Origin of the sequence: Bradyrhizobium sp. 142 (genome assembly GCF_023074015.1) — a bacterium.
Taxonomy (GTDB): domain Bacteria; phylum Pseudomonadota; class Alphaproteobacteria; order Rhizobiales; family Xanthobacteraceae; genus Bradyrhizobium.
Genome location: NZ_JADPKQ010000424.1, coordinates 1 through 55,875, shown reverse-complemented (window position 1 = coordinate 55,875; position 55,875 = coordinate 1). Strand labels below are relative to the sequence as shown.

At 63.1% G+C, this 55,875-nt stretch carries 53 protein-coding genes, 1 tRNA gene and 2 pseudogenes (1 of these 56 only partly in view); 22 read left to right on the top strand and 34 right to left on the bottom strand.

From position 1 onward, the window contains the following. The 3 genes from IVA82_RS39345 to IVA82_RS39335 all read left to right on the top strand — a co-directional run. On the top strand, positions 1-577 hold the 3' portion of the coding sequence (locus tag IVA82_RS39345) for an enoyl-CoA hydratase (protein WP_247386593.1). 194 nt of this gene lie to the left of the window's left edge; the window shows 577 of its 771 coding nt (coding positions 195-771); its start codon lies beyond the left edge, outside the window; it ends in the stop codon at positions 575-577. Between the two features lie 333 nt (positions 578-910). Next, the gene (locus tag IVA82_RS39340; RefSeq protein ID WP_247386592.1) at positions 911-2,101 is read left to right on the top strand and encodes an acetyl-CoA C-acyltransferase; all 1,191 of its coding nucleotides are present in this window, start codon (positions 911-913) and stop codon (positions 2,099-2,101) included. A 118-nt stretch (positions 2,102-2,219) separates the two neighbouring features. After that, on the top strand, positions 2,220-3,509 hold the full coding sequence (locus IVA82_RS39335; RefSeq protein WP_247386591.1) for an MFS transporter: 1,290 nt from the start codon (positions 2,220-2,222) through the stop codon (positions 3,507-3,509). 6 nt (positions 3,510-3,515) lie between these two features. Here IVA82_RS39335 and IVA82_RS39330 read toward each other — a convergent pair whose 3' ends face one another. The 5 genes from IVA82_RS39330 to IVA82_RS39310 form a co-directional block, all read right to left on the bottom strand. Next, entirely contained in the window at positions 3,516-3,848 is a 333-nt protein-coding gene (locus IVA82_RS39330; protein ID WP_346658754.1) for a carbohydrate porin, read from the bottom strand. Positions 3,849-4,014: 166 nt separating this feature from the next. Next, on the bottom strand, positions 4,015-4,449 hold the full coding sequence (locus IVA82_RS39325; protein ID WP_247386589.1) for a hypothetical protein: 435 nt from the start codon (positions 4,447-4,449) through the stop codon (positions 4,015-4,017). A gap of 73 nt (positions 4,450-4,522) precedes the next feature. Beyond that, positions 4,523-5,218: a hypothetical protein gene (locus IVA82_RS39320; RefSeq protein ID WP_247386588.1), complete on the bottom strand. Its 696-nt coding sequence runs from the start codon at positions 5,216-5,218 to the stop codon at positions 4,523-4,525. A 166-nt stretch (positions 5,219-5,384) separates the two neighbouring features. Continuing rightward, positions 5,385-6,017 (bottom strand): hypothetical protein, encoded by a 633-nt coding sequence (locus tag IVA82_RS39315; protein WP_247493843.1) that lies wholly within the window; start codon positions 6,015-6,017, stop codon positions 5,385-5,387. After that, a complete protein-coding gene (locus tag IVA82_RS39310) occupies positions 6,017-6,550 on the bottom strand; it encodes a hypothetical protein (RefSeq protein ID WP_247386586.1) in 534 nt (177 codons plus the stop codon). The genes IVA82_RS39315 and IVA82_RS39310 overlap by 1 nt, the downstream gene beginning before the upstream one ends. Before the next feature lie 443 nt (positions 6,551-6,993). On the opposite strand from IVA82_RS39310, the gene IVA82_RS39305 reads away from it, so the two are divergent. Then, positions 6,994-8,469, top strand: coding sequence for an FAD-binding oxidoreductase (locus IVA82_RS39305; RefSeq protein ID WP_247386585.1), 1,476 nt, complete (start codon positions 6,994-6,996; stop codon positions 8,467-8,469). A 67-nt stretch (positions 8,470-8,536) separates the two neighbouring features. On the opposite strand, the gene IVA82_RS39300 is transcribed toward IVA82_RS39305, so the two are convergent. The 5 genes from IVA82_RS39300 to IVA82_RS39280 form a co-directional block, all read right to left on the bottom strand. Beyond that, positions 8,537-9,187, bottom strand: coding sequence for a TadE/TadG family type IV pilus assembly protein (locus IVA82_RS39300; RefSeq protein ID WP_247386584.1), 651 nt, complete (start codon positions 9,185-9,187; stop codon positions 8,537-8,539). A gap of 12 nt (positions 9,188-9,199) precedes the next feature. Next, positions 9,200-9,751: a TadE/TadG family type IV pilus assembly protein gene (locus tag IVA82_RS39295; protein WP_247386583.1), complete on the bottom strand. Its 552-nt coding sequence runs from the start codon at positions 9,749-9,751 to the stop codon at positions 9,200-9,202. A gap of 8 nt (positions 9,752-9,759) precedes the next feature. Beyond that, a complete protein-coding gene (locus IVA82_RS39290; RefSeq protein WP_247386582.1) occupies positions 9,760-11,169 on the bottom strand; it encodes a pilus assembly protein TadG-related protein in 1,410 nt (469 codons plus the stop codon). Between the two features lie 326 nt (positions 11,170-11,495). Continuing rightward, positions 11,496-13,055, bottom strand: a complete 1,560-nt coding sequence (locus tag IVA82_RS39285) for a carboxyl transferase domain-containing protein (RefSeq protein WP_247386581.1) — start codon at positions 13,053-13,055, stop codon at positions 11,496-11,498. After that, a complete protein-coding gene (locus IVA82_RS39280; RefSeq protein ID WP_247386580.1) occupies positions 12,985-13,959 on the bottom strand; it encodes a helix-turn-helix domain-containing protein in 975 nt (324 codons plus the stop codon). The genes IVA82_RS39285 and IVA82_RS39280 overlap by 71 nt, the downstream gene beginning before the upstream one ends. 94 nt (positions 13,960-14,053) lie before the next feature. On the opposite strand from IVA82_RS39280, the gene IVA82_RS39275 reads away from it, so the two are divergent. Beyond that, complete coding sequence (locus IVA82_RS39275) at positions 14,054-14,275, top strand: acetyl-CoA carboxylase biotin carboxyl carrier protein subunit (RefSeq protein ID WP_247386579.1); 222 nt, start codon at positions 14,054-14,056, stop codon at positions 14,273-14,275. Positions 14,276-14,378: 103 nt separating this feature from the next. Here IVA82_RS39275 and IVA82_RS39270 read toward each other — a convergent pair whose 3' ends face one another. Further along, on the bottom strand, positions 14,379-14,591 hold the full coding sequence (locus IVA82_RS39270) for a hypothetical protein (RefSeq protein WP_247386578.1): 213 nt from the start codon (positions 14,589-14,591) through the stop codon (positions 14,379-14,381). Here IVA82_RS39270 and IVA82_RS39265 point away from each other — a divergent pair. The 3 genes and pseudogenes from IVA82_RS39265 (at position 14,590) to glsA (ending at position 19,932) form a co-directional block, all read left to right on the top strand. Further along, on the top strand, positions 14,590-15,756 hold the full coding sequence (locus tag IVA82_RS39265) for a TAXI family TRAP transporter solute-binding subunit (protein ID WP_247386577.1): 1,167 nt from the start codon (positions 14,590-14,592) through the stop codon (positions 15,754-15,756). The two genes, IVA82_RS39270 and IVA82_RS39265, sit on opposite strands and share 2 nt — an antisense overlap. Positions 15,757-15,994: 238 nt before the next feature. Next, a pseudogene (locus tag IVA82_RS39260) lies at positions 15,995-18,062 on the top strand (TRAP transporter permease). A 22-nt stretch (positions 18,063-18,084) separates the two neighbouring features. After that, positions 18,085-19,932: a glutaminase A gene (gene glsA, locus IVA82_RS39255; RefSeq protein ID WP_247386575.1), complete on the top strand. Its 1,848-nt coding sequence runs from the start codon at positions 18,085-18,087 to the stop codon at positions 19,930-19,932. Positions 19,933-20,103: 171 nt separating this feature from the next. On the opposite strand, the gene IVA82_RS39250 is transcribed toward glsA, so the two are convergent. From IVA82_RS39250 to ugpC, 12 genes are all read right to left on the bottom strand, one after another. Beyond that, positions 20,104-20,406 (bottom strand): nucleoside triphosphate pyrophosphohydrolase family protein, encoded by a 303-nt coding sequence (locus IVA82_RS39250; protein ID WP_247386574.1) that lies wholly within the window; start codon positions 20,404-20,406, stop codon positions 20,104-20,106. Positions 20,407-20,429: 23 nt separating this feature from the next. Next, positions 20,430-20,957: a carboxymuconolactone decarboxylase family protein gene (locus IVA82_RS39245; RefSeq protein ID WP_247386573.1), complete on the bottom strand. Its 528-nt coding sequence runs from the start codon at positions 20,955-20,957 to the stop codon at positions 20,430-20,432. A 700-nt stretch (positions 20,958-21,657) separates the two neighbouring features. Beyond that, a complete protein-coding gene (locus tag IVA82_RS39240) occupies positions 21,658-22,857 on the bottom strand; it encodes a CoA transferase (protein ID WP_247386572.1) in 1,200 nt (399 codons plus the stop codon). A 120-nt stretch (positions 22,858-22,977) separates the two neighbouring features. Beyond that, positions 22,978-23,175 (bottom strand): hypothetical protein, encoded by a 198-nt coding sequence (locus IVA82_RS39235; protein WP_148741185.1) that lies wholly within the window; start codon positions 23,173-23,175, stop codon positions 22,978-22,980. Between the two features lie 101 nt (positions 23,176-23,276). Beyond that, complete coding sequence (locus tag IVA82_RS39230) at positions 23,277-24,446, bottom strand: acetyl-CoA acetyltransferase (protein WP_247386571.1); 1,170 nt, start codon at positions 24,444-24,446, stop codon at positions 23,277-23,279. A 58-nt stretch (positions 24,447-24,504) separates the two neighbouring features. Further along, positions 24,505-25,155, bottom strand: coding sequence for a bifunctional 4-hydroxy-2-oxoglutarate aldolase/2-dehydro-3-deoxy-phosphogluconate aldolase (eda, locus tag IVA82_RS39225; protein ID WP_247386570.1), 651 nt, complete (start codon positions 25,153-25,155; stop codon positions 24,505-24,507). Between the two features lie 13 nt (positions 25,156-25,168). Continuing rightward, positions 25,169-26,149, bottom strand: coding sequence for a sugar kinase (locus tag IVA82_RS39220; RefSeq protein WP_247386569.1), 981 nt, complete (start codon positions 26,147-26,149; stop codon positions 25,169-25,171). 23 nt (positions 26,150-26,172) lie between these two features. After that, positions 26,173-27,159 (bottom strand): D-erythronate dehydrogenase, encoded by a 987-nt coding sequence (denD, locus tag IVA82_RS39215; protein ID WP_247386568.1) that lies wholly within the window; start codon positions 27,157-27,159, stop codon positions 26,173-26,175. Positions 27,160-27,271: 112 nt separating this feature from the next. Further along, on the bottom strand, positions 27,272-28,207 hold the full coding sequence (locus IVA82_RS39210; protein ID WP_247386567.1) for a carbohydrate ABC transporter permease: 936 nt from the start codon (positions 28,205-28,207) through the stop codon (positions 27,272-27,274). Next, complete coding sequence (locus tag IVA82_RS39205) at positions 28,200-29,159, bottom strand: sugar ABC transporter permease (RefSeq protein WP_247386566.1); 960 nt, start codon at positions 29,157-29,159, stop codon at positions 28,200-28,202. Before IVA82_RS39205 ends, IVA82_RS39210 begins: the two co-directional genes overlap by 8 nt. A gap of 65 nt (positions 29,160-29,224) precedes the next feature. Then, positions 29,225-30,547 carry an ABC transporter substrate-binding protein gene (locus tag IVA82_RS39200; RefSeq protein WP_247386565.1) on the bottom strand — a complete coding sequence of 441 codons (1,323 nt, stop codon included), beginning with the start codon at positions 30,545-30,547 and terminating at the stop codon, positions 29,225-29,227. A gap of 50 nt (positions 30,548-30,597) precedes the next feature. Further along, complete coding sequence (ugpC, locus tag IVA82_RS39195; protein WP_247386564.1) at positions 30,598-31,665, bottom strand: sn-glycerol-3-phosphate ABC transporter ATP-binding protein UgpC; 1,068 nt, start codon at positions 31,663-31,665, stop codon at positions 30,598-30,600. A 203-nt stretch (positions 31,666-31,868) separates the two neighbouring features. On the opposite strand from ugpC, the gene IVA82_RS39190 reads away from it, so the two are divergent. The 9 genes from IVA82_RS39190 (at position 31,869) to IVA82_RS39150 (ending at position 39,601) form a co-directional block, all read left to right on the top strand. Then, positions 31,869-32,969 carry a LacI family DNA-binding transcriptional regulator gene (locus IVA82_RS39190; RefSeq protein WP_247386563.1) on the top strand — a complete coding sequence of 367 codons (1,101 nt, stop codon included), beginning with the start codon at positions 31,869-31,871 and terminating at the stop codon, positions 32,967-32,969. A gap of 123 nt (positions 32,970-33,092) precedes the next feature. After that, entirely contained in the window at positions 33,093-34,922 is a 1,830-nt protein-coding gene (locus tag IVA82_RS39185) for an IlvD/Edd family dehydratase (RefSeq protein WP_247386562.1), read from the top strand. 163 nt (positions 34,923-35,085) lie between these two features. Then, positions 35,086-35,817, top strand: coding sequence for an SDR family oxidoreductase (locus tag IVA82_RS39180; RefSeq protein ID WP_247386561.1), 732 nt, complete (start codon positions 35,086-35,088; stop codon positions 35,815-35,817). A 123-nt stretch (positions 35,818-35,940) separates the two neighbouring features. Further along, positions 35,941-36,687 (top strand): SDR family NAD(P)-dependent oxidoreductase, encoded by a 747-nt coding sequence (locus IVA82_RS39175; RefSeq protein WP_247386560.1) that lies wholly within the window; start codon positions 35,941-35,943, stop codon positions 36,685-36,687. Positions 36,688-36,714: 27 nt separating this feature from the next. Continuing rightward, the gene (locus IVA82_RS39170; RefSeq protein ID WP_247386559.1) at positions 36,715-37,509 is read left to right on the top strand and encodes a serine hydrolase domain-containing protein; all 795 of its coding nucleotides are present in this window, start codon (positions 36,715-36,717) and stop codon (positions 37,507-37,509) included. Next, the gene (locus IVA82_RS39165) at positions 37,506-37,874 is read left to right on the top strand and encodes a serine hydrolase (protein ID WP_247386558.1); all 369 of its coding nucleotides are present in this window, start codon (positions 37,506-37,508) and stop codon (positions 37,872-37,874) included. Before IVA82_RS39170 ends, IVA82_RS39165 begins: the two co-directional genes overlap by 4 nt. Next, complete coding sequence (locus tag IVA82_RS39160; RefSeq protein WP_148741199.1) at positions 37,871-38,263, top strand: GFA family protein; 393 nt, start codon at positions 37,871-37,873, stop codon at positions 38,261-38,263. Before IVA82_RS39165 ends, IVA82_RS39160 begins: the two co-directional genes overlap by 4 nt. A gap of 171 nt (positions 38,264-38,434) precedes the next feature. Continuing rightward, positions 38,435-39,115, top strand: a complete 681-nt coding sequence (locus IVA82_RS39155) for a site-2 protease family protein (RefSeq protein WP_247386557.1) — start codon at positions 38,435-38,437, stop codon at positions 39,113-39,115. Positions 39,116-39,178: 63 nt separating this feature from the next. Next, positions 39,179-39,601: a hypothetical protein gene (locus IVA82_RS39150; RefSeq protein WP_247386640.1), complete on the top strand. Its 423-nt coding sequence runs from the start codon at positions 39,179-39,181 to the stop codon at positions 39,599-39,601. A gap of 24 nt (positions 39,602-39,625) precedes the next feature. Here IVA82_RS39150 and IVA82_RS39145 read toward each other — a convergent pair whose 3' ends face one another. From IVA82_RS39145 to IVA82_RS39120, 6 genes are all read right to left on the bottom strand, one after another. Then, positions 39,626-40,390, bottom strand: coding sequence for a TonB family protein (locus IVA82_RS39145; RefSeq protein ID WP_247386556.1), 765 nt, complete (start codon positions 40,388-40,390; stop codon positions 39,626-39,628). A 16-nt stretch (positions 40,391-40,406) separates the two neighbouring features. After that, entirely contained in the window at positions 40,407-40,880 is a 474-nt protein-coding gene (gene exbD / locus IVA82_RS39140; RefSeq protein ID WP_247386555.1) for a TonB system transport protein ExbD, read from the bottom strand. Positions 40,881-40,883: 3 nt separating this feature from the next. Continuing rightward, positions 40,884-41,870, bottom strand: coding sequence for a tonB-system energizer ExbB (gene exbB, locus IVA82_RS39135; RefSeq protein ID WP_247386554.1), 987 nt, complete (start codon positions 41,868-41,870; stop codon positions 40,884-40,886). Continuing rightward, a complete protein-coding gene (locus IVA82_RS39130) occupies positions 41,867-42,556 on the bottom strand; it encodes a Fe2+-dependent dioxygenase (RefSeq protein WP_247386553.1) in 690 nt (229 codons plus the stop codon). Before IVA82_RS39130 ends, exbB begins: the two co-directional genes overlap by 4 nt. A 19-nt stretch (positions 42,557-42,575) precedes the next feature. Then, positions 42,576-45,122, bottom strand: coding sequence for a TonB-dependent receptor (locus IVA82_RS39125; RefSeq protein WP_247386638.1), 2,547 nt, complete (start codon positions 45,120-45,122; stop codon positions 42,576-42,578). 225 nt (positions 45,123-45,347) lie between these two features. After that, positions 45,348-45,587 carry a hypothetical protein gene (locus IVA82_RS39120; RefSeq protein WP_247386552.1) on the bottom strand — a complete coding sequence of 80 codons (240 nt, stop codon included), beginning with the start codon at positions 45,585-45,587 and terminating at the stop codon, positions 45,348-45,350. Between the two features lie 397 nt (positions 45,588-45,984). Here IVA82_RS39120 and IVA82_RS39115 point away from each other — a divergent pair, with 397 nt between their 5' ends. The 3 genes from IVA82_RS39115 to IVA82_RS39105 all read left to right on the top strand — a co-directional run bounded on the left by IVA82_RS39115 (position 45,985) and on the right by IVA82_RS39105 (position 50,938). Beyond that, positions 45,985-47,157 carry an efflux RND transporter periplasmic adaptor subunit gene (locus IVA82_RS39115; RefSeq protein WP_247386551.1) on the top strand — a complete coding sequence of 391 codons (1,173 nt, stop codon included), beginning with the start codon at positions 45,985-45,987 and terminating at the stop codon, positions 47,155-47,157. After that, complete coding sequence (locus tag IVA82_RS39110) at positions 47,154-50,300, top strand: multidrug efflux RND transporter permease subunit (protein WP_247386550.1); 3,147 nt, start codon at positions 47,154-47,156, stop codon at positions 50,298-50,300. The genes IVA82_RS39115 and IVA82_RS39110 overlap by 4 nt, the downstream gene beginning before the upstream one ends. A gap of 65 nt (positions 50,301-50,365) precedes the next feature. Next, complete coding sequence (locus IVA82_RS39105; RefSeq protein ID WP_247386549.1) at positions 50,366-50,938, top strand: invasion associated locus B family protein; 573 nt, start codon at positions 50,366-50,368, stop codon at positions 50,936-50,938. A gap of 71 nt (positions 50,939-51,009) precedes the next feature. On the opposite strand, the gene IVA82_RS39100 is transcribed toward IVA82_RS39105, so the two are convergent. Further along, a complete protein-coding gene (locus IVA82_RS39100) occupies positions 51,010-51,372 on the bottom strand; it encodes a DUF1428 family protein (protein WP_247386548.1) in 363 nt (120 codons plus the stop codon). Between the two features lie 305 nt (positions 51,373-51,677). Here IVA82_RS39100 and IVA82_RS39095 point away from each other — a divergent pair. Next, positions 51,678-51,751 (top strand) — tRNA-Gln (locus IVA82_RS39095). A 560-nt stretch (positions 51,752-52,311) separates the two neighbouring features. Here IVA82_RS39095 and IVA82_RS39090 read toward each other — a convergent pair. The 4 genes from IVA82_RS39090 to IVA82_RS39075 form a co-directional block, all read right to left on the bottom strand. Next, positions 52,312-52,998 (bottom strand): hypothetical protein, encoded by a 687-nt coding sequence (locus tag IVA82_RS39090; RefSeq protein WP_247386547.1) that lies wholly within the window; start codon positions 52,996-52,998, stop codon positions 52,312-52,314. Further along, positions 52,989-53,585: a terminase gene (locus IVA82_RS39085; protein ID WP_247386546.1), complete on the bottom strand. Its 597-nt coding sequence runs from the start codon at positions 53,583-53,585 to the stop codon at positions 52,989-52,991. Before IVA82_RS39085 ends, IVA82_RS39090 begins: the two co-directional genes overlap by 10 nt. 154 nt (positions 53,586-53,739) lie before the next feature. After that, entirely contained in the window at positions 53,740-54,210 is a 471-nt protein-coding gene (locus IVA82_RS39080; protein ID WP_247386545.1) for a hypothetical protein, read from the bottom strand. Positions 54,211-54,720: 510 nt separating this feature from the next. Then, positions 54,721-54,954, bottom strand: coding sequence for a DNA-binding protein (locus tag IVA82_RS39075; protein WP_247386544.1), 234 nt, complete (start codon positions 54,952-54,954; stop codon positions 54,721-54,723). A gap of 640 nt (positions 54,955-55,594) precedes the next feature. Here IVA82_RS39075 and IVA82_RS39070 point away from each other — a divergent pair. Further along, a pseudogene (locus IVA82_RS39070) lies at positions 55,595-55,875 on the top strand (IS701 family transposase); the annotation flags it as partial.

Genomic DNA, 55,875 nt, shown 5'->3' with positions numbered 1-55,875 from the left:
GATCGGCGGCGCCGACATCAAGGAGATGGCGAAGCTCGATCAAACGTCGGCCGAAGCCTTCATCATCCGGTTGCGCGATCTCTGCGAAGCCGTGCGCGCCTTCCCTGCCCCTGTGATCGCGCGCATGCCGGGCTGGTGCCTCGGCGGCGGGCTCGAAGTCGCGGCCGCCTGCGATTTCCGGATCGCCGCACATGATGCACATTTCGGCATGCCGGAGGTTCGCGTCGGCATCCCCTCGGTGATCCACGCGGCACTGCTGCCGCGCCTGATCGGCTGGGCGCGGGCGCGCTGGCTGGTGATGACGGCGGAAAACATCGACGCGCCGACGGCACTGGCGTGGGGACTGGTCGACAAGGTTGCGCCGGAAGGCGGGCTGGATGCGGCTGTCGAGCACACCGTAGAGGCGCTGCTCGCATGCGCCCCCGAGGCGCTCCGCTCGCAGAAAGCGTTGCTGCGCCAGTGGGAGGAACTGCCGCTGACGGAGTCGGTGAACCTGAGCGTCAAGGTGTTCGGCGAGTCGTTTTTGACGGACGAGCCGACGCGGCTGATGCAGGCGTTTGTGGATCGGAAGCGGTAGGGTTGCCAGTCGACAGTGGGCGCCCTTCTGCGCCGCTGCCAACCGCCTCCTCGGTGTCGTCCTGGCGAAAGCCAGGACCCATTGCCACAGGAAGAAATTGCTGCACGAACTCGTCACCACAAATCTTCGCCAAACTTCTCCCTGTGGCTATGGGTCCCGGATCGGCGCGCGCTTGACGCGCGCTTTGTCCGGGACGACGCTGCTGAGGCTACAGCTCGCAATCAACAAATCTCATCCGAATCACGACAATTTCTCATGCCGGGCGCGGTTGCATTTTTTGCGCCGCATCATATGATGATCATAATCTCACAGTGCATCACAGGGAGCCCCGCCATGGCCGAAGCCGCCGATCCCGTCGTCATCGTCTCCGCCGCCCGCACTCCGCTCGGCCGCTTCATGGGCGAGCTGTCGCCGCTGGCCGCGCACAAGCTCGGATCGCACGTGATCGGCGCGGCGCTGGAGCGTGCAAGACTGGCGCCCGAAAAGGTCGACGAGGTCTTCATGGGCTGCGTGCTCCCGGCTGGCCAAGGCCAGGCCCCCGCGCGACAGGCGGCGCGCGCGGCTGGGCTTCCCGATGCCACCGGCGCGACCACCATCAACAAGGTCTGCGGCTCCGGCATGAAGGCGACGATGCTGGCGCACGACATCATCCGCGCCGGTTCGGCCAACATCGTCGTCTCCGGCGGCATGGAGAGCATGAGCAACGCACCCTATCTGCTGGCAAAGGCGCGCGGCGGTTATCGCGCCGGCCATGACCGCATCATCGACCACATGATGATGGACGGGCTGGAAGACGCCTACGAGACCGGCCGCTCGATGGGCGATTTCGGCGAGGCCACCGCCGAAGCCTATCAGTTCACCCGCAAGGACCAGGATGCCTATGCGATGGAGACGCTGAGTCGCGCCCGCAAGGCGGTCGAGGGCGGCACGTTCAAGGCCGAGATCGCGCCAATCACGCTCACCGAGAAAGCCGGCCCGCGCGTCGTCGCCAATGACGAGCATCCGCTGAAGGTCGAGCCGGCAAAGATTCCCGGGCTGAAGCCGGCGTTCCGCGCCAACGGCACCATCACGCCGGCGGCCTCCTCGGCCAACGCCGACGGCGCCGCCGCGCTGGTGCTGACGAAGCGATCGCTCGCCGATCGGGGCGGGCTGCCGGTGCTGGCCGTGATCAAGGGCCACGCCACCCACAGCCAGGAGCCGCAATGGTTCACCACTGCGCCGATCCCGGCGATCCGCAAGCTGCTGGACAAGGTCGGCTGGAGTGCCGGCGACGTCGACCTGTTCGAGATCAACGAGGCCTTCGCCGTGGTGGCGATGGCGGCGCAGCGTGATCTCGGCATTCCCCGCGACAAGCTGAACATCAATGGCGGCGCCTGCGCGCTCGGCCATCCCATCGGCGCTACCGGCGCGCGGCTGATCGTGACGCTGCTGCATGCGCTGGAGGCGCAGAACCTCAAGCGCGGCGTCGCGGCGCTCTGCATCGGCGGCGGCGAAGCCACCGCGATCGCCGTGGAGCGCGTCTGACCTGCTGACGGAACGTCCGAAAATGAGGGAACTCCGTCATTTCCGACCGAGGATTCCCGTGCCATTCTGCTAGCTCGCGCAAGCCTCCGACAAGCCTGCCCATCAAAATTGAGGCCCAATGATCTCGAACTGGCTCGCGGCATCACTCGGCCGCCGCAATATCCACTACGGCTGGGTGATGGTCGGCGTGACCTTCTTCGCTGCGCTGATCAGCGCCGGCACGGTCGGCGCGCCCGGCGTGTTCATCGTTCCCCTTCAGAAGGAGTTCGGCTGGAGTACGGCGGAGATCTCCTCCGCGCTGTCGATCCGCTTCATCCTGTTCGGGCTGATGGCGCCGTTCGCCGCAGCACTGCTCAATCGCTACGGCCTGCGCAACGTCACGCTGACCGCACAGCTGATCGTCGTCTCGGCGCTGGTCGCCTCGCTCGGCATGACCGAGGTCTGGCAGCTGGTGGCGCTGTGGGGCGTCGTGATAGGGATCGGCACCGGCATGACCGCGCTGGTACTGGGCGCAACCATCGCTACGCGCTGGTTCGCCGCGCGCCGCGGCCTCGTGGTCGGCATCATGACCGCGAGCGTCGCCACCGGCCAGCTGGTGTTCCTGCCACTGCTCGCAAGCCTTACCGAACGTTTCGGCTGGCGCCTCGCGCTCGGCTTCGTCTGCATCATGCTCGGCGTCTCCGCGCTGGCGGTGCTGCTCATGATGCGCGACCGCCCGAGCGATCTGGGCCTGCGTCCGTTCGGCGACAAGGGCTCCGAGCCCCTGCCCGCCCCGCCCGTCAGCCACGTTTCGATCACGGCCGTGGCGCTCGGCACGCTGCGCGACGCCTCGAAGTCGAGCGCGTTCTGGATCCTGTTTGCGACCTTCTTCGTTTGCGGCGCCTCGACCAACGGTCTCGTCCAGGTCCACCTGATCCCGATGTGCCTCGATTTCGGCATCCCGCAGGTGCAGGCCGCAAGCCTGCTGGCTGCAATGGGCATCTTCGACTTCTTTGGCACCATCATGTCGGGCTGGCTGTCGGACCGGTACGACAATCGCTACCTCCTGTTCTGGTACTACGGCCTGCGCGGGCTCTCGCTGATCTTCCTCCCCTTCAGCGATTTCTCATTCTATGGCCTGTCGGTCTTCGCGATGTTCTACGGGCTCGACTGGATCGCCACGGTGCCGCCGACGGTGCGCCTCACTGCGCAGAAATTCGGACCCGAGCGCGCCAATCTGGTGTTCGGCTGGATCTTTGCCGGCCACCAGCTCGGCGCCGGCACCGCCGCGTTCGGTGCGGGCCTGTCGCGCACGCTGCTCCAAAGCTACCTGCCCGCCTTCTTCATTGCCGGCGCGCTCTGCGTGTTCGCCTCGCTGATCGTGCTGGCGCTGTCGCGGCCGCCGAAACTACAGCCGGCAGCGGCGTGAGCCGGCCTAATACCTGATCGTGCTGGTGACGCCGAACACTGCGGCGTCACCGATCCGCAACGTGCCAGTCGCATCGTTCGGGTTCGGGATGCCACCCGAAGGACGGAACACATACTGGAAGTACGGCGCGATTAGCCAGCCCGGCTTGATGTGCGCCTCGTAGATCACCTCGATCAAAGTCTCGTTGCTTCGCACCGGGCTCTGGACGCCTGTGAAGACCTGGGTGTCGACATCGAGATGACGCGCGCTGTTCGAAATCCGCATGTAGGCCGCCGCCACGCCGAAGCGGACGAGCGGACGTCGGGTTGCATAATCGTGGTCGCGGCTGGCCTCGACGATGTCACAGTGATGGGCAAGGCCGGCGCCGGCAGCACGCTGGGCGGCCCGCCGCTATTGTCAGCGGACGAGTGGCGCGCGCTGAAGGAATCTGCGGGGCGGAGAAGGTGTAACCTGCATCTCGCCCCGCTGTAGGCGGGGCGAGATGGTTGCTCCCGGAGCAACTCGCTCAGATGAGGAAGTCGGTCGGGTGCAGGTTCGCGGCTTGGACGCCGTCGAGCGTGATGGTGTCGCTCGCCGACAGATGAACCACGGCATCGCCGGCGGCATTGTCGCTGATCAGGCTGGATAGCGCCGTCCAGTCCGTAAACCCGTAATCGTGCAGGTTGATCAGATCGTGCTCGGTCGCGGTGCTGCCGACCGCCTTGTTTCCTTGATCGAAGTCGGTGATGAGGTCATTGCCGGAGCCGGTGTTGAAGGCGAAGGTGTCGCTGTTTCCTCCGCCCGAAAGCTGGTCATTGCCGGCGCCGCCGTTGAGGATATCCCTGCCGCCGGTGATCGAGCCCGACGTCGCGGGGGCATAGGCCTTCGCATCGCCATACAGGAAATCATTGGTTACTCCGCCGGTGAGAATATCGTTGCCGCCATGGGCATTGCCGGACATGGCCCGAGCATCGCCGTAGAGCTCTGGGTGCGTGAGCTGGAGGTCGGGGCCATCGGCCTTAAGTGTGAGAATGTCATCTCCCCCTTGGGCATTGTCGGTCAGTGAGGTCGCGGAATCTCCGTACGCAAATCCGGCGGTCCAGACAATGTCGGTGCCGAAGGTGAAGGTGATGTTGTCGTTGCCGCCATGCGCATCGCCGCTGATGGAGCCGATGGGCGTCGCCGCTGGCTCGCGCTGAGCCCTCTCGGGTGTTCACACTGACGTCGAGCGTGTCATTGCCGCCCTGCGCCGTGCCGCTCATGGAACCGCCGGCATCGCCGGCGTACACATCGTCGTAGCTTCGCCAGCCCACCGCGCCGATGATGGCGTCACTGCCGCCGTGCGAATTGCCCGACATGTCGCCGGCGACATCGCCGAAAGCATGCACGTTGGTGTACATCGAGTGGTCTTCGACATCGATCGTGTCGTTGCCGCCGCTGGCGTTGTCGGTCATCGCCTGGGCATCGCCGACCACGAGGGCGGCGTTCCAGCCATAGTTGAAATTGACCGTAAGCGTGTCGTTGCCGCCGTGGGACTGCCCATGCAACGTCGTGCTGTCGTCGCCGAAGATCGTGACCTCTGCTTCGGGCTGGCTGATGGTTGCCGTCACGGTGTCGTTGCCGCCCCAGGCGTCCGTGGTGGTCGGAAAGTTCGGATCTCCGTAGACGGTCTCGATTTGACCAAACTGGTCGAGCAGGACGTCGATGGTATCGTTCGGCAGATGTTGCATGGCGTAACTCCCATTTCATTGTCGGACGCGGGCATGACGTCGGCGAAATTTTTGCGCGACGTGCTTTGACCACGTTTCACCGTGAGGAATCTACTTTCGGTAGACGGCGGAGGTTTGCAGGAATTCGGCATAGAGTGTGATTGCGCCGCTTTTGATTCAATCTTTCTCAGATGATGAAGTCGGTCGGATGCAGGTTGGCCGCCTGAACCCCGTCGAGCGTGATCGTGTCATTGGCCGAGAGGTGAACCACGGCATCGCCGGCGGAATTGTCGCTGATCAGGCTCGACAGTGAGGTCCAGTCCGCAAATCCGTAGGCGTGCACGTCGATCAGATCGTGCTCGGCTGCGGTGCTGCCGACGGCCTTGTTGCCCTGATCGAAGTCGGCGATCACGTCCTTGCCGGAGCCGGTGTCGAAGACGAAGAAATCGTTGTTCGCGCCGCCCGACAGCCAATCGTCGCCCGCTCCGCCGTTGAGCGTATCGCTGCCGCCGGTGACCGAGCCTGGCGTCGCCGGTTCATAGGTCCGCGCGTCGCCGTACATGAAGTCCCGGCCGTTGCCGCCATTGAGGATATCGTTGCCGCCATGGGAATTGCCCGCCATGGTCGGAGCGTCGCCGTACATCTGCGAGATCGCATCCGTGGACTGGCCGTCGAGCTTGACGGTGAGGACATCGTCGCCGCCCTGGGTCGCATCCATCAGCGACGTCGACGAATCCCCCGACAGGGTTGCGCCGGATATGGGGCTGTCGCCGTCCAAGGTGACGGTCAGATTGTCGTTGCCGCCTTGCGCAAGACCCATCAGGGAACCGATGGCGTCTCCGCTGACAGTCGCCCCACCGTCCGTCGTGAGCACGCGACATCGAGTGTGTCGTTGCCGCCGTGCGAGGTGTCCAGCATGGAACCGCCGGCATCGCCGGCGAACAGGTTGGCACCACCGCGCCACGCGACTGAACCGGTAATGTCGTCATGGCCGCCCTGCGCATTGCCCGACATGTCGCCAGCGACATCGCCGAAGGCCGAGACAGTGGTGTAGACCGTGCCATGGGCATCCGCGACGATGGTGTCATTGCCGCCCTTGGCGTCGTCGATCATCGATTGGGTATCGCCCACCACGAGGGCGGTGTTCCAGCCGCCGCCGATGTCGGCGATGAGCGTGTCGTTTCCGCCTTGCGAGTGACCAAGCAACATCGTGTGGTCGTCGCCGAAGATCGTGAGTCGCTTATTGAGCTCGATGACGGTGGCCGTCACGGTGTCGTTGCCGCCCCAGACCTCCTTGGCTGCGGGAAAGCAGGGGTCTCCGTAGACGGTCTCGATTTTGACCAAACTGGTCAAGGGTGACGTCGAAGGTATCGTTCGGCAGATGCTGCATGGCGTAACTCCCATTTCATTGTCGGAAGCGGGCCTGACGCCTGCAGAATTTTTTGCAAGACACGTTGTTGACCACGCTTCACCGGGAGTTCTACCTTTGGTAGATGGCAGAGATTTGCAGGAATTCCGGTGAGAGTTTGATTGCATGCATGGAACCGCGGCGGCAATCGTGGAGATCGCCTCCGCAAGTTGCGCATCCCGTGAAGGTTTGATGATCTACTTGCAGAAGCACGCTGGCGTGAACAGGCCGGCTCATGCGGAGGCAGCATCGCCCACTCCCCGCGGACTGCGCTCGTCCCGGCTTCCTATTCAAGTCATATTGCCATTAGACTTCACGGCCCAAACGTGGACAATACCCTGAGCACGTCACGTGCGCAGTACACACCAAGATGTACCAGGGGAAGCAAATGCCGGCTGCAATATTGTCGTCCGAACCGATTATCCCGACCACCCCACTAACAGCCCAGATGCGCGATGCATTGCGCGCGATCGTCGGCGAGAAGGGTTTTATTGAGGACGAACACGGCAAGCAGCCGTTCGTAACGGATTGGCGTCGATTGCTGGTTGGAGGGGCCGGCGCCGTCGTTCGTCCCGCCAGCACCGAGGAAGTCTCGCAGGTGGTCAGGCTTTGCCATGAGCATGGCGTCGCGATCGTGCCGCAGGGTGGCAACACCGGCCTGATGGGGGGAGCCACGCCCTGGCCTGCGCATACCGGCATCGTATTGTCGCTCGGCCGTATGAACCGCGTTATCGACGTCGACCCTGTGGGCTACGCGATGACGGTCGAGGCCGGCTGCGTGCTGCAAACGCTTCAGGAGACTGCGGCCGAGCACGACAGGTTCCTGCCCCTCAGCCTTGGCGCCCAGGGCTCATGCATGATCGGCGGCAATTTGTCGACGAACGCCGGCGGCGTGCAGGTGCTCCGCTATGGCAATGCCCGCAATCTCGTGCTGGGGCTCGAGGTCGTGCTGGCCAACGGCGACGTCTGGGACGGGTTGCGCGCCCTCAAGAAGGACAACACGGGCTACGACCTCAAGCATCTCTTCATGGGCGCCGAAGGGACACTGGGCATCATCACCAAGGCCGTTCTCAAGCTATGGCCCGCGCCCAAGGACGTCTGCACGTCGTGGCTGGCAGTGCGCGATCCCCGCGCTGCCCTCGAGATCCTGTCCGAAGCGCATGCGGCCTCCGAGGACAATGTCGGCTCTTGCGAACTGATGAGCCGCAACGCCATCGACATGGTGCTGCGCCATATTCCCGGCACCCAGGATCCTCTCAAGGCGAATACGCCATGGTACCTCCTGCTTGAATGGTCGTCCGCGCGAGCGCGCCAGGACGGCACTGAAGGCATGTCCGAGAAGATGGAGCAGTTTCTCGCCGATCAACTCGAGGCCGGCCGCGTGCTCGATGCGACGATCGCGCAAACGGGAAATCAATCACGCAACATGTGGCGCATCCGGGAAAGCGTCGCCGAGGCCCAACGAGCCGAGGGGCCGGGGCTGAGCTTTGACGTATCGGTGGCGATCTCCAAGATTCCTGAGTTCATCGACAAGGGGATCAAGGCCGTGCTCGACATTCTCCCGAGCATTCGACCCTATCCGCTGGGACACATCGGAGACGGCAACCTGCATTTTTCGTTCATGGGCCCCAAGGGAATGGATCAGCCGACGCTGACCCAATACAAGGGCGCCATCACGCGCGCCGTGAACGATCTCATCACCTCCATGGGCGGCTCGATCTCGGCCGAACACGGCATCGGCATGGACAAGCTCGACGAGCTCAGTCACTACCGCTCGAAGACCGAGCTCGACATCATGCGTACCATCAAGCGCGCGCTCGATCCGCAGAACATCATGAATCCCGGCAAGGTGCTGCGGCTGTGATGGACGCGGAGCAGCTTCAGCTGCGCCTCACAGCCTGCATTCCTGTTAGCCGGCGATGCTTCCTCGGCTAACAGGTCTTCTGCTGCAGATGCTGGATGCATGAGCACGTCGCCGCCGCGGGATACTTCACGTCGTAGTAGGGAAAGCTCGACGAGGCCGGGCTGTTCGTCGAGCAGCGCGGGAACAGGTAGTAGCTGTCGGTCAGCTTGACGGTGCCGGCGATCGTGTAGCCGAGGTTGGGCGTATAGTCGTAGGACACCTCGCTCAGGATGAGTGAGATGTTGGCATTGTTGCCAGTTGAGGTGAACGACGACAGGGTCATCTGCTGCCCCACCGTTCGCCCCCCCGACGAGCCGGTCGACTTGCTCCATTGCACCGTCGCCTTGCCGGCGCTGTCGGTCGAGACTTCGGAGACCGTGATCGTCATCAACGAGGCACCGCTGCTGTTCTTGATGGGATACGGCGCCATAATGGCGCTCGCCGCTCCCAGGATGCCATCCATTTGGGTCGTCGTGACCTGCGTGTTCTGCGACACCATGTCGGCGACACTGTGTGCGGTTGCAGAGACCTTGACGTTCATGGCGAGCCCGTTGCCGAGCTCGACGCCGCCGACATAGAGCACCAGCATGAACGGGGTCACGATGGCGAACTCCGTCGCCGCAACGCCCTTAACGTCGGTCCACAGGTGCCGCGCGCGAAACGACAGGCCGGCAATCATGGCAAACTCCTTCTAAGGCTCGTTCTGGAAAGCAGCGGACGACATGATCAGCCGGTTTCCATTCGACATGTTTGAAAGATTGAAACCGAGCGGGCCGAGGACAACCGGCCATACGTACATCACCCGGAGAACGACGATATCGCCGGCATCCCCGGGATTGAATTGCCAGTTGTTCGTGACTGTGCCCGTGCCGTCGAAGGTCAAGGAGGGCATGGCCGTATTGGCGGACGACCACGCATTGGCGACCTGCACATCGACCATCAAGCCGCTGCAGGTGAAAAATATCACGACCTGATCGCAGACCTTCTGCTTGAATGCAGCCTGCGTCATCGCCTGATCCTTCACCTGCCCGGTCAGGATCAGGCGGCTGGATTGACGCACGACGGATTCGAGCAGTTCCTGAGCGAAGAAAACGATAAACGTCTGAATCAGCGCGATGAGGAGCGCAAGGAACGGGGCGGCCACCAGCGCGAATTCGACCGCGGTGGCTCCCTTGCTGTCGCCTGCGAAAGCGGCGCAGCGATTGCGGCGTCTGCTCTTTGTTGCGATGTCCGGTCCGGTCATGGGGCTTCCTACTGCACCAGGTTGGCAGTGCTAGAGGCAACCTGGATGAAGAGGTCCGTCAGCGCCTTGGAAATGTCGCCGCCGCTTTGAACGTTCTTATAGAAGCCAGGCGAGGCGCACGCTTTGAGGTTTTGCGCGATCGTGCCGGTTGAGGGATCAGGCTGGTCGTACTTGTCTACCCAGCTCATGTACCATTGATCCGTTTTCTGGATACCGGTGGTGGCATTAGCGATAAGTTGCACATACTCCGTGTAGAGAACCGCGATCTTGATGCCCCGGTTCTTGATGGTCGTGCACATCGTCGTGTCAAGCGGCTGCTGGCATCGACTGTTGGAGGCGAAGCTCGCGTTGGGGCAAGTCGCGGAGATCTTGTCTTCGACGCCGTCGGTGACTAGGAACACCACTTCCTGCGGTGTATCTCCCGCCACATTGCTGCCAAGCCCGGGAGTGGGCATGATGCTGTTGAGGCTTGTAAGCGCACCGACGATATTTGTGCCGTTGTCGGTCTTACAGTTGGTTGTCACAACGACGCAGTTCTGGTAGGCGACAGGCATCAGTGCGATGTTGGAAACCTGGAGTCCGGCGCTGGTCGGGGTGGTCAGCGAAGCCAGCGTGTTCAAACCTAAGTCGAACGTATAGAGCGCCGCTTTGTAGGCGGTGTTGTTGAGCGCCGCCATGCACTGCATGACGCCCCCCGAAACGCCCGACTGTGGGCAGTTCGACCATGTATTGAGCAACTGGTTGACGGCACTCGTCACGAGATCGATCCGCAACGTGATATTTCTAGATCGTGCGATCGCGAGGTTATCCCTGGTCCCGCCGTCGTGAGCGATATTGGTTTGATGACAGGCGAAGCCGCAATTCTGCGAGGCCCCTGCTGACTGGTAGGCGGGGGCGGTGTACGTGATGAGATTCTTGATGTCGTCGGCGGTCGCGCCGATCCCCATGGACGGCGAGTCATCCATCAGCAGATAGAAATTCATGTTGGGCGCGCTCGAAGCCTTCGCCGTCGCGGAACCGTCGATCTGCCAAGTTGGTTTGCGGAGAACGGCCGGGAAATTATTGACGGACTGTGCGACATAGGAAACGGTGATTGTTCGCGAGAGTCCGGAATCGGTGACGGTGACCGTCGGTGTCGGCGTCGCCGCGAGGCCGGGAAGGTTCGCCTTCGCTGCGAAGACAGCTTCCGCGGTCGCCTTGATGACGGCGCTGTCGGTCTGCGTCAGCATCGCCGGCCTCACGGCTGCGATTGCGGCCGCGTCGGCAGCGGCGTTCAATTGCTCCCGCTGGCGCAAGGCCAGCGTGTAGTCGAGCGCCATGCCGAGGAGAAAGATGATCGGGACCAGCATAAGCGCAAAGATAATGGCGACGTTGGCCTTCCGATCTCTCGCGAAACGAAGCACTGCGCGGCGGAGCATATGACCTTCATCCTGATTGCCGTCGCTGCGGCACAGACCATTCCCTGAACACTTGCGACCGGAGGAGATGGTCAGGTCTCGCCGCCGATCCCTCGCTCGTCACGGCGGAAATATGGCTATAGCCCCCTTAATCAACGCTTACGGGCAATCCATAAACATGGAGGCGACAGATTGAGATGTGTCATATTGAGAAGGCATCATTAACGCCAACTAAACGGGCTCGACGAGATTGACGCGCTGGAGCTACGGCGATGGCGCAAGAGCTGCGCGGCGATGGCCCCGCTGGCGGACGCCGGCGGCATTGCCGCAGGGGCACCGTCCCTGAGTTACGGCCTGATCGACATATTCGCCGCCGGGCCCGGCTTGCGCAGCGGCTCCGCCAGCCGTGCGAACTCGCACAAGAGCGAGCGCGTTTTGCGGGGATCAATGATCTCCTCGACCCAGAACTTCTCGGCGGAGCGGAAGGGCGAGCGAAGCTCGTTGAGGCGGTCCTCGATTTCCTTCAGCTTGGCCACCTTGTCCTCGGCCGCGTCGATATCGGCGCGGTAGGCGGCTTCGATGCCGCCTTCGAGCGGTAGCGAGCCCCAATAGGCCGACGGCCAGGCGTAACGGATCGAGAACCGGTCGGCCGGCTGATGCACCACGCCGGCAACGCCGAAGGCGTTGCGCAGGATCACCGTGCACCAGGGCACCGTGGTCTGGTTCACCGCCGCCATGGCGCGAACGCCGTGGCGGATGGTGGCCGCTTTCTCGGCGTCGAGCCCGATCATGAAGCCGGGGCAATCCATGAGATAGACGATCGGCAGATGGAAGGTCTCGGCGAAGTCGACCCAGCGCACCACCTTCTGGCAGGCATCCGCGGTCCAGGAGCCGCCGTAGTGAAAACTGTCGCTGGCGAGCAGCAGCACCGCCCTGCCCTCGAGCCGCGCCAGGCCAACGATGATCGGCTTGCCGAAATTGGACGCGACCTCGAAGAACGAGCCCTTATCGACGACGGCGTCGATGATGGGGCGCATCTTGTAGACCTGCTTGCGGTTGCGCGGCACCACGTTCATCAGCGCCTCTTCGCTGCGCTCCGGATTGTCGGTGCAGGGCAAGGTCGCCGGCAGCTCGTAGACCGATGATGGCAGGTATGAAAGAAAGCGCCGCGCGCAGGCAAAGGCCTCCTCCTCGGTCTCGACGGCATGATCGATCGCGCCGGCGCGGGTCTGGATATCGGCGCCGCCCAATTCCTCCTTCGAGAGGTCCTGCCCCAGCGCCTTCACCACCGGAGGGCCTGCGACAAACATCGCGGACTTCCTGGTCATGACGGAATAGTGGCTGGCGGCAAGGCGCGCCGCGCCGAGGCCGGCGACCGACCCCAGTCCCAGCGCGACCACGGGCACGCGCGACAGATTCTCAGTCGTGAAGCGATACCAGCGCGTGCCGCCGATGCCGCCCGGCAAGTTCGCCGCGCCCTTGGTCTCGATGGTCTTGACCGAGCCGCCGCCGCCGGAGCCTTCGATGATGCGGACAATGGGCAGGCGGAAATCGTGCGCCATCTCCTCCGCCATCAGCGGCTTTGCCGAGATCGACGCGTCAGCGGAGCCGCCGCGGACGGTGAAATCGTCGCCCACCACCACCACGGTGCGGCCCTCGATGCGCGCGCGGCCGAACACGCAGTTCGCCGGCGTCACGCTTTTGAGCTCGCCCGCTGGATCGTATTCGCCGACGCCGGAGACGGCACCGATCTCGTGAAAGCTGTCTTTGTCGATCAGTCTGTCGATACGCTCACGAACAGTGAGCCGGCCCTGGTCATGCTGTCGCTTGACCTTGTCAACGCCGCCCATCTCCCGCGCGAAGGCCTCGCGCCGGGCGAGCTCGTCGAGTTCCGGCTTCCAGTTCATTCACTCCCTCCGAATTGATCGGCTTATTATTGTTATGCACGGCCATCGCGATCGGCTTGCGCGCGAGACGGTTGTTGAAGACGTCGCCTTCCGTGCCCTCAAGCAAGCTGCCGAGCGACCTGCCAAGCTCGATCATCAGCGGTGCGACTTCAGCATGCAGCCGCTGCTCGTCATACATTGCGGAGAGAAGGCCTATCGTGATGACCACGAAGGTCTGGTATTGCGGTGACCAGATCGGCACCGCGAGCCCGTTGATGTGCGGGCTCCACAGGCCGCAGGCCACGACATAGCCGCGCTCGCGCAAGGACTGCCGGTTGGCCTCGATGCGGGGCCTCAGGATCTTGGCAGCCTCGGGGGCTTCCCGTTCCATCTCCGCGATGAAGGCATCGCCGACCTCCGGCGCCATCGCCGCGGTGTAGGCCGCGCCCGCGGCTGTCGAGGCCATCGAGATGCGGCTGCCGGTGCCCTCGTGCAGGCCGAGTGCGGTCGCCGAGCGCGCGAACTGGAGATAGACCAGATGAAAGCGATCGGGCACGACGAAGCCGACCGTGCCCGGCAATTGCTCGGCGACTTCCTGGAGCCGCTGCCGGATCATGCTGCGCAGCTGCGCGCCCTTCATCATCGAGGCGCTCATCGCCACCGCACTTGGGCCGATGCGATATTTCTGATCGCGCGGCAAATAGACCAGTTGGCCCATCCGCGTCAGCGTGTGCGTGAGCCGCGATACCGTCGAGCGCGGCAGGCCGCAGCGGTTTGATATTTCGAGATTGCCGAGCCGGGCCTCGTGGCCCTCGAAGCATCGCAACACGTCGAACGCGCGCGAGACCACCTGGATGACATCACCTTCACCGGCATCGCCAGCGAGCGCACCTTGCCTACTCAACCGTTCCGAACGTCGTCCCATGTTCCCTACCAGTTGTTCCGCTGTGCGGAATTAAATTCCGCTTGCAGACGACGCTACCTCAGTCATTTTGCGACGACAACAAAAAGGCGATGGCATGCCAGAAATTAAGATCGTCACTGAAGTGGCGGGACGCATCTGCGCAACTCCCGTGCAAGTTGGAGGAACAGTGGCAGATGGCGATGAGATTGTGGTGGTCGAGGCGATGAAGATGGAGATACCGGTGTCCGCGCCCGCCGCCGGCACGGTCAAATCGCTGCTCGTGAAACTCGACGATGTCGTCGCCGAAGGCCAAGCCATCGCGATCGTTGCGAGTTAAGCGCGTGCGTCGCGGGCATGGTTGCGCAATCTTTTCGTGGCCAGCCTTCGAGACGCCCGCTTTCGGCGGGCTCCTCAGGATGAGGTTGGTTTCTGCGGCAAAATCACAGGTCCTCATGGCGAGGAGCGCCGATCACGGCGCGTCTCGAACCAAGGCCGAGCACTCCGCAATCGCCAGCGCTCAATGCTTCCGCGACAATGCGTCTGTCCGTCTCGCGCATCCGCGGTATGGCGTTGCCATCGCTGATGGCCGATGACATGATCTTTCGAAGCAAGAAAGTCTTCGCGATCAAAGCGAGGACGATGGAGGGAAACATGTTCCGTGGGCTGCTCATGCTCGCCCCTGCCTTGGTGGCGGGCTTTACTTTTGTGTCCACACGCTATGCGTTTGCCGAAGATATCAAGCTGCCGGCGACATTGACCTTCACGGCCTACGACACCGGCACGGCGGGCTTCAACATTGCGGTCGGCGTCGGCAAGATGATGAAGGACAAATACGGCACCGACGTGCGCGTGCTGCCGGCCGGCAACGACGTCGCCCGCCTCGCTCCGCTGCGCGCCAAGCGCGCGGCCTCCGCGGCGATGGGATCCGGCACCTATTTCGCGCAAGAGGGCGTGTTCGAGTTCGGAGCCAAGGAATGGGGCCCGCAGCCGCTCCAGATCCTCTTGTCCAGCGTCGACTGCAATTGCGGCACGCTCGGCGTCGCTGCGGATACCGGTGTCAAGGACCTCAAGGACCTCAAAGGCAAGCGCGTCGGCTTCGTGGTCGGCTCGCCCGCGCTGAACCAGAACTCTCTCGCGGTGCTCGCCTTCGCAGGGCTGACGCAGAAGGACGTCAAGGTCGTCGAGTTCGCAAGCTACGGCGCGATGTGGAAGGGCCTGATCAACAACGACACCGACGCGGCCTTCGGCACCACCATCACCGGTCCCGCCAAGGAAGCCGAGACCTCGCCGCGCGGTCTGGTCTGGCCGCCGCTGCCGGCCAAGGACAAGGAAGGCTGGGCGCGGATGCAGAAGGTCGGCTCGTTCTTCTTCCCGCAGCTCGCAACCTGCGGCGCCGGCATCTCGCCGGACAAGCCGATCGAGCTTGGCAACTATCCGTACCCGATCTTCGTCGCCTACGCTTCGCAGCCGGCAGACGAGGTCTATGCGATGACGAAGGCAATGATCGTGAACTACGACGCCTACAAGGACTCCGCGCCCGGCGCCGGAGGGCTTGCCGCCGATAGGCAGACCAAGAACTGGGTGGTGCCGGTGCATCCCGGCGCGGTGAAGGCGCTGAAGGAAGCCGGGCAATGGACCGATGCGCAGGAGGCGCACAACAACAAACTGATCAAGCGCCAGGAAGTGCTCGCGGCCGCCTGGACGGACTACCGCAAGTCCAACCCGCCGGCGGATGACAAGGCCTTCCTCGATGGCTGGATGAAGGCGCGCGCGGTGGCGCTTGCCAAAGCCGACATGCCGAACGGCTTCGAGGATTAGAACGGGGTGAGATTGAGCTTGGTCGTTGCTACGCGACAGGTGCGCCCACTTTCCCGCTTGCGGGAGAGGGTCGGGGTGAGGGTGTCTGCACAGAGCGACTCCTCCAGCGGAGAGAGCCCTCATCCGGCGCTTTCGCGCCAACCTCTCCCGCAAGCGGGAGAGGTTGAGCGAGCCCGCGGCATTCGATTCAACCAACAGTCATTCGCCTTGGTTAGCGGTTAGCAGCCCCGGGGGATCGATGATGTCTTCCACCTTCACCGCCCCGCAAGAACTCAAGCGCGTCGTGTTCGACGATCCGCACGGCGCTGCCGGCAACATGCAGGAAGCGGAGGTGACGCGCGTCCGCGCGCTGCAAGGGCCCTGGCGCTGGGCGCTGGTCGTCGCCACCGCGGCGACGATCCTGCTCTGCATCAACCAGCAATTCTCGCTGCGCTTCTTCATCGGCTACACCCAGCTCAACACGGAGTATTTCTACCTCCTGATCGCCTTGATGCTGCCCTTCACCTTCCTGATCTTCCCCGGCACCGGGCGCGCCCCGCTCGACCGCATCCCTTGGTACGACCTAGTGCTCTTCGCCGCGACCTTTGGTGCCGCGCTGCTGCTGATGTCGAACGTGCGCAAGGCGGCGGAGGCCGGTTGGGAATTCGGCGGCGCGCCCAATACCGTCATCGCTGCGGGCCTCGTGATGTGGGTGATGCTGATGGAGGCGCTGCGGCGCACCGGCGGCTGGAGCCTGCTCTTGAGCGTGCTGCCCTTCACCGTCTATCCGCTGTTTGCCGAAGCCGGCTGGCTCGGGCCGTTCCGCGGCACGCAATCGACGCTCGAGCAGGCGACCGCCTACCACGTGCTGTCCGGCGAGAGCCTGCTCGGGATTCCGATCCAGGCGTTTGCCGACACCGTGATCGGCTTTCTGGTGTTCGGCACCGCGCTGATGATGACCGGTGCCGGCAAGTTTTTCATCAACCTCGCTTTCGCGCTGTGCGGCACGTTCCGCGGCGGCGCTGCCAAAGTCTGCATCTTTGCCAGCGGGCTGCTCGGCATGATGTCGGGATCGATCATCTCCAACGTGCTGACCGCCGGCACCATGACCATTCCGGTGATGAAGAAGAGCGGTTTTCGCGCATCGTACGCCGGCGCGATCGAGGCCTGCGCCTCGACCGGTGCTGTGCTAGCGCCGCCGGTGATGGGCGCGACCGCCTTCGTCATCGCGCAGTTCCTCAACGTCAGCTATGCCGATGTCGCGATCGCCGCCATCATTCCCGCCGCGCTCTACTACATCGGCCTGTTCATGCAGGTCGACGCCTATGCCGCGCGCCACGGGCTGAAGGGAATCCCTCGCGCCGAGTTGCCGCGGGTGATGGATACCATCAAGGACGGATGGTACTACGTGTTCGTGATCGCGCTGCTGATCGTGATGCTGCTCTATTTCAAGCGCGAGAGCCATGCGCCGTTCTATGCCACCGCGCTGCTGCTGGTTCTCAACCAGCTTTTTTCCAAGGACACGCGCTGGACGCTAGCTACGATCTTAAAATTCCTCGAGGTCAACGGCCGCACCTTCGTCGAACTCGTCGGCATCCTCGCCGGCTGCGGCCTGCTGATCGGCGCGTTCTCGATGACCGGTGTGGTGTCGAGCCTGGCCAACGATCTGTTGCGGATTGGGCGACAACGCCTTCCTGCTGCTTGGCATGTGCGCCTTCACGAGCCTCGTCCTCGGCCTCGGGCTAACGACCACCGCCTGCTACATCTTCCTCGCCATCCTGGTCGCGCCCGCACTGGAGAAGCTCGGGCTGAACAAGATGGCCGTGCACATGTTCATCTTCTACTGGGGCATGCTGTCGTCGATCACACCGCCGGTTGCGATCGCATCTTTCGCGGCAGCGGGCATCGCCGGTTCGCCGGCGATGAAGACGGGATGGGAATCGATGTGGGTCGGCAGCATCATCTATTTCATCCCGTTCTTCTTCGTGCTCAATCCGGCGCTGGTGCTGCAGGGGCCGAGCCCCTATCTCACCGGCCTCGGGCTGATGGGGCTCGCCGCGTTCGGCACGCTGTTCATCTGCGGCGGCATTCAGGGCTACCAGCCCTTCGTCGGCGATCTCCGCGGCACCGGCGCCCTGGAATGGCCGATCCGCGTGCTGCTGGTGATTGGTGGCTTCGTGGTGGCCACTCCCGGCGGCGGGATCATGCCGCTATCGCAGTTGCAGGTCACGCTGCTGGGACTTGCGATTCTGGCGCCGACGATTTTGATCGCGCTTCTGCTGCTCCGGCGGCAAGGTCCGATTCCGGACGGGTTGCACGTGCCCTGATTGCGATGCACAACAGGAGGCGATGAAACCGCTACCGTCTTCCGCCTCCGCCTGGACCCGCTCGAGACCGCCGTTGCTGCGGTTTCTGGACACTTGCCTCAACGAATTCTCAGCCGAGACCTCGGGCGCAGTGGCCGACTACATCCCCGAGCTAGGCAAGGCCGATCCCGCCTATTTCGGCATCAGCCTCGCGACGCTGGACGGCCATGTCTACGAGGTCGGCGACAGCCGGGTGCCCTTCACCATCCAGTCTATGTCGAAACCGTTCGTGTTCGCGCTGGCGCTGGACTTGCTCGGCGCCGGCAAGGTCGAGAGCGCGATCGGCGTCGAGCCCTCGGGCGATCCCTTCAACTCGATCCGGCTCAACTCCGAGAACCATCCCTTCAACCCGATGGTCAATGCCGGCGCGATCGCCTGCACGGGGCTGATCCAAGCGAGCAAGGGCGCTGACGCATTCGAGCAGATCCGCCTCGCGCTCGGCCGGTTTGCGGGGCGTGATCTCGCAGTGGATGAGGCCGTCTACGCGTCCGAAAGCCAGACCGGCGACCGCAACCGTGCCATCGCTTACCTGCTGAAGACCAATGCGGTGATCTCGGACAACGTTGCTGATGTGCTCGATGTCTATTTCCGGCAATGCGCGGTGCTGGTGACGGCGCGCGATATCGCGGTGATGGCGGCGACGCTCGCCAATCGCGGCGTCAACCCGGTCACCTGCGAGCAGGTGCTGACGCCCTACGCGATCTCGCGCACGCTGTCGGTGATGACGTCGTCGGGCATGTACGATTATGCCGGCGAATGGATCTACCGGATCGGCATCCCCGCCAAGAGCGGCGTCGGCGGCGGCATTCTGGCGGCCCTGCCCGCGCGCCTCGGGCTCGGCAGCTATTCGCCAAGACTCGACAAGCACGGCAACAGCGTGCGCGGCATCAAGGTCTGCGAAGCGCTATCCTCGCACTACGACCTGCACATGCTCAACCGCAGCGACGACGCCCGCAACGCGGTTATCGCCGACTACGACATCGGCAAGAGCCCGTCGCGGCGGGTGCGCCGGCCGCAGGAGCGCGAGATCCTGGCGGCCCATCAGCTGGATGTGCGGGTGATCGAGCTGGTCGGCACGCTCTCGCTTTCGGCGGTCGACTATGTCTCGCGCCGGCTCGCCGGGCGGCCGCGGCCGCAATTCGTGGTGTTCGACTTGCACCGCGTTACCTCCACCACGCGCGCCGGCGCACGGCTGGTGGCCGAAGCCTTCCAGGAGCTCGCAGCGCTGAACGTCACCGTGATCATCTCCGGCGTCAAGCGCGCCTCGAAGGAGTGGAACACGCTGCGGGAATGGACCGCCGAGCTGAAGAACGTTCGCGACTTCTACCTGCTCGACACCGCGATCGAATGGGCGGAAGACCAGATCGTCTACCGCTATGGCGGCTCGATCGACTTTCACGAGACCACCGAGCTTGCCGAGCAGCCGTTACTTGCGGGGCTTGGCGACAACGAGCTGGCGGACCTGGCCTCGCTCTGCACCATCCACACCTATCAATCCGGCGCCAGGATCGTGGCGGCCTGCGATCCCGCCGATTCCCTGTTCTTCCTGCGCAGCGGCGCCGTGCATGTCACGCTGCCCGACGGCGTGCGGCTGGCGACACTGACTGCCGGCATGGCCTTCGGCGAAATGGCCCTGCTGGAAGCCACCCGCTCCGCCGATGTTTTCGCCGACATGGCAGCGACCGCATTCGAAGTGCCTCTCAATGCCTTCGAGCGCTTCCGCAAGCAGCACCCGCATGCCAGCGAGCGCATCATGCGCAATTTGGCGCAGCTCCTGGCCGATCGCCTGATCGTCGCCAACACCAAGGTGGATATTCTGACCTCGACGTGAGCTGGCCGGTACCTTCACCTCTCCCGCAGGGAGAGGTCGGGTCGCATCGAAGATGCGATCCGGGTGAGGGTTTACGGTCTCACCGAGTGCTGCGGCCCCTCACCCGGATTGCTGCGCAATCCGACCTCTCCCCGACCGAGAGGTGAACAGCGCCCTCACTCGCATCATGCCTCACCGGCTCGCGGCCTCGCTCAGCCGCCGGTTGATCTTGGCTGCGCTCGCCTTGAGCACGTCGGATGGCTTCTGGCCCGTCGCTGCGCACAGGCAGGCCCAGTAGTAGATGACATCGCCGAGCTCGTCGACGAGACCCGCCTGATCGAGCCAACTATCGCGCAACAGCTTCTTGATGTGGTCGGCGACTTCACCGGATTCGCCGGCGAGGCCCAGACCGAGATAGGACAACCGCTCGTTCGACGGATGCTCATCGACTTTCGCAATCGTCGCGGCCCAGGCCGCATATTCATCGATCGTCATCGGCATCTCTCGGCGTTTTCCGTTCAGCCCACCACTTCAGTGACCGGCTGAAGATCTATCTCAAAAGTCTCCAGGAATTTCGAGGTCATGATGTAGAAGCCGACCGACAGTTGCAGCTCGACCAGTGCACCTGGAGTCAATGTTGACGCGATCGCCTTGAAGGTGGCGTCCGTCGGCTTGTTCAGTTTCACGATCTCGTCGGTGAAAGCGAGTGCTGCGCGCTGCACCTCATTGAAGCAAGTCGCGGCCTGCCAGTTCTCGAGCGCTTCGTTCTGCGCGTCGGTGACGCCGACATTCTTGCCGATGCGCTTGTGCGCGACGATCTCGTATGGCGCCGCGCACAAAATTCCGGTGCGCGTGATCGCAAGCTCGCGCACGACCGGATCCAGCTCGCCCTTGTGACGGATGGCGCCGCCGAGCCGGCAGTACTGCTCAAAATAGCTCGGCGAATGCGCCATCATCCGGAAGATGTTGGCGTTGCGGTTCTTGTCGAGGATCTCGCGGGTGCGGTCGGATGCCTTAGACGGATCGCTGTAGTTGATGCGGGCCATGATTTTCCTGAGGATTTTCCTTAAGCCTTTGATACTTATTGTCGTTACCGGGATCGGTTCCCTGAAATTCTATTCGCGCGGGGACGCAGGAGCAACAACATCGAGTCAAAATGCCGCCGCATTGCTGATCGACCCTTGCACGGTCGATATTCGCTGCGTGGGGACACATCGCAGCGGATACTCGAAGTGGGGTGTTCCGAGTAACAAAATATGGCCGTCGCTTGCGCTTGCGCGCAACGATGAGTCGCGCCCAAGTCTAGGGAGAAAACGGCATGAGGGAAGCCACCAAGGGGGCAGCCTCGGGAGCGCTCGCGCACATGCTGGCAGTGACGGCGATGCTGGTCATCGCCAGCATCCTGTTCTACGGGCGTTAGTTGGATTTGCGTTAGCAAGAGCTTTCGTCATTCCGGGGTGGCTTTCGCACGAGCCAGGCCCAGAATCCCGTTCCAGGCTCGGTCCATTGTTGTTTTTCGTGGGACCGCCCCCGAATGACGAATCCTGCTACGCGCCTGTGATGAAGCTCATGGGGTTCCCCCGCTGTCATTCCGGGGCGCGCTCGCTTGGGGCGCGAGCCCGGAATCCATTTATCCTCCGAACATGCCGAGCGATGGATTCTCAGATGCGCAATTGCGCATCGTAGCTCGCGACTTCGTCGCGCTCCGGAATGACGGATGAGGGAATCTTGGTCATTGCTTCTCCCCTACTCCGGCGCTGACCGCGTCACTCCGTCGCGAACCATCGCAGCAATTTCATCTGCGCAGTATCCGATCTCCTTCAGAATCTCCGCGCCGTGCTCGTTCAGCTGCGGCGCCAGCCGGACCGGCTCGGCTTCGGTCTCCGACCACGTCGCCGTCACCTTCATGCTGCGGATCGGGCCTTCTGTGGGATGGTTCACGACCGGGAAGAAATTCGTCGCTTCGAGATGCTCGTCGTGCAGGATCGACGCGAGGTCGTGCATCGGCATCACCGGCACGTCGGCCTTGGTCAGCAGGTCGATCCACTCGGCCGTGGTGCGCGTCTCGAAGATGCGGGCAAGCTCGGCATAGACGACGTCGATATTGATGGCGCGGCCGGCAAAGGTTGCGAATTTGGGATCGGCGCGAAGGTCGTCGCGTCCCGTCGCCTTGAAGAAGTTCTCCCACTGCTTGTCGTTGTAGACGATGACGCTGAGATAGCCGTCCGATGTCTTGTAGGGCCTGCGGTCGCGCGAGAGGTGGCGGGCATAGCCGCCCTTATCGAGTGGCGGCTCATAGGTGAGCCCGCCCATGTGATCGCCCATGACGAAGCCGGCCATGGTCTCGAACATCGGGATATCGACGCGCTGGCCGCGTCCGGTGCGATCGCGATGCACAAGGCTGGCGCAGATCGCGCCGACGGCGGTCAGGCCGACGATGCGATCGACCAGCGCGTTCGGCACATAGCGCGGCACACCGTCGCCGGTCTGCGCCATCAGCGCAGGGAGCGCGGTCGCGCCCTGGATCAGATCGTCATAGGCGGGTTTTGCGGCATAGGGCCCGTCCTGGCCGAAGCCGAACACGCCGGCGTAGACGAGGCGCGGATTGATGTCGGAGACGACGTCGTAACCGAGCTGAAGCCGCGCCATCGCCTGCGGACGGACGTTGTAGACAAGAACGTCCGCGTCCTTCAGCAGTCGCAGCACGGCCTCGCGGCCGGCCGGCCTCTTCAGATCAAGGCAGATTGAGCGCTTGCTGCGATTGGTGTTGAGGAACACCGGACCCATGCCGGCATGGCGCATCGGGCCGATCAGGCGGGTGACGTCGCCGTCGAGTGATTCCACCTTGATGACATCAGCGCCGTAGTCGCCGAGCATCTGGGTCGCATAGGGCCCCATCAGCACGGTCGTCATGTCGATGACCTTGATGCCCCCTAGCGGCCCCATCGTTTGCTCTCGATTGCGCGGGCTCAAATCGGCCCGCGATCGGTCCAGCTAACGGCAGCGGCGCCTGCGGCGCAAGGGCGGGCGGGGTATGGCCCCATGCGCCGCGCGGTGAAACGGCCGCTATTTCTTCTGGCGGGATTCGCGGATCTTCAAGAGCCGATCGAGCTCGTCGTTCTGCTGATTGATGCGGTCGGCGATGCGCGCCTCGTTCTGCTCACCCGAAGCGGCGGCGGCCTGCTCGATTAGCTGGCGGATATTGTCCTCGAGGATCGCGATGCGATCATTGAGTTGGTCGAGTGAGAGTGTGTCGTCGCTCATGATACATTCCTTGCAAATCAATCAAGAACAGTAGGGCCATGATCTAGCGCAAGAAAGAGGTGGGCACGGCGCCCGCGCGCCTTTGCCCACCCGACAATACCTTACTTCAGCGGCTCCAGCACGGAGACGTAGTTGGCAACCGCCGCACCGCCCATGTTGAAGATGCCGCCGAGTTTTGCATTTTTGAGCTGCATGCCCTCGGGTGCCTGGCCCACAAGCTGCATCGCCGTCATCACGTGCATGGAGACGCCGGTGGCGCCGATCGGGTGGCCCTTGGCCTTCAGGCCGCCGGACGGATTGATCGGCAGCTTGCCGTCCTTGAGCGTCCAACCTTCCTTGATGGCGCGGGCGCCCTGCCCCTTCGGCGTCAGGCCCATTGCTTCGTACTCGATCAACTCGGCGACCGTGAAGCAGTCATGGGTCTCGACGAAGGAGAGGTCGGTGAGCGCAACGCCCGCCTTCTCCAGTGCGCGCTGCCAGGCGACCGTGCAGCCCTCGAACTGGAGGATGTCGCGCTTGGACATCGGCAGAAAATCCTGGGCGTGCGCAGTGGCGCGGAAGCCGATCGACTTGCTCATGCCCTTGGCGGTCTCGGCATCGGCCAGCACCAGGGCGGCTGCGCCGTCGGAGACCAGCGAGCAGTCGGTGCGCTTCAAAGGACCGGCGACGTAAGGATTCTTCTCGCTCTCAGCACGACAGAACTCGAAGCCGAAATCCTTGCGCATCTGGGCGTAGGGATTGGCGACGCCGTTCTTGTGGTTCTTGGCCGCGATCAGCGCCAGCGCATCGGACTGGTCGCCGTATTTCTGGAAATAGGAACTGGCGATCTTGCCGAACACTCCGGCGAAGCCGCCGACCGTGTCGCCGTCCTCCGGCAGATACGACGCCTTCAGAAGGTTCTTGCCGATCTCGGCGCTCGGCGTGCGCGTCATCTGCTCGACGCCGACGACCAGCACGATCCTGGCCGCCCCTGCGGCGATCGCGCGAACCCCCTGGTGAACGGCGGCGGATCCCGTGGCGCAGGCGTTCTCGACACGGGTCGTCGGCTTGAAGCGCAGCTTCGGGTCGGCCTGGAGCACCAGCGAGGCGGTGAAATCCTGCGGCGAGAAGCCGGCATTGAAATGGCCGAGCACGATCTCGTCGACGTCGGAAGCGGAGATGCCGGCATCGGCCATCGCCTCATTGGCAACGCGGGTAATGAGGCTTTCGACGGTTTCGGTGTCGAACTTGCCGAACGGCGTATGCGCCCATCCGACGATACTGGCGGTCATGGTCATTCTCCCTCGGATCTCTTACTGACCTAAATCTTAGCCCAAGGATGGCAAGACTTCACGCTGCTTTCAGGGCCTTCAGCGTGCGCTGGCAGATGGCAGTTATGCCGGCCCAGTTCCCGGCCCTGATCTCCGCGGCCGGGCACAGCCAGGAACCGCCGACCGCGACCACGTTGGGTTCGGCGAGCCAGGTCGCCGCATTGGCCTCGCCGATCCCACCGGTCGGGCAGAACCGCACGTTCGGGAACGGACCGCCGAGCGCGCGCAGGCCCTTGATGCCACCGGCCTGCTCGGCCGGGAAGAATTTCGCGACGTCGAGGCCGTGGGCCAGCGCCATCATCAGCTCGGAGGCGGTGGCGATGCCCGGCGCGAACGGCAAGGCGCTGTCGGCCGCGGCCTTCAGCAGATCGGGGGTCAAACCGGGGCTGATGCCGAACTTGACGCCGAGCTTCTCGACACGGGCGAAGTCGGCCGGATTGAGGATCGTGCCGATGCCGACGTTGGCCTCGGGCACTTCAGCCATCATCGCCCTCGCCGCCTCGATCGCAGCGGGGGTGCGCAGCGTCACTTCCAGCGTGCGGACGCCGCCGGCGACCAGCGCGCGCGCCAGCGGCACGGCATCCTGGATACGCTCGATGGTCAGGACGGGAATGACGGTCGCGTCCCGAAACAGCGCGACGAGGTGGTTCTGTTGGGCAGTCGTGGTCATCGTTTTCGCTTCTTTACTTGGTCGCCTGGCGTGACGCAGCCGGCCGGTGGCGTTTCTTCGGCGGCATGGCATAGCCTGGAATGATGGCGCCGGGATAGCAGATCACGAGGCTGGCGAGCCGGTGTCCGGCCTGGGCGGCCTCGACCGGATCGGAACCGCCGAGCCGGGCCGCGATATAGGCCGCGGCAAAGCTGTCGCCGGCGGCGGTGGTGTCGGCCACGGGCCTGGTCATGGGTTCAGCGTGCATCTCGCTGGTGCCGCCGGGAAAGCGCAGCAGGCTCACCGGCTCGGCGAGCCGGAACACCAGCTCCGGCGAGGGAATGCGCGCCATCAACTGCTCGTGGCTCTCGCCGGGATAGAGCGCGAGCAAATCCTCGGTCGAGGTCAGCACGATGTCGGCCGCGGCGAAGGCTGCTGCAAAAACCTCGCGGGCGACATCGCGATCGGGCCAGCCGCGCGCGCGGAAATTGGTGTCGAACACGAAGCGCGTGCCGAGCAGGCGCGCACGCTTGATCGCCGCGAACAGACGCTCGCGCCCGGCCGTCTCGTAGATCGACAGCGTGATGGCGGAAAGATAGACGATGTCGTAGCTCATCAGCGAGTTGAGCAGCTCGTCCGTCTCCGGCAGATCCATCAGCCGGCGCGCCGCGGCGCTGTCACGCCAGTGAAAGAACTGCCGCTCGCCCTTTGCATCCAGCTGGATCATGTAGAGGCCGGGCAGCTTGCCCGGCAGGCGCGCGACGCGCCGGGTCCCGACCCCCTCCGCGGTCCAGGCCGCAATCATCTCATCGCTCAAGGCGTCGTCGCCGAGCGCGGTGAAATAATCGACCTTGACCTCGAGCCGCGCGAGATAGACCGCGGTGTTGAGGGTGTCACCGCCAAATCCGCGCGAGTACAGGCCACCGGCCTGCCCGGCGGACTGTCCGGCATGTTGCCCCCCTTGGGCCTGCCGGAGCTCGACCATGCATTCGCCGATGCAAGCAACGCTCGCCATTACTTTACCCGCTCAGCCACAGATCAGGCGACGAAATTGCCGCCGAGCTCGTCTTCGATGTGAATGCGGATGATGTCGTCGAAGGACTTCTCGGCGGTGGTGAAGCCGAGCTCGAGCGCCCGCTTTGGGTTGAAATTACGCGGCCAGCCGCCGACGATGCCGACGATGAAGGGATCCGGCTCCCGCTTGATGCGGGCGGCGACCTTGTCGCCCGCGACCCGCCTCAGCGCCGCGATCTGCTCGCCGACCGTGGCCGAGAGGCCCGGCATGGTCAGGTTGCGGCGCGGGCCGACCGCGGCCAGATCCATGGTGCCGGCATGGAGCAGGAAGCCGACGGCGGAGCGCGGCGTCGCATGCCAGTGGCGGACGTCCTCGGAGACCGGCAGCACGGCCTCCTTGCCGGCGAGCGGCTCACGCAGGATGTTGGAGAAGAAGCCCGATGCCGCCTTGTTAGGCAGGCCGGGCCGGATGCAGATGGTCGGCAGGCGGATGCCGATGCCGTCGAGGAAGCCGCGGCGCGAATAATCGGCGAGCAGCAGTTCGCCGATCGCCTTCTGGGTGCCGTAGCTGAGCAGCGGCGTGTGGAAGAATTCATCTCCGATCGCGTCCGGGAACGGCGCGCCGAACACCGCGATCGAGGACGTGAAGACCACGCGCGGCTTGTAGCCACCGCCCGCCAGCCGGATCGCGTCGAGCAGCATCCGCGTTCCGTCAAGGTTGATGCGGTAGCCCTTGTCAAAGTCGAGCTCGGCTTCGCCCGAGACGATCGCGGCGAGATGGAAGATCACGTCCGGGCGGCCGGCGATCAGTTTTTCAGCCGCACCTAGGACGGCAAAGTCGCCCGACACCGTCTCGACGGCAAAACCGGCCTTTTCCGGCTTCTTCGGCTCGACCACATCGTGCATGGTCAGTTTGGTGATGTCGCTCTTGCCGAGACGGCCGTCGCGCAACAGCCGTTCACACAATTTGCGGCCAACCATGCCGGCGGCGCCTAGAACCAGAATGTGCAAGAGCCTACTCCTTATTATTGGCCGGAACGCGTTTGTTGGCCGGAACGCGCCGCTCCTGGCACGTTCGCTTCAGTTTTTCCCTTGGCGCGCTCTCAAGGCAGGGGCCCCGCGGTTATTCCTTCACGGCGCCGGTCATTGCCGACACATAATGCTCCACGAAGAAGGCGTAAAGGATGACCAGTGGCAGCGAGCCGGCCAAGGCACCCGCCATCAGCGAACCCCAGCGGTAGATATCGCCATCCACGAACTCGTTGACGATCGCGACCGGCACCGTCTTGTTGCTGGTCGATTGCAGGAACGTCAGCGCGTAGATGAACTCGTTCCAGCACAGCGTGAAACAGAAGATAAAGGCCGAGATCAGCCCGGGGATGGAGAGCGGCAGCACGATCTTGACGAGGATCTGCCAGCGGCTCGCGCCATCGATCAGCGCGCATTCCTCGAGTTCGAACGGGATGGTCTTGAAATATCCCATCAGGAGCCAGGTCGAGAATGGGATCAGGATGGTGGGATAGGTTAGAATCAGGGCCATCGGCGAGTCGAATAGGCCGTACTGGAACACGACGGTGGCGAGCGGGATGAACAGGATCGAGGGCGGCACGAGATACGCGAGGAAGATCAGCCCGCCGACCATGCTCGCGCCCTTGTAGCGCAGCCGCACGATGGCATAGGCCGCGAGCACCGATGCAATGATCGAGAGCACGGTGGCGCACACTGCCACATACATCGTGTTCCAAAGCCAGTGCGGGTAGTAGCTCTCGAACAGCAGCTTATGGAAGTGCTTGAAGGTCGGATTCCAGGTCCAGAACGGATTGTACTTATCCAGATCGAGCAGTTGCTCGTCCGGCTTGATCGAGGTCAAAGCCATCCAGTAGAACGGGAACAGCAGGATCACGACGATAATCGTGAGCGGCAGATAGAGCGTCACGATCCTGCGCGGCACCGACTGCAGATAGCTCATGCCCTCGCTGTGATCGTCCTTCGCCGCCGTCGGAGAGGATCCCGACAGCACGGCCTTGAGATCAATGGACCTGGTGGGCAGATCAGTCATTGTTCTCTCCCTGCTGCCATTTCCTGCGCTGCAGGCCGAACCACGAAACCATGATTGCTGCAAGTAGGAAGGGGATCATGGCGCTCGAGATCGCAGCCCCCTCGCCCAACTGTCCCGCGATGATGGCGCGCTGGTAAGACAGCGTCGCCATCAGATGCGTAGCGTTGACCGGCCCGCCGCGCGTCATCGCCCAGATCAGCTGGAAGTCGGTGAAGGTGAAGAGCACCGAGAAGGTCATGACCACTGCAATGATCGGCGTCAGCAACGGGTAAGTGATGTGCCGGAACATCTGCCAGCGCGTGGCGCCGTCGAGCGTGGAGGCCTCATAGAGCGACGGCGAGACGGTCTGAAGACCCGCGAGCAGCGTGATCGCCACGAACGGCACGCCGCGCCAGATATTGGCGAAGATCACGCATATCCGCGCCCAAGTGGTGTCACCGAGGAAGTTGATGTTCTGGCTGATCAGGCCGAGATGCCTCAACGACCACGAGATGATCGAGAATTGCGAGTCGAAGATCCACCAGAACGCCAACGCCGACAGCACTGTCGGCACGATGAAGGGGATCAGCACCATGGCGCGCAGCATCGCCTTGAACGGCATGTTCTCGTTCAGCAGTAGCGCGAGATAGAGCCCGATCGCGAATTTGATGGCGCTGGCGACGGAGGTGTAGAGCAACGTGTTGAACACCGACAGCCAGAAAATGGAATCGTCCCAGAGCCACTCATAATTTTCCGTGGCTATGAAGTGCCCGACCCGACCGATGCGAGTGTCCGTGAAGGACAGCCAGATGCCCAGTCCCAGCGGATAGGCCAGGAAGAAGATCAAGAATCCCATGGCCGGCACCATGAACCAGAAGCCGAGCCAATTGCGGTTGTGCTTGAGCCGGTCCCAGGCGCTCGCCTCCACGACCTTCGGGTTGGCGTCCCTGGGTGCAAGTGCCATATCGGCCATGGTCGTATCCCGATTCGATAGAGAAAGCGGGCCGCCCACGGCGGCCCACCGTAGCTCGCGTCGACTTAGCCGCGATAGATGCGCTTCAATTGGCGCTCGGCGTCCGCCATTGAGCCTTTGAGGTCCTTGGCGCCGGTGCAGTAGTTGGCGAACATGTCGACCACGATGAAGTCTGCGATCGCGGTCGCCGCCTTCTCGCCCGGCGTGCCGATGCCCGACGCCGGTAGCGCGCGCTTACTCGCCTGACCGAACACCGCATTCTTCGGATCGGCGGTCCAGACCGGCGCCGAATCATAGGCGTTGAGCGTATGGGTGAGATAGCCGCGGGCGCCCGTCAGCCACTTCTCGAAATTCTCCTTCTCCAGCATGAAGGCAATGAAGGCCTTCGCCGCGTTCGGATACTTCGTGAAGTTGAAGGCGAGGATCGGCACCGCGAGTTGCAGTTCGGTCGGCTTTCCGATTGGCCCCACCGGCCACAACGCGTGATCGATATCTTCGGCGAGATCCTTCTTGCTCGGATCGTCCTTGGCAGCGATATAGATCGAAATGCCGTTCGACGTCAGGAACAATTCGCCCGACAGGAACGCCTTGTTGTTGGAGGAGTCGTTCCAGGATGCCACGCCGGGGATGAAGGTCTCCGACAGTGCCTTGCCGTACTCCAGCGCCTTCGCCGTCTCCGGCGAGTTGATGATGACCTTGTCGTCCTTGTCGACGGTCCAGCCATTGTGGCCCCACAGGATGTTGTGGACCCAGGCATTGGCATCCCCGGTGGCGTGGCCGAGGGCGAAACCCGCCGGGGTGTTGTTCTTCTTCAGGGCCTTGCAGAGCTCGAGATAGGCCGGAAAGTCGGACGGAACTTGCTTGAAGCCCGCCTTCTCGACCGCCGACTTGCGATAGGTCAGATAGCCGCCGACGGTCGCCACCGGAATGCCGAGCCAGTCGCCATCCTTCTTGCAGGTGATGGCCGCAGCTTCGGTCCAGCCGCCGTACTTCTTGCCGAGATAATCGGCAACGTCGTTCATCTTGATGACCTTGGTCGGGAAGAGCTGCGGCAGCGTGTGCAGGCCCCAGGCGAGATCGAGACCCGAACCGGTGTTCGCGGCGACCGACGCCTTCGGCTGCACGTCCTCGAAGGATTCGCTGAACACGTTCATCTCGGTACCGGTTGCGGCCTTGAACGCCGCGACCATGGCATTGAACGCATCGTCTTCTGCCGGCACGAAGCGCTTCCAGCGCATCACCGTCAATTTGGCGCCCGCTTCGGCCTTCCAGGGCGAGTCCGCCGCCCAGGCCTTCGCGAACTCGAACAGTGCCGGCCCGGTCAGTGCGCCGGTGGCAGCCAGCGCCGTTCCGCCTTGAAGCAGAGCCCGGCGGGTAAAGTCTTGCATGGTGTCCTCCCTGTGATGCTTTTTTTGTAGCTTGCTTTATTCAGCTTGCCTTACGTATCGAGCCGTTTCCCTGTCGCCTCGTCGAACAAGTGAACCACGGACGGATCGGGCTTCAGCCGAACCTTGTCGCCGGGGTTGAATTGGTGACGCTCGCGGAAGACCGCGACGACCTGCTCGCCACCGAGCTTGGCAAACACTTGGGTTTCGGAGCCGGTCGGCTCGACCACGACGATCTCGGCTTCGGCACCGTCGTCGGCGATGGTGAAATGCTCGGGCCGGACGCCAAAGACCACAGGACGGCCGTCGGACGCCGCCGGCGCGCTTCGCAGCGGCAGCTTGACCCCGTTCGGTCCTTCGAAGGTCGCAACGCCGTTGGTGCGCACATGGCCCTTGAGGAAATTCATCGCAGGAGAGCCGATGAAGCCGGCGACGAACTGGTTCTCCGGCTTGTCGTAGAGCTCGAGCGGTGTGCCCATCTGCTCGACAATGCCGTCGTGCATGACGACGATCTTGTCGGCCATGGTCATGGCCTCGATCTGGTCGTGCGTGACGTAGACGGTGGTCGTCTTCAGCCGCTGATGCAGCTCCTTGATCTCGGTGCGCATGGCGACGCGCAGCTTGGCGTCGAGGTTCGACAACGGCTCGTCGAACAAGAACACCTGCGGATCGCGCACGATGGCGCGGCCCATGGCGACGCGCTGGCGCTGGCCGCCGGAGAGCTGGCGCGGATAGCGCTCGAGCAGCGGCGACAGCGCTAGAATTTCGGCCGCGCGCTTGACGCGCTTGTTGATTTCGTCGGAGCTGGCATTGCGCAGCTTGAGCGAGAAACCCATGTTTTCGCCGACCGTCATGTGCGGATAGAGCGCGTAGTTCTGGAACACCATCGCAATATCCCGCTCCTTGGGCTGGACATTGTTGACGACGCGGTCGCCGATCGAGATCGTGCCGGAGGTGATGTTCTCGAGGCCTGCGAGCATGCGCAGAAGCGTCGACTTGCCGCAGCCGGAGGGGCCAACCAGGACGACAAACTGGCCGTCCTCGATCGGGATCGAGACTCCGTGCAGGACTTCAAAATTGCCGAACGATTTCCGCACGTCGCGGATTTGCACAGACGACATCTAGCTCCCTCCTTCGACTCGACGACGCAACTGTCGCGCCGCCACCGTCTTGTTTTTTCAGACTTCACCGAACGAAGCCCGACCTACTCGGGCGACATTGTCGGCAGTTTGCGCGGTTTTGGCAATTTGTCTTTGGTTAGTCGTTGGTGGTAGCGCTGTCAACGTTCCTTTGTTTGCGGGATCGACTGTGTTAAGAGCAACATATGGGTCGAAAGCGCACCAAGTCAGGCAAGATCCGGCTGGCGGAAGTCGCTGAGCACGCCGGCGTGAGCCCGATCACGGCCTCCCGCTTCTTTCGCAATCCCGAGGCGCTGTCGGAGGCCAAGCGGGCGCGGGTCGAAAGCGCGGCCAAGGAGCTCGGCTATGTGCCGAACCTCGCCGCACGCGCGCTGGCCTCGCATCGCACCGAGGTGATCGGTGTCCTGATCCCGTCATTGACCAACAACGTGTTCTCCGACGTGCTGCGCGGCATCTATGATGCATCCGAGAGCAGCCGGTACTCGATTCAGCTGTCCAACACACGCTACAGTATCCTCCAGGAGGAAAAACTGCTGCGGCTGTTTCTCGCGCAGAAGCCGGCCGGGCTGGTCGTCACCGGCATCGACCAGACCGCGGAATCGCACGCGATGCTGGAGGCGGCCGACTGCCCGATCATGCAGATCATGGAAATCGGGCCCAATCCCGTCGACATGATGATCGGCTTTTCGCACTATGATGCGGCGCGCGCCGCGATTGCGCACCTGTTCGAACAGGGCCATCGCAGAATCGGATTCCTCGGCGCGCGCATGGACCCGCGGGTGCAGCGGCGGCTCGACGGCTACCAGGCGGCCATGAAGGATGCGGGCCTGTTCGACCAGCGCCTGATCGTTGCCACGGCGACGCCGACCTCCGTCACGCTCGGCGGGGCGCTGTTCACTGATCTGCTGGCCAAGTCGCCCGATATCGATTCGGTGTTCTGCGCCAATGACGACCTCGCGCTCGGCGTGCTGTTTGAATGCCGCCGCCGCGAGATCGCGATCCCCGAGCAGATCGCCATTATCGGATTCAACGACCTGGAATTCATGGCCTCCGCCGTCCCCACCCTCACTAGCGTTCGCACCAACCGCTACGAGATGGGCCGGATGGCCGCCACCATGCTGATCGATGCCATCGAGGGCCGCCGCCCGGAGCAACCGGTGCTCGACCTCGGCTTCAAGGTGATCGAACGTCAGAGTTCGCCAGCGCGGCGTTCGGACAGCAGGCCGGGCGCTTCCGGCGCAGGCGCCGCCAACAAAATGGTAGCGTTACCAAGCAGCCATGACTAGTATCGCATTTGTGAGGAAACCACCCGCCAGCGGGCCTGCGATTTATCGCGCGCGCCGTTGGGCATCGCACAAGCCGACACCCACAGGACCGACGCCCGTGCGTTTGCATTGCAGGAGAGAACAATGACAAAAAAGCCGACCAACGGGCATGCGCCCGCCAGCAACGGCAGCCGCCGCCACCTTCGCTCGCAGGAGTGGTTCAACAACCCGCACAACCCGGGCATGACCGCGCTCTATATGGAGCGCTACCTGAACTACGGCCTCACCCGCGCGGAACTTCAGTCCGGCAAGCCGATCATCGGCATTGCCCAGACCGGCAATGACCTCTCCCCCTGCAACCGCCACCATATCGAGCTTGCACACCGGGTCCGCGAGGGCATCCGCGAGGCCGGTGGCATTGCGATGGAATTCCCGACCCACCCGATCCAGGAGACCGGCAAGCGCCCGACCGCGGCACTTGACCGCAATCTCGCCTATCTCGGCCTGGTCGAGATCCTCTACGGCTATCCGCTGGACGGTGTGGTGCTGACCACGGGCTGCGACAAGACCACGCCGGCCTGCATGATGGCGGCGGCGACCGTGAACCTGCCCGCGATCGTGCTGTCGGGCGGCCCGATGCTGAACGGCTGGCACAATGGCGAGCGCACCGGCTCCGGCACTATCGTCTGGAAGTCGCGCGAGCGGCTCGCCGCCGGTGAGATCGACTACGAGGAGTTCATGGAGATCGTGGCCTCCTCCGCGCCCTCGGTCGGCCATTGCAACACCATGGGAACCGCCTCGACCATGAACGGGCTTGCCGAAGCGCTCGGCTTCTCGCTGCCGGGCTGCGCCGCGATCCCGGCGCCTTATCGCGAGCGTGGCCAGATCTCCTACGAGACCGGCAAGCGCATCGTCGAGATGGTCTGGGAGGATCTGAAACCCTCGGACATCCTGACCCGCAAGGCGTTCGAAAACTGCATCGTGATCAACTCGGCGATCGGCGGCTCGACCAACGCGCCGATCCACATCAACGCCCTGGCCCGCCATATCGGCGTGGAGCTGTCGATCGACGACTGGCAGAAAGTCGGGCACGACGTGCCGCTGCTGGTCAACATGCAGCCGGCCGGCTTCTATCTTGGCGAGGAATTCCACCGGGCCGGCGGCGTGCCGGCCGTGGTGCGCGAGCTGATGAAGCACAAGCGCATCCATGAAGACGCGGTCACGGTGAACGGCCGCGGCATCGGCGAGAATTGCGCCAATGCGCCGAAACCCGACAACGACGTGATCTGGGCTTACGACAAGCCGCTGGTCAAGGACGCCGGCTTCCTGGTGCTGCGCGGCAATTTGTTCGATTCCGCGATCATGAAGACCAGCGTGATCTCCAAGGAGTTTCGCGACCGCTACCTCAGCAACCCGAAGGACCTCAACGCCTTCGAGGGCCGCGCCGTCGTGTTCGAGGGGCCGGAGGATTATCACACGCGGATCGACGATCCCGCGCTCGAGATCGACGAGCGCTGCGTGCTGTTCATTCGCGGCACCGGCCCGATCGGCTATCCCGGCGGCGCCGAGGTCGTGAACATGCAGCCGCCGGCGGCACTCATCAAACGCGGCATCCACTCCCTGCCCTGCATCGGCGACGGCCGCCAGTCCGGCACCTCGGGCTCCCCCTCGATCCTCAACGCCTCGCCGGAAGCCGCCGCCAATGGCGGGCTTGCGATCCTCAGGACCGGCGACCATGTCCGCATCGACCTCAACAAGGGCAGCGCCAACATCCTGATTTCCGACGACGAGTTGAAGAAGCGCCACGCCGAGCTGATGGCCAATGGCGGCTTCAAGCATCCGCCGAACCAGACGCCGTGGCAGGAGCTCTACCGCAACACCGTCGGCCAGCAGTCGACCGGCGCCTGCATGGAACTCGCCACGCGCTACCAGAACGTCGCGGGTGCATTTGGCGTGGCGCGGGATAATCACTGACAGCCACACCGTCGTTATGAGCGAAGCGAAGCAATCCAGTCTGCCCCCGCGGAGAGACTCTGGATTGCTTCGTCGCATCAGTGCAAAATTGCTACGCAATTTTGTCACGAGCTGCTCGCAATGACGAGCCGACAGATACATTCAAGGTGAGGAGAACAAGAAAATGGCAGACCGCCTCAAGGGAAAGCGCGCTGTTGTCACCGCCGCAGCTGCAGGCATCGGGCGTGCGTGCGCCATCGCATTCGCGCGTGAGGGTGCAACCGTCATCGCCACCGACATCAATGAAAGCGGCATCGCGAGCCTGGCGAAGGAAGGCATCGCCGAGACCGCAAAGCTCGACGTTCGCAACACCGCCGACGTCAACGCATTTGCCAAGCGCATCGGCAAGATCGACATCCTGCTCAATGCAGCCGGCCTCGTGCACCATGGCACCATTCTGGACTGCTCGGAGGAAGACTGGGATTTCTCGTTCGACCTCAATGTCAAGTCCATGCACCGGACCATCAAGGCGTTCCTGCCGGCGATGCTGGCGGGCGGCGGCGGCAGCATCGTCAACATCTCGTCTTGCGCGGCGCTGAGACCGCCGGCCAACCGTTATGCCTACAGCGCGTCCAAGGCCGCGGTATCGCTGCTGACGCGCGCGGTCGCGCTCGACTTCATCACCCAGGGCATCCGCTGCAACAGCATCTGCCCCGGCACCGTCGAGACGCCGTCGATGCTCGACCGCGCCGCCGCCCAGGGTCCGCAGGGCAAGGAGATGTTCATCTCCCGCCAGAAAATGGGCCGGCTCGGCACCGCCGACGAAATCGCGTCGATGGCGGTCTATCTCGGCAGTGACGAAAGCGCATTCACGACCGGCGTCGACCTCGTCGTCGACGGCGGTTACATGCTCTGATCACTCCTCATCCCGAGGAGGCGCGACCAGCGTCGTCTCGAGGGACGGACCATGGGCTCCATGGTTCGAGACGCGCGCAAGTGCGCGCTCCTCACCATGAGGGATAGGGAAAGGGATTTCCGCATGAACAAGATCGATCTCAACGGCCGCGTCGCCATCGTCACCGGCGGCGCGCAGGGGTTTGGCCGCGCCATCGTTCAACGCTTCGTCGATTCCGGCGCCAAGGTCGCGATCTGGGATTTCGATGCGCCGCTGGCCGAGAAAGCCGCAAAAGGGATCGGCGGCGAGACCAAAGTCTTCAAGGTCGACATCACCGACACCGCGGGCGTCGAGCAGGCGCGCGATGCGACGCTTGCCGCCTTCGGCAAGATCGACATCCTCGTCAACAATGCCGGCATCGCCGGCGTCAACAAGCCGGTCTGGGAAACCGACCTGGAGGAATGGCGCAAGGTGCTGCGCATCAACCTCGACGGCCCCTTCATCTGCTGCAAGGCGATCGTGCCCGCGATGCTCAAGCAGAAATACGGGCGGATCGTCAACATCGCGTCCATTGCCGGCAAGGAAGGCAATCCGAACGCCTCGCACTATTCGGCCTCCAAGGCCGGCCTGATCGCGCTGACGAAATCGCTCGGCAAGGAGCTCGCCGCGCATGACATCCTGGTCAATGCGGTGACACCGGCGGCGGCCAAGACCGCGATCTTCGATCAGATGACGCAGCAGCATATCGATTTCATGCTGTCGAAGATTCCGAAAGGCCGCTTCGTGCTGGTGGAAGAGCTTGCCGCGATGGTGGCGTGGCTCGCATCCGAAGATTGTGCCTTCTCCACCGGCGCGGTGTTTGATATTTCCGGGGGACGGGCGACGTACTGAGACATTGGCCGCCCGAGGGGGCGGACCATGCGGTTTGGGCGTCGGGATTTTGTCAAGGTCGCAGCGGCCGCGGGCGCGCTGCCGTTGCTTCCGCACGATGTGCTTGCGCAACTCGCGCCCAACCCGCCGAGCATCCGCTCGCCCTCGCCGGCTGAACGCAGCGCCATGGCACGGCTCGCGCACAGCTTCATGGACAAGTACGGCGTGCCGGCGCTGTCCTTTGCGATCGGCTATGCCGGCACTGTTGTCCACGAGGACGCTTTCGGTCTTGCCGATATCGAGCGGAACGAGGCCGTGACGCCGCGGCACCTGTTCCGGATCGCCAGCGTCAGCAAGATGATCACCTCGGTCACGCTTTTCCGCCTAATCGAGGAGAACCGCCTCAAGCTGACGGACCGGGTGTTCGGTCCCGGCGGGCTGCTCGGCACCGACTATGGGCAGCCGCCCTACTCACCCGGTATCGACCAGATCACGCTCGAGCATCTCCTGACGCACGCCGCCGGCGGCTGGAGCAACGACAACCGCGATCCCATGTTTACGCATCCGCGGATGGATCATGCACAGCTGATCGCGTGGACGCTCGCCAACCGGCCGCTGGACCGCCCGCCAGGCCAGCACTACGCCTACTCCAATTTCGGCTATTGCGTGCTGGGGCGCGCCATCGAGAAGCTCACGGGCCAAGCCTATGCCGAGCACGTCCGCACTGAGGTGCTGGCGCGCTGCGGTGTCGCCGACATGACGATCGCGGGCAACACGCGCGACCAGCACCAGGCCGGCGAGGTCGCGCCTATTACGGCCAGGGCGAAGGTCCCTACGACGTGAATGTCAGGCGGATGGATTCCCATGGCGGCTGGATCGCGACGCCGTCAGATCTCGTCCGGTTTCTGATGCATATCGACGGCTACACGAGGCCAGCGAACATCCTGCGGCCGCGCACGATAGAGGTCATGACCACCGCGCCCGCGTACAGCCCCGACTATGCCAAGGGCTTCTGCGTCAACAAATTCGACAATTGGTGGCACAATGGCAGTCTGCCAGGCACCAGCACGATTGCCGTGCGGACCCATGGCGGCTTCTGCTGGGCCGCCTTCACCAACACCAGACGTGGGAATTCGAGCATGGATGGCGATCTAGACAATCTGAACTGGAGCATAGCGCGTCAGGTCGCCGAGTGGCGGGTCGCATGATCCGGGAAGGCGGATGCCTGTGCGGCGCGGTGCGGTTCAAGGCGGAGGGCGAACCGCTGAACGTCCGCATCTGCCATTGCCGCATGTGCCAGAAGGCGATGGGATCGCCCTACTTCGCTCGCGCTCAGTTCGACCAGCGCGCGCTCACGGTCGAGGGAGAGACCGCGCGATATGCATCCTCGGAAAACATCGACCGCGTGTTCTGCAAGCGCTGCGGCACGCGGCTGTTCGCCTGGCGGCGCAACGGCACGCTGGCGGGCGTCGCGCTCGCGACCTTCGACGATCGCAACGCCTTCGCGCCGACCGACCACATCTGGGTCTCGGAAAAGCTCGCCTGGCTGAAGCTCGACGACGGTCTGACGCAATATCCGACGACGATTCCTGCGTAGGCTTCGCCGGCGCCGCCGCTGGCTCGACGCCGAGGCCGCGAGCCTTGCCGATCATTTGCAGCGTGGCATTTCGGAACCTGCCGCCCTATGTTGACTTGAAGCGTCGCTGCACCGCCGGTTTCGCTGGGACGGCTGCAAGGCCGCATGCAAAAAAACCGGGACAGACGAGCCGTGAACATTTCCATTTATGACATTTCCGTCTGGGTGCTGCCGCTGGTGTTCGCCATCACCTTTCACGAGGCCGCCCACGGCTTCGTCGCGCATCGCCTCGGCGACGACACCGCGTCGCAGCTCGGCCGCGTTAGCTTCAATCCGCTCCGGCACATCGACCCGTTCGGAACCCTGATCCTGCCGGCGATGCTGTTGTTTGCGCATTCACCGTTCCTGTTCGGCTATGCCAAGCCGGTGCCGGTGAATTTCCGCAAGCTCAACAACCCCAGGCTCGACATGGTCTGGGTGGCACTGGCCGGGCCGGTCACCAACATCCTGTTGGCACTGGTGGCGGCGCTCGCCCTCCACGCGCTGCCTTGGGCGCCGGCCAACTCGGCGCAATGGATCTTTGACAACCTCAAGAATGCCCTGTTGATCAACGCCGTGCTCGCGGTTTTCAACATGATGCCGATCCCGCCGCTCGATGGCGGGCGGGTCGCGGTCGGGCTGTTGCCCCGACCGCTCGCCCTGCCACTGGCGCGGCTCGAGCCGTTCGGCATGCTGATCCTGATCGCCTTCCTGATCCTGCTACCCTTGGCGGGTTCCCAGTTCGGTCTAAATCTTGATGTTATTTCAGCAATACTACGAACGTTGACCGGTTATGTGATTCAGGCTGTTCTCATTCTGACCGGCAATGCGTAGTTGAAATGCGACACCCGCACACACGCCGAAGGGCCCGAGGCCGACTTGGTCAAAGCTGCCGATATGCTGATCGCGCGACGCGCCGATACCCGCGCCCGCGCCGATTTCGCCACCTGGAAGATGATGGCCAAACTCAACGGGTTGTCCGCGCTGCCGCCTGAGGCCCAGGAATTCCTCGCCAGCTACAAAACTCTCCTGGCGCAGATGGGCGAAGGCGAGGCCTCCGAGGCCACCACGGCTGCGATCTACAAGGCCTACTATACCGAGATGGGCGGCGCTGGAATCGCGCCGGACGTCCGAGCTCGCCCGCCCGAGCCGGCGGCGGACAATGTTACCGCTTTCCGCCGTCCGGCGCCGAAGCCGAAGAAGGCTGCCTCCTTCGTGGCGTCGACGTTTGGCGGGAGCCAGAAGCGTCCGCTGCCAGTGGCGCTGATCTTCGCCTGCCTGGTCGTGGTCTATGTCGGAATCCGGCTTTACTGGCGCTGACCAAGCTATCGCCGCATTGCGGCCTCAGCCCTTACTCGCTGCCTTTTCGTTCTTCCTGAAGATCACCGGTAAGACGAATGTCAGCCCGTCGTCTGCGACCAGCGGCGGCGGCGTCGGTACGGGATCGGAGCGCTTCACCATGCCGATGGCGGCCTCATCGAAGGCCGGATCGCCAGAGCCCTTTTCGATGGCGACAGCGACCACATGCCCAAGCCGGTCGAGTGTCAGCCGAACCGAGAGTTCAGCGGCCTTGAACAGGCCCTTGGGATAGCGCTTGTGCCGGTCGAGATGCGCGACCAAGTCCTTTTCCCAGCCCTGGCGAATGCGAACGGAGCGGTCGCTCTTCTTCTCGGCGTCCGAGGTCGGCATAGCCGTCGCTTCCGCGGCGGGCGAAGCCACCGAGGCGTTGGTGGGGACAACCGACTCCTTGGTTTCCTCCTCGACCGGCTTCTTGGTCTCGTTCATCGTTACGGCCCGGTCAGCCTGTTCGGCCTCCATCGGAACGTCCTTCGGAAGGCTGCTCTCCTTGAGTTCCGCCTTCTGTTCGGTCAGCTCAGGGGACGCCACAGATTCGTTGGAGTCCGGCCCCGGCGGCAATTCGCTGGGTTCACCGTTGGGCGACATTGCCTCGAGGCCGACCTCGATACCCTGCGGATCAGCGATGAAGTCCGGCTCGTCGCCACGCAGATTGGCGAGCGCCAGCGCCGCTCCGCCCAGATGAAGCGCGAGCGCGCCCACTGCGGCGGCGACCCATAGTTTCCGAGAGGGCTTCCGTTCGAGATCGGACATGGGCCTCAAGCCTTCGTCACGGCTTCGGTGCTTCCGGCGGCGCGCCCTGCGGCGGCGCAGCCCCCGGGACACCCTCCAGCGTCACCAGCTTGACCTTGGAATACCCCCCCTTGTTGAGGAACTCCAGCACCTCCATCAGTTCGCCATAGGGCACGGTGCGATCGGCGCGCAGGAAGATGTATTTGTCCTTGCTCATGTCCGCCGTGTTGTCGAGTGCACTGACAAGATCGACGCGCTTGACGAAGTTCTCCCCGATCGCCACGGAAAGATCCGGCTTGATGGTGACGTAGGTCGGCTTGTCCGGCTTCTTCTGCGGCGTCGATGTCGACGTCGGCAGATCGATCGGCAGGTCGACCGTCGACAGCGGGGCTGCGACCATGAAGATGATCAGCAGCACCAGCATGACGTCGATGAACGGCGTGACGTTGATTTCATGCGTTTCGGTGAAATCGTCGTCATCGACGTCATTGTCTGCGATCGAAGCGCCCATCGTTCACTCCGCCGCGCGCGAATGCACGCTGCCATGGCTGCGATCGAGGTCGCGCGAGAGTAGCCGCCCCGCTGCACCCGAGGCACGGCTGACGAGTTCGAGATAGCTCTTCGTCACGCGCGAAAAGTGATTGTAGATGATGACCGCGGGGATCGCGGCGACGAGGCCGATCGCGGTGGCGAGCAGCGCTTCGGCGATGCCGGGCGCGACCACGGCGAGGTTCGTGGTCTGCGACTTCGAGATGCCGATGAAGCTGTTCATGATGCCCCAGACCGTGCCGAACAGGCCGACGAAGGGCGACGTCGAGCCGATGGTCGCGAGCACGCCCATGCCGATGCGGATGCGCCGCCCCTCAGCGCGCACGATCTCGGCAAAGCTCGAGGCCGCACGCTCCTTGATGCCGGTGTCGCTGGAGATGCCCGCCGACATCCGCGCCTCGCGCAGCGCCAAGGCCAGGAACGACGGCAACACGCCCTCCTTGGAGCCGAGCGCCATCTGCGCTTCCGCGAGCGAGCGCGCGTCCGCAACCTTCTTCAGCGCCGAACGAAGCTTGGCGGAGGCAACCGACAGCTCGATCGACTTGGCGAGGAAGACGGTCCATGTCATCAGCGAGGCGAACGCAAGCCCGATCATCACCGCCTTCACGATGATGTCCGCTGACATGAACATCACCCACGGCGACAGTTCCTTCATGGCCGGCGCGGCCGACTTCAGCGGACGGCTGCCTGCATCGGCGGGCACCGCGTCCGGCGCCGAGGCCGCCGGAGCGGCTGTCGCCGACGGAACGGCAGGCGCAGCGGACTGCGCCGCAGGCGTCGAGGTCGCAGGCGCGGGGCTGACTGCCGATGGCTGGGCCATCGAAGGCTCGGTCGTCGCAGGCGCCGGCGCCGCCGGCCGGGCTTGTTGCTGGGCAGAAACAGGAGATGCGAGCCAGGCGGCCGCCAGCATCATGGCTGCGGCAAGGCTTGCTTGGAAAGATGTGCTCTTCATACTTCGGCCCAGTAGCGAATGAGGTTGTGATAGATGCCCGTCAATTTGACCGTTTCGGGATCGTCACGCCCGAGCCGTTTCACCAGCGCCTGAATGGCGGTGTCGAGGTCAAAGATCATGCTGCGGGCTTGATCGTCCCGTATCATGCTCTGAAGCCAGAAGAAAGACGCAACCCGCGTTCCCCGGGTCACCGGCGTCACGAGATGCAGGCTGGTCGAGGGATAGAGCACGCAGTCCCCGGCTTGCAACTTGACTTCGTGCGAACCGTAGCTGTCCTCGATCACAAGTTCGCCACCATCGTACTCTTCCGGCTCAGCGAGGAACAGCGTGACCGACAGGTCGGTGCGGATGCGGAGGCCGGTCAGGCGATCGCCGCGGATCGCATTGTCGACGTGAAGGCCGAAATGGTGGCCGCTGCTCGCCGCATAACGGTTGAACAGCGGCGGGAAGATCTGGAGCGGGATGGCCGCGGCAAGGAACCGCGGATTCGACGTCAGCGCCGAGATGATGCGGTTGCCGAGCTTGCGCGCGACCTCACTGTCCGGCGGCAATTGCTCGTTGCGCTTGACTATTGCCGACTGCGCGCCCGCGGTGGAACGGCCGTCCTCCCATGCGCTGGCGTCCATGATGCGGCGGAATTCCGCCACATCATCCTTGCCAAGAACGTTTTCTATGCATGTCAGCATGAAAGTCGTTGTTGCTCCATCAGTAGCGTGCCGAGAGCACCAGGTAGGCGGCGCGCCCTGGTGCTTCCAACACGAACGGTGCAGCGCTCTGGTACAGCGCATCGTAGTAGCGTTTGTCGAAGATGTTGTTCACGAACAGCTTGACCTGCCAATTCTTGTTGATCTTCGCCTCCGCGAACACGTCGAACCGCCAGTAGCTCGGGATCGACGTGCCTTGGTTGGCCGCAAGCAAGGTGCCGCCGTAGATTTTCGAGCGGTACACCGCCTGTCCGCCCAGTTCCCAGACATCGGTGAGTTGGTACTTCGTCAACATGCTGAACGACTGATGCGCGATGTTTGCGAGCGGCCGCCCGACATTGGTTGGGTAAAGCGTTCTGTTCGCCGATGGAGCGAGTGACTTCGTGACCTCCGACTCCATGAGAACGAGACCGCCGAACACGCTCCATTTGTCTGTGATCTTGCCGCCGACGCCAAGATCGATGCCACGGATGCGGTAGGAAGCGCCGGCCGTGATGCAGGAGATGTTGCCGGTCGTTCCGGCTGGATACGAACATCCAAGCGCAACGGCAGCGACTGCATTGCCGACGTTCTGCGACTCGCGGGCGTTTTCCTTTTCGGTCTGGAACAGCGCCGCCGTCAGCAGCAGATGGCGGTCGAACAGCTCCCATTTGGTGCCAACCTCGATGGCCTTGTTCTTCTCCGGCCCGAATATCTGGGTGTTGCCGCCGGCAAGGGTCGGGTTGAGGCCGCCATAGGCCGTGCTGGTGCCGTCGAACTCGGCGCCAACCGGATTCGCCGAGGTCGCATAGGCCACGTAGACGCTGCCGTTCGGCAACGGCTTCAAGGTGAGGCCGAGATTGAAGTTCGGGACCAGGAACTCCGCCGACTGCTGGCCGAGGGCGCCGCTTGCGGCATAGCCGGACGTCTTGATGCTGTAATCGTCATAGCGGAAGCCGCCATTGAGGATCACCAGGTCGCGATAGTTCGCACTATCCATGACGTAGCCGCTGACAGTGTCGATGCCGATCTTGGTCGGCAGGCCGGTGAGGCCTCCTGGTATCGGGAACGGAAGATTGGTGTATTGCGGATAGAACACGCTGACGTCGCTCTTCGATCCGCTGCCGCTGAAGGGGGTGCCGGTCGCCTGCTCGGAACTGAGACCGGTGTATCTGTCGATCGACGAGCGCTCGCGGTCGTACTCGACACCGCCGAGCAGGGTGTGCTTGAAGCCGGCGTCGTCGTTGAATTTGTAGATCGCCTCGGTTTGGTTGGCGAATACGTCGGTGACCTGGAAGCGGCTCTGCGGATTGGCGCTGAGGGTCGAGGCCGAGAGTGGATTTTTCAGCGACGGCGCTTCGGGAAGCGTGCCGATATAGTTCTGGGTCGAGCGCGAGTCCCGGATCTTGTTGCTGAGCATCAGGTCGGGCGTAATCTGGACCTCGGCATTGATGGTGCCAATGTCCTGGCCGGTCCGGAAGAAGTCGCGGTTGACGAAGCCGTAGAAATTGTTGCGGTTGACGCCGAAGTCCGGGAACGGGCCGCCGGCGGTCGACGACGTGCTCGGCCGATAGTAAGGCACGCCGAAATCGGGAATGCCGGTCAATTCGGTGTGGATATAGTTGCCGGTGACCTTGATCGCATCGGTCGGATTCCAGGTCGTGGCGACAAAAGCACCGTTGCGATTGTCGGTGACATAGCTGCGTCCCGCGACATCGGCGTCCTGGAACAGGCCGCCGGCGCGAACGGCGAGCGTCGGGTTGATCACCTGGTTGACGTCGAGCGTCACTCGCTTGGCGTGATCGGTGCCAAACGTGGTGTCCATGTTGTAGAAGCTCGTCTCCGTCGTCGCCTGCTTGGTGACGATGTTGATCGCACCGCCGGCGATACCGCGGCCGGAAAAGGTCGAGCCGGGACCGCGCAAAATCTCGACCTGCTCGGTGAAGAAATTCTCGCGGACGCTGACGCCGGAATCGCGCACACCGTCGATGAAGATGTCGTTGCGGGCATCGAAGCCGCGGATGAAGAAGCGGTCGCCGAAGGCGTTGCCGCCCTCGCCCGTGCCCAACGTCACACCGGCCGTGCTGAGAATGGCCTGCTTCAGCGTCGTGGCGTTCTTGTCCTCGAGCACTTCCTTGCTCAGAACGGTGATCGACTTCGGCGTGTCGACCAGCTTCTCCGGGAATTTGCCGCCGGCCTGCACGTGATCGACCTTGTAGGGCGCAGCGGGATCCGCATAGGGATTGCGGTCTGCTGCCGGTCCGTTGGTATTGACGATCGGGGCCTGCGCCGCCTGCTGCCGCTGCGCCGCGCGCCGCAGCGCATTGCGCGCACGAACCTGCTCGGCGGTCGGCTTCGAGGCGGCCGGACGCGGACGCTCGACGGGAGCGTCGACCGTCACCGGCGGCAGGTTCGATTGCTGCGCCTGGGCGCCGGTCGACACCGACGCCACTGCGATCAGGCTCGCAACCGCCGAGACCGTCTTGCCAGAACCACCCGACGATCTTTCATCCATCGAATCGAACGCTGCGACCAAACGCAACGACTTCGGTGCGACCACCTGCCCCATTACAACACGCCCCATCTTCTTGTTTGCTCGTTCACTTCGACGAACGATGGGGTGTTGGTATCGGCCGCAAAATAGCGGGTCAATGCGAGCAACCCGCGAGAAGGCTTGAATAAGTCCAGATCAAAACGATTCTAAACTGCAGTTTGAAATCGTTCTAAACCGTGACTTGGATTCGTTCTAAAATCGGCGCGAAAGATACCGCAACACTCGGCGACGCGCTCGCTGTCAATCGCTGCTTGGCGCCTTCATCAGCGAGAACAATTCGTCGACGGTGTGCTGCGCGACCACACGCACGCGATCGGAATTGTCCATGCCGGCGATGTTGATGCCACTGACGACGGCTTTGATCTCGTCGCGGAAGTCAGTCAGGAAGCGCAAGGGATCGCGCTGCTCGTTGGCAACGCGCGCGATCAGTCCCGTGATCAAGATCTGACACGCGATCAGCTTGCCGTTCAGTTCGTCCATCCTGCGCTCCCGTTGTGGCAGGCCGATATGAACGATGCCGGTTTTCCTTGGCAACCTAAACACCGTGCGGACGATTTAGAACCGTTCTCGCGAAAGTGCGCGAAGTGTCCCTTCGCTGGACCTCCTTTGGCTTTGCGGACGGCTCGACAGGTCAGCGCACACCGCCTCCGAGCATTTTCCAAGTTTTGCACGCGGATCGGTCGCGGCGGGAAAATGCAGCACTGCACACCGCTGCGGCACAAGGTTGCCTAAGCAGTGCAAAGCTTTCCAATTGTTTAGGATTCTCAACTGATAGTGCTGTTTACACTGGAACTTGGCGTGTATTATACAAGCCTTGGAACCCTTTGATTGCCCCACAATTCGTTGGTTTGGGCATTACAAGCCGACGCGAGCCGCTATGAAAAAAACACGGCCGATCCTCTGGATTCTGATCATCGCGGCGGGGGCCTCCGCGGGTTATTATGGTTGGCAGAAGTTTGGCTCGCCTGAAGCCGGAAAAACCCAGATTGCCCAGAAGGGGCCACCGCGCCCGGCCGCCGTCCCCGTCAGCGTTGCACCGGTCCAGAAGGTCGACTTCCCGGTCTACCTGACCGGCCTCGGCACTGTTCAGGGTTTTAACACCGTACAAGTCCGGAGCAGGGTCGACGGCCAGATCGACAAGATCGCCTTCACCGAAGGCCAGATCGTCAAGCAGGATGAGCTTCTGGTCTCGATCGATCCCCGCCCCTATCAAGCCGCGCTCGACCAGGCCAAGGCGAAAAAGGCGCAGGACGAGGCCAATCTGGCCAACGCCAATCTCGAGCTCCAGCGTGCCATGAAGCTCGGCGAATTCGCGACCGCGCAGCGTGTCGATACCCAGCGCTCGACCGTCGCCCAGCTCAATGCCCAGATCGCCGCCGACGAAGCCGCGATCTCCAATGCTCAGACCCAGCTCGACTACACGCAGGTCAAGGCGCCGATCACCGGCGTGGCCGGCCTGCGCCTGGTCGACGTCGGCAACATCGTCAACGCCTCGACGCAGACGGGTATTGTCACCATCTCGCAGGTCGAGCCGATCTCGGTGATCTTCACAGCGCCGGAGGATCAGCTTCCCTATATCACTGAGGGCCAGAAGGCCGGCGCGCTCAAGGTGATCGCATTCACCACCGACGGCAAGAAAACGCTGGCCGAAGGCAAGCTCGCGGTCATCAACAACCAGGTCGACACGACCAGCGGGACTATTCGCCTCAAGGCGGTGTTCGACAACAAGGACCACACTCTGTGGCCGGGTCAGTCGGTTTCGACACGCCTGCTGGTGCGGACTCTGAAGGACGCGACCGTGGTTCCGGATGATGCGGTCCAGCATTCGACCAACGGCCTATACGCCTATACCGTCAACCAGGACAACAAGGCCGAGGTCCACAAGATCAAGGTGAGCTACGCCATCGACGGTCGTTCGGTGGTCGACGAAGGGCTCACGCCGGGGCAGCAAGTGATTACTGGCGGTCAATTCAAGGTCCAGCCCGGAAGCCTCGTCTCGACGGCCGTGGCGAGCTCGGATCCGGCCCAGAACAAGGTTCGACAGGAATGAACGCGGGCGGGATTTCGGCACCTTTCATCCGTTATCCCATCGGCACCTCGCTGCTGATGGCCGGCATTCTCTTTGTCGGTCTCGTCGCCTATCCCCTGCTGCCGGTCGCGCCGCTGCCGCAGGTCGACTTCCCGACCATCCAGATCACCGCCAACCTGCCGGGCGGCAGCCCCGAGACGATGGCCTCGTCGGTGGCGCAGCCGCTGGAGCGCCAGTTCGCCCAAATCCCCGGCATCGCGCAGATGACCTCGACGAGCTATCTGGGCACCGCGTCGATCACCATCCAGTTCGACCTCAACCGCAGCATCGACGGCGCCGCCAATGACGTGCAGGGCGCCATCAACGCGGCCAGTGGCCAGTTGCCGAAGAACCTGCCCTCGCCGCCGACCTACCGCAAGGTCAACCCGGCGGATGCCCCGATCCTGCTGTTGTCGGCGACCTCGGAGACGCTGCCGCTGACCAGCGTCAGCGACGCGGTCGACGCTCAGCTCGCCCAGCAAATCAGCCAGCTCTCCGGCGTGGCCCAGGTCTTCATCGGCGGCCAGCAGAAGCCGTCCATCCGCATTCAGATCGACCCGGCCAAGCTCGTCGCCAAGGGCCTCTCGATGGAGGACGTGCGCAGCCAGATCGCAATCACCACGGTCGACAGCCCCAAGGGCAATATCGACGGCGAGAGACGCGCCTACACGATCTACGCCAACGACCAGCTCACGCAGTCCAAGGACTGGAACGACGTCATCATCGCCTATCGCAACGGCGGCCCGCTCAGGATCCGCGACATCGGCCAGGCGGTGAGCGGCCCCGAGGACGCCAAGCAGGCGGCCTGGGCCAACGGCAAGCGCGGCGTATTCCTGGTGGTGTTCAAGCAGCCGGGCGCCAACGTCATCGAGACCGTCGACAGGATCAAGGCGACGTTGCCGCGCCTGGTCGCGGCGATCCCGCCCGCGATCAAGATCGAGCTGATCAGCGACCGCACCACGACCATCCGCGCCGCAGTCGAAGACGTCCAGTTCACGCTGCTCCTGACCATCGGCCTCGTGGTCATGGTCATCTTCATCTTCCTGCGCAGCTTCTGGGCGACCGTCATCCCCGCCATCACGGTCCCGCTGGCGCTGCTGGGCGCCTGCGCGCTGATGTGGGTGTTCGGCTATTCGCTCGACAATCTGTCGCTGATGGCGCTCACCATCGCGGTCGGCTTCGTCGTCGACGACGCCATCGTGATGCTGGAGAACATCACGCGCTACATCGAGGAGGGCGAAAGTCCGATGGCCGCGGCCTTCAGGGGCTCGAAGGAAATCGGCTTCACCATCGTGTCGATCAGCGTCTCGCTGGTCGCGGTGCTGATTCCGCTGCTGCTGATGGGCGGCATCATCGGACGCCTGTTCCGCGAATTCGCCGTCGTGCTGGCGATGACGATCTTCGTCTCGATGTTCGTGTCGCTGACGCTGACGCCGATGATGGCGTCGCGTTTCCTGCGCTCTCATGGCGAGGTGAGGCACGGCCGGTTCTACCAGTGGAGCGAACGCTGCTTCGATGCGATGCTGCGCGGCTACGAAAACATCCTCGACCACGCGCTGAGCTGGCGCCGCACGACGCTCGCGATCTTCTTCGTCACGCTTGGGCTGTCGGTCTACCTGTTCGTCCTGATCCCGAAGGGCTTCTTCCCGCAGCAGGACGTCGGCCTGATTACCGCGACCGCCGAGGCGTCGCAGGACATTTCCTTCAAGGAGATGGTCAGACGCCAGGAGAAACTCGGCACAATCATTATGGCTGATCCCGACGTTGCCAGCGTCGCGATGGCGATCGGCGGCAGCGGCCGGGCCGGTAACAATGGCAATCTGTTCATTACCCTGAAGCCTCGCGACCAGCGCGCAGCTTCGGCCCAGGAGATCATTGCGCGGCTACGTCCAAAGTTCGACAAGGTTGAAGGCGCCCGTCTCTATATGCAGGCGGCCCAGGACGTCCGGCTCGGCGGTCGCCCGACGCGTACGCAATTTGAATTCACCTTGCAGGATGCCGATCTCGCCGAGCTGAACGAATGGGCGCCGAAAATCCTCGCCAAGATGCAGACCCTGCCGCAGCTGCGCGACGTCGCAACCGACCAGCAGACGCAGGGCACCACGGTCCAGCTCAAGATCAACCGCGATACCGCATCGCGCTATGGCATCCAGCCGCAGCTGATCGACGACACGTTGTACGACGCCTTCGGACAGCGCCAGGTCACGCAGTATTTCACCCAGCTCAACACCTACAAGGTGATCCTGGAGATCCTGCCGGAGATACAGGGTAGTCTCGAGAGCCTGAACAAGCTCTATCTGAAATCGCCGCTGACCGGCGAGCAGGTGCCGCTGTCGACGTTTGCGACCTGGACCACCGACCCGGTCCGCCCGCTCTCGATCAGCCACCAGGGCCAGTTCCCGGCGATCACGATCAGCTTCAACCTCGCCCAGGGCGTCGCGCTCGGCCAGGCCACCGAGGCCGTGCAGAAGGCGATGGCCGATCTCGGCGCGCCGCCGACGCTCAATTCAAGCTTCCAGGGCACCGCACAGGCGTTCCAGCAATCGCTCGGCACCGTGCCGCTCCTCATCCTCGCCGCGCTGGTCGTGGTCTATCTGATCCTCGGCATCCTCTATGAGAGCTACATCCATCCGATCACGATCCTATCGACCCTGCCCTCGGCCGGCGTCGGTGCGCTCGCGATCCTGATGGCTGCCGGCTTCGAGTTCAGCCTGATCGCGCTGATTGGCATCATTCTCTTGATCGGCATCGTCAAGAAGAACGGCATCATGATGGTCGACTTCGCCATCGCCGCGGAGCGCGACGAGCACAAGACGCCGGAAGAATCGATCCGCCAGGCCGCGCTGCTGCGCTTCCGTCCGATCATGATGACGACGATGGCCGCCCTGCTCGGCGGCGTGCCGTTGATGCTCGGCCATGGCACCGGCGCCGAGATCCGCCAGCCGCTCGGCTACGCCATGGTCGGCGGCCTGATCGTCAGCCAGGCGCTGACGCTGTTCACCACCCCGGTCGTCTATCTCTATCTCGACAAGCTCAACAACTGGTTCTCGGGCTGGGGCCGCTCGGGTGACGGCGAAGGCGACGAAACGGTCGAGCACGGCAGCGTTAAGGAAGCTGCCGAGTAGCAGCTTGCACGGTGCGTCATGCGACGGTACAGCGAGGCCCTCGATTCATGCCAGCGCGGTACGTCATGTCCATGCAATCCAGACTTGTCGCCCTCGCCGCCACCGTCCTGTTGTCAACGGGCGCAGCATACGCCCAGCAGGGCGCCAAGAAGAACGCGGCTCCACCGGCCCCGGCCGCTCAGCCCGCGCCGGCTCCGACGCAGGCGCAGGGCGATGGCACGCCGACGCAACAGCCCGGCTGGATCGCACGCTGCACCAGCGTGAGCCGCGACGCGCCGCTCGAATGCGCGATCGAACAGAACGCGGTGCTGACCAAGACCGGCCAGACCATCGTCCTGATCAACATCCGCATCCCGACCGACACCCGCACGCCGGTGGCGCTGCTGCAATTGCCGCTCGGCCTCAATCTGCCGGTTGGCGCAAAGCTCCAGGTCGACGAAGGCAAGGCGGTCGATCTCCAGATCCAGACTTGTGAAAATCGCGGCTGCTATGCCTCGACGCCGATCGCGCCTGATCTGCTCGCCAGCCTGAGATCGGGCAAGCAGTTGAAGGTCTCCTTCCAGAACATGGCCAAGGAGACGATCGCGATCCCGATGCCGCTGAACGACTTCGCGGCGGCCTACGACAAGATCAAGTAACGGCTCCCCGACGGTTTACTGCCGTGCCATCTGCGCGTTGAGACGCGGCTCGCTGGCGGCGCGCCCCGCGCTCAGCCGGTCACGTTGCGCGCCTGAAGCAGCGTGGTGAAGCCGCCATAGATCATGCGCTTGCCGTCGAACGGCATCCCATCCAACTTCAACCGCGGGTCGGCCATCACCTTCTTGTTGACGGCATCGCGGGTCTCGCGGTCGCGGTAGACGATCCAGGAGAACACCACGATCTCATCCTCTTTCGCCATCACAGCGCGCGGAAACGAGGTGAGCTCGCCATAGGGAACGTCGTCGCCGATGCATTCGACATAATCGAGCGCGCCATGTTCCATCCAGACCGCGCAGGCGGTTTTCGCCAGCGCCGTGTAAGCCTCGATCTTGTCCTTGGGCACGGCCAGCACGAAACCATCGACATAGGGCATCACGGATCTCCTTGGGTGACGTTGAACTCCAAGGACGATGCGGCTCATGGCGATCCGACCCGCAAAGGGACTTTTCAGATGAGGCAAACGGTCGCGAGCGGCCTCGACCGCGGCGGAAGCACCAGCCTTCTGGCCGGCTCGCTGCCCTCATGCAGCCCGCAGAGCACCCTTTCACTGCGGCGCTTGCCAGCCCGGAAGCGAGCGGGTAGAAACCTGCCACGCCTGAGCCGTGATTTGCGCAAACCGCGCCTCCGGCAACAGACCGGACAAATCAATAAGAAATTGAATTTGTTCGGCTATTCCGTTGGGGAATGGTGTAACGGTAGCACAACAGACTCTGACTCTGTTTGTCTAGGTTCGAATCCTAGTTCCCCAGCCATTCTCTAAATGTTTGATATCATTGTGCTATTTGACCGGAGACGGCTTGCTTTTCGGCCGCGTTCGTGTCGCGCCTGTTGCGCAAAAATTATGTGCAAATTCAACCGCTCAAGTCCAATGAAGGCGGCTCGGCGCAACAAGGGACGCAACACGGCCTGTGAATAGATCGGATAGCCCGGCGAAACGAGCTCTGCGTGCGTGACGGCCGTGCCACTATCGGTCGTTGATTCGCTAAATTGGAGATCGAGAATGGTTACCCCCGTTGCCTTCATCTCGTATTGTTGGACGTCACCAGATCACGAGCAATCCCGAGACGCTTCTGTACACTACGTTTCGTTTCAGGCCGCCATTTGAGATCTTTGCCCGGTCCGATTCTAAAGCATACTTCGCAAATTTGGCTCCCATTCTCGGTGTTGATAGTCGAGAGCAGTTCATTGATCTGGCCAATTCCTTTTCCGTGAACGGTGAACGAGGACGGTGGCTACCCCGCTGGAACTATCACACGTTGGCCATCGCTGCGTTAGCAAACAGCGAAAAATTGCAAACTCGGCCGTAGGAACGTCAAATCTGCAACTCCTGACGGCTAAACGTCGGCCTGTTCGTCGCAATGAACAGCGCGATGCAAATCGCCAAGATCAAGTCGTCATGCGCACCCGATCGCGCATTGTAGGTGACACGTCCGCTTTCCGAGACCTTGCGCCCGAAGTCCCGCAATTCCTCTTTGAGCGCCGGCGATTCCGTCAGCTCGGCGGCAATCTTTAGCTCTCCCGAATGCATCCGCGACTCGAGCCCCGAGACGAGAAATCCCTTCGGCACATGGTGCGTGTCGCCACCGTTCATCGTCACTTCGTTGCCGGCCGTGATCAGAACCTTCTGCGGCCGCAAGCCCGCCCTCTCGAATTGATCGGCGACGGGCCGGCCGCAGCCCGTGAAATCCAAAGCGAACGTTGCGCCAACCAGGGGTTCGCGTCCCAGCAGGTTCGCAACATGCTCGATTTGCTGCGGGTACGGCATGCCGAGCGGCAAACGCTCCAAGTGTCGAACTAGGAAGCGTTCAATCTTCGTCTGGCGCAGCACGCGGTTCCTTTCGTCGCGCACGTGCTCGCCGGGGATGACCTTGTAATTGAGTGCGCAGATGGCGCTTGGGTCGATGGACTGGCCAACGTCGAGACCAACAATCCATTCGTCGCGCGCTCGAACGTCGGTGCGTCGCCAGCCGGACGGGTCAACCATCGTCATCATTTCCATAGCGGTCTCACTTCCGGGTCAAACATCATTTCCACGAGGCTCGAGTTGAACGCCGCGATGTCCGAGTCGAGAAACTCGCAGAGATATTCCTCACGGAATTTCGTCTCACCGAGATTTTTCCTCTCACGAGCCAGAAACTCGGGCGTGATGCGGTCGCACGACCCCAACTCGACGTGGATGCGGTGCCAGTCGGGGTCGCTGCTGGCCCACGTCTCGTAAAAAACGCCGCGCTTGCCTTTCGGCGTGGACAAATAGACGAGCTGGCCGCGGGTGTTTGTTGCGAGCATGGGCCGGACAGCGGTGATCAGCGCGTCCGAGCACCGGGACGTCTCGTCGATGATCGCGAGGCGCACATTGGCCAGGCCGCGGAGCGTGTCGCCATCATTGTCACCGGGCAACGCCAAGATGCGGCTCTTGTTCTCGAGTTCGATCCGGCGCGCGGCGTCGCCGATCAGCGCCGGGGCATTCTCGATGCGACCATAGGCGGTGCGCGCCCGTCGTACGAATTCATCGGACAGACGTTGCGCCGGCGAGACGATCAGAACCAGGCTGTCGGGCTCTGCAGTGGCCACCGAAAGCGCCTTCATCAGGCGGCTTCGGTTTTCCCGTGCTGTCGGGGAATGAGCATCGCAATCTGTGGCTCGTCAGATCGGACGAAATTGGCCTGCCATGGGTCGAGATCAATATCCGCGTCCTGTGCGAGTAGCGCGGGATCCAAGGCGCGGGCGAAGTCCGTAGCCATTAGCATGGCGGCGCCGGCACGGGACATGGCGCGGGTGCCACCGGCTTGGCATCGATGACCAGGGGCGGCTTGCCGGCGCGCCGCGTGATGTCGTGGGCAGCGTCGCTTTCCAGGCGATGCAGGGCGGCACCGACGGCCCGCGCTGCCTCAGGGAACGGCCGTAGGGCGTTGACGATCGCCTGGCGCACCGCCAGGTCGTCTGCGCTGATCAGGAGCGACGTCGACCGCACGTCATGGCGATTGACGATCATTCCGAGCAGCTTGCCGACCAAGGCCAGGTTCGCCGTAATGGCCCCCTCCGCACTGATGGCCGCTTTGATGTCGGCGAAGTCTATTGCGGTGGCCACATGCTGTTGCAGGCGTGCGCGCTGATGCACTAGCTGCGACAGCAAGCCTTCCTGCTCGCTCGCCTGCAGCGCCTCGAGATCGATCTCGGTGGGCTTCTGCGCCGTCAGGATCGCCGCGCGCATGGCGGGGCTTACGTGGTTGGCAGCGTGGCGGCCGACCGCAATCAGCGCTCACATTGAAGCGTCGGGCGAGGGCGTTGTGTGCGATGCCATGCGCAAGCCCAATCTCGATCTGGTGTCGAGACTTGTGTTTGCAAATTGAACACGTTGGGCCGGTCTTGCCCATGGGCAAACTCACTTGCGATTTGGCACCGCGAATTGCGCCGTCAGCCCGCATCGCCGGCCAAAGGCGCAACATGGGCGCAACAAGCATGAAAGAATGTAGGTATCTCAGCAATTTATAATGCGAATAGAAGCTTAAATATCCGTTGGTCGCGCTTGGACGGGGCGAAACGACCGCGACAAACTCGGAAAGACGGCGCGGTTCCCTTCGCCAATCGAGATTTTCGACGAGTTCCTTGCAGCGCGTCCGCCACGCTGTCGGCTTGACGACGATTTCCGTCCGGTATCGCTCGACGTGCTCCCTGAGCAGCGAAAAGGCGTGCTCACAAGCCTGGTTGATTTCGTTGCTGTTCATGCGGCAGTTTCGAACATCAAGAAGAAGATGCGCGGCTTGAATGCCCATCGGCCGGCGACCTTTTGCGCGCCGGCAAGTTGCCCTCGTTCGAGCATTGCGAACGTCGCCTTTTCACCTTTGCCGATCACCTGAGCGATCGCGCGGGCGCCCCAAACGACTTCTGGCTGATTGCTGTGCATCTGCGAGACTCCGATTGAGTGCTCGCTTTGCATGGATGGCAGGGCGAGCACAGATGTGTGCTGAACGCTCCCGCGCATCCCCGCGCTTCGACTTTCACAGACCCGCTAAGGCGTCCCGCCTCCTAGTGCCGTCCCGGCAAACGGTTTCCGCTATTCGTCTGGAAACGGCGCCATTCTACAGGGCTCTAAGTAAAAATTGACTTAACGCGCAACCACGCCGCGCGCGTCTGCTCGGCGTCAACGCCACCCTGTGTCCAGCCGAAAAGCGCTGTTCACTCCGCGCATATGGCCGGCAGCCATTGGCCGGGATAGCTCGCCAGAAGGCGAATCTGATTTGCCGGAATGCCAAGCCCGAGAAGAGACGTCATTAATTGGACGCGGCTTCCGCCGCCCGCAAACCTCTCGACCGCCGTCTTATACTTGTCGAGGTCGCCGACAGTGCGCAGCGCAATGAAATCAGGATATCTGGCACGGGATCGTGTCGAGCATGGTGATGCAAGCCCCTGTTGAATCCCAGAGGGGAGGAAACCATATCGCGGGTCGAAGGTCAAACTAATTTCGGATTTATGGAAATTGCCAAAGGGCCAGGCGTCGGCGAAGCAGCATTTTCCACACCCACGATTGGCAGTAGTTCGGTCGCGCCTAGCATTACAGTTGCTTTGTTTGCGGGCTTCTGAATCCATGGGCAACCATGATTCGAATGTCGTGGGCGCGGGCCGCGTCGGTTGAGGAGACGCTTGCGTTGTGGGCGGCGTCGCTTCGAGAGATCAAGAAACGGATACGTCCGTTGTTCACGCAAGAGCGTGTGGCGACGAATGCAGGCTTGTTCCTGGAAGGTCTGCTCGGAGATGAGCAGCGCAAGACCGGCTGGACGCGCGCGGAGGCGGCTGGCGATCCCGGCCCATGGCGGCAGCAGGCGATCCTGGGTCGCGGGGATTGGGACGCTGATGCCCTGCGCGATATCGTCCGCGA

Excerpts from the sequence above, each read along its gene's own strand:
- IVA82_RS39340 (WP_247386592.1), top strand. The coding sequence starts at position 911 with ATGGCCGAAGCCGCCGATCCCGTCGTCATCGTCTCCGCCGCCCGCACT.
- IVA82_RS39335 (WP_247386591.1), top strand. The coding sequence starts at position 2,220 with ATGATCTCGAACTGGCTCGCGGCATCACTCGGCCGCCGCAATATCCAC.
- IVA82_RS39325 (WP_247386589.1), bottom strand. The coding sequence starts at position 4,449 with ATGTCCGGCAATGCCCATGGCGGCAACGATATTCTCACCGGCGGAGTA.
- IVA82_RS39320 (WP_247386588.1), bottom strand. The coding sequence starts at position 5,218 with ATGCAACATCTGCCGAACGATACCATCGACGTCCTGCTCGACCAGTTT.
- IVA82_RS39315 (WP_247493843.1), bottom strand. The coding sequence starts at position 6,017 with ATGGGTCTTGCGCAAGGCGGCAACGACAATCTGACCGTCACCTTGGAC.
- IVA82_RS39305 (WP_247386585.1), top strand. The coding sequence starts at position 6,994 with ATGCCGGCTGCAATATTGTCGTCCGAACCGATTATCCCGACCACCCCA.
- IVA82_RS39300 (WP_247386584.1), bottom strand. The coding sequence starts at position 9,187 with ATGATTGCCGGCCTGTCGTTTCGCGCGCGGCACCTGTGGACCGACGTT.
- IVA82_RS39295 (WP_247386583.1), bottom strand. The coding sequence starts at position 9,751 with ATGACCGGACCGGACATCGCAACAAAGAGCAGACGCCGCAATCGCTGC.
- IVA82_RS39290 (WP_247386582.1), bottom strand. The coding sequence starts at position 11,169 with ATGCTCCGCCGCGCAGTGCTTCGTTTCGCGAGAGATCGGAAGGCCAAC.
- IVA82_RS39285 (WP_247386581.1), bottom strand. The coding sequence starts at position 13,055 with ATGAACTGGAAGCCGGAACTCGACGAGCTCGCCCGGCGCGAGGCCTTC.
- IVA82_RS39280 (WP_247386580.1), bottom strand. The coding sequence starts at position 13,959 with ATGGGACGACGTTCGGAACGGTTGAGTAGGCAAGGTGCGCTCGCTGGC.
- IVA82_RS39275 (WP_247386579.1), top strand. The coding sequence starts at position 14,054 with ATGCCAGAAATTAAGATCGTCACTGAAGTGGCGGGACGCATCTGCGCA.
- IVA82_RS39265 (WP_247386577.1), top strand. The coding sequence starts at position 14,590 with ATGTTCCGTGGGCTGCTCATGCTCGCCCCTGCCTTGGTGGCGGGCTTT.
- IVA82_RS39270 (WP_247386578.1), bottom strand. The coding sequence starts at position 14,591 with ATGTTTCCCTCCATCGTCCTCGCTTTGATCGCGAAGACTTTCTTGCTT.
- glsA (WP_247386575.1), top strand. The coding sequence starts at position 18,085 with ATGAAACCGCTACCGTCTTCCGCCTCCGCCTGGACCCGCTCGAGACCG.
- IVA82_RS39250 (WP_247386574.1), bottom strand. The coding sequence starts at position 20,406 with ATGACGATCGATGAATATGCGGCCTGGGCCGCGACGATTGCGAAAGTC.
- IVA82_RS39245 (WP_247386573.1), bottom strand. The coding sequence starts at position 20,957 with ATGGCCCGCATCAACTACAGCGATCCGTCTAAGGCATCCGACCGCACC.
- IVA82_RS39240 (WP_247386572.1), bottom strand. The coding sequence starts at position 22,857 with ATGGGGCCGCTAGGGGGCATCAAGGTCATCGACATGACGACCGTGCTG.
- IVA82_RS39235 (WP_148741185.1), bottom strand. The coding sequence starts at position 23,175 with ATGAGCGACGACACACTCTCACTCGACCAACTCAATGATCGCATCGCG.
- IVA82_RS39230 (WP_247386571.1), bottom strand. The coding sequence starts at position 24,446 with ATGACCGCCAGTATCGTCGGATGGGCGCATACGCCGTTCGGCAAGTTC.
- eda (WP_247386570.1), bottom strand. The coding sequence starts at position 25,155 with ATGACCACGACTGCCCAACAGAACCACCTCGTCGCGCTGTTTCGGGAC.
- IVA82_RS39220 (WP_247386569.1), bottom strand. The coding sequence starts at position 26,149 with ATGGCGAGCGTTGCTTGCATCGGCGAATGCATGGTCGAGCTCCGGCAG.
- IVA82_RS39210 (WP_247386567.1), bottom strand. The coding sequence starts at position 28,207 with ATGACTGATCTGCCCACCAGGTCCATTGATCTCAAGGCCGTGCTGTCG.
- IVA82_RS39205 (WP_247386566.1), bottom strand. The coding sequence starts at position 29,159 with ATGGCCGATATGGCACTTGCACCCAGGGACGCCAACCCGAAGGTCGTG.
- IVA82_RS39200 (WP_247386565.1), bottom strand. The coding sequence starts at position 30,547 with ATGCAAGACTTTACCCGCCGGGCTCTGCTTCAAGGCGGAACGGCGCTG.
- ugpC (WP_247386564.1), bottom strand. The coding sequence starts at position 31,665 with ATGTCGTCTGTGCAAATCCGCGACGTGCGGAAATCGTTCGGCAATTTT.
- IVA82_RS39190 (WP_247386563.1), top strand. The coding sequence starts at position 31,869 with ATGGGTCGAAAGCGCACCAAGTCAGGCAAGATCCGGCTGGCGGAAGTC.
- IVA82_RS39185 (WP_247386562.1), top strand. The coding sequence starts at position 33,093 with ATGACAAAAAAGCCGACCAACGGGCATGCGCCCGCCAGCAACGGCAGC.
- IVA82_RS39180 (WP_247386561.1), top strand. The coding sequence starts at position 35,086 with ATGGCAGACCGCCTCAAGGGAAAGCGCGCTGTTGTCACCGCCGCAGCT.
- IVA82_RS39175 (WP_247386560.1), top strand. The coding sequence starts at position 35,941 with ATGAACAAGATCGATCTCAACGGCCGCGTCGCCATCGTCACCGGCGGC.
- IVA82_RS39170 (WP_247386559.1), top strand. The coding sequence starts at position 36,715 with ATGCGGTTTGGGCGTCGGGATTTTGTCAAGGTCGCAGCGGCCGCGGGC.
- IVA82_RS39160 (WP_148741199.1), top strand. The coding sequence starts at position 37,871 with ATGATCCGGGAAGGCGGATGCCTGTGCGGCGCGGTGCGGTTCAAGGCG.
- IVA82_RS39150 (WP_247386640.1), top strand. The coding sequence starts at position 39,179 with ATGCTGATCGCGCGACGCGCCGATACCCGCGCCCGCGCCGATTTCGCC.
- IVA82_RS39145 (WP_247386556.1), bottom strand. The coding sequence starts at position 40,390 with ATGTCCGATCTCGAACGGAAGCCCTCTCGGAAACTATGGGTCGCCGCC.
- exbD (WP_247386555.1), bottom strand. The coding sequence starts at position 40,880 with ATGGGCGCTTCGATCGCAGACAATGACGTCGATGACGACGATTTCACC.
- exbB (WP_247386554.1), bottom strand. The coding sequence starts at position 41,870 with ATGAAGAGCACATCTTTCCAAGCAAGCCTTGCCGCAGCCATGATGCTG.
- IVA82_RS39130 (WP_247386553.1), bottom strand. The coding sequence starts at position 42,556 with ATGCTGACATGCATAGAAAACGTTCTTGGCAAGGATGATGTGGCGGAA.
- IVA82_RS39125 (WP_247386638.1), bottom strand. The coding sequence starts at position 45,122 with ATGGGGCAGGTGGTCGCACCGAAGTCGTTGCGTTTGGTCGCAGCGTTC.
- IVA82_RS39120 (WP_247386552.1), bottom strand. The coding sequence starts at position 45,587 with ATGGACGAACTGAACGGCAAGCTGATCGCGTGTCAGATCTTGATCACG.
- IVA82_RS39115 (WP_247386551.1), top strand. The coding sequence starts at position 45,985 with ATGAAAAAAACACGGCCGATCCTCTGGATTCTGATCATCGCGGCGGGG.
- IVA82_RS39110 (WP_247386550.1), top strand. The coding sequence starts at position 47,154 with ATGAACGCGGGCGGGATTTCGGCACCTTTCATCCGTTATCCCATCGGC.
- IVA82_RS39105 (WP_247386549.1), top strand. The coding sequence starts at position 50,366 with ATGTCCATGCAATCCAGACTTGTCGCCCTCGCCGCCACCGTCCTGTTG.
- IVA82_RS39100 (WP_247386548.1), bottom strand. The coding sequence starts at position 51,372 with ATGCCCTATGTCGATGGTTTCGTGCTGGCCGTGCCCAAGGACAAGATC.
- IVA82_RS39090 (WP_247386547.1), bottom strand. The coding sequence starts at position 52,998 with ATGGAAATGATGACGATGGTTGACCCGTCCGGCTGGCGACGCACCGAC.
- IVA82_RS39085 (WP_247386546.1), bottom strand. The coding sequence starts at position 53,585 with ATGAAGGCGCTTTCGGTGGCCACTGCAGAGCCCGACAGCCTGGTTCTG.
- IVA82_RS39080 (WP_247386545.1), bottom strand. The coding sequence starts at position 54,210 with ATGCGCGCGGCGATCCTGACGGCGCAGAAGCCCACCGAGATCGATCTC.